This window comes from Novosphingobium lentum NBRC 107847 (assembly GCF_001590965.1).
In the GTDB taxonomy this organism is placed as follows: Bacteria; Pseudomonadota; Alphaproteobacteria; order Sphingomonadales; family Sphingomonadaceae; genus Novosphingobium; species Novosphingobium lentum.
The window spans coordinates 1-53,575 of sequence record NZ_BCTW01000014.1 but is presented as its reverse complement, the minus strand read 5'-3'; the positions used below and the strand labels follow the sequence as shown (position 1 = coordinate 53,575).

Below are 53,575 nucleotides of genomic sequence, written 5' to 3'. Positions count from 1 at the left end.
TCCATTCGTGGAACGCCGCCCACAGCAGGTTGAAGCCGCCCAGCTGCTTGACGATGCCGTAGCGGATCGGGGTGTAGTCTGGCGCGTCGGCGTCGCGTTCGCGCTCGTACGTGCCGAACAGGCGGTCCCACACGATGAACACCCCGGCATAATTGCGATCGAGATACAGCGGATTGGTCGCGTGGTGGACGCGGTGGTGTGACGGGGTGTTGAACACCGCCTCGAACCAGCGCGGCATGCGGCCGATCGCCTCGGTGTGGATCCAGAACTGGTAGATCAGGTTGATCCCGCCCACCGTCAGGATCATCGCGGGCGGAAAACCGACCAGCGCGGGCCAGATGCGGAAGGCGAAGCTCAGCGCGACGAACCCCGTCCAGGTCTGCCGCAGCGCGGTCGACAGGTTGTAATGCTGGCTGGAATGGTGGTTGACGTGGCTCGCCCAGAACCAGCGCACGCGGTGCCCGGTGCGGTGCGCCCAGTAGTAGTTGAAATCGTCGAGTACGAAGCAGGCGATCCAGATCCACCACGCCCAGCCAAGGCTGGCGATGCGATGGTCGTACAGCCACGTCGCCGCGGCGTAGATCGCACCCGCCGCCAGCGTTCCGGCCACCGTGCTGCCCAGTCCCAGCGCCAGCGAATTGAGCATGTCGCGCGGTTCGTACTTGTCCGGGGCGTTGCGCCTGGCCCAGATCATCTCGGCCACGATCAGCGCGATGAAGCCGGGTATCGCGTACTTGACCGGATCGAACGGTTGCATCGCGTGGTCAGGCCCCGCCGCCCGGTCCGATCGCACGCCCCGCCGCGCCGCCGGGCAAGTGCCGCAGGCTGCTCGCCCAGACTTGCGCCTCGGGTCCGAGGTCGAGCGCGCAGGTGCCGAAGCGGCGATCGCCGGTGGAGATGGTCAGGAAGTTGCGGTCGAGCCGCGCGCCGGCATGATCGGTCAGAAGCCGGCCGACGAAGTGCGAACCGTGGCGGCGCAGCAGCAGCACCCGACCGCCGGCATCGCGCGCGATGGCGCCGACGCGGGCGCGATCGAGCCCGATCGCCACCGGATCGAACCCGTCGACCGCCTGGTCGGCCAGTTCGCGCACGTGATCCTCATCGCGGATGCGCACGTCACCGCCGCCCAGCCGCAGCTTGCGCGCCAGCCAGGTGATCCCGAAAATCGCGGCCAGCGAGGTTCCGAGCTGGAGCAACAGGCCAGGGCCCATGATGCGGGAATCCTTCAAGGTCGGCGCCGCCGGGCTAGCGCGACTGCGCGGCCAGCATGTCGATCTGCGCACGGATCGGGCTGACGTCGTAGCCGGCTTGCGCGGCGGCGGCGGCGATCGCGGACGGGCTGCGCCCGGCCTGCGCTTCGGTCAGTGCCCACAGCAGGGTCGATCGCGTGCCCGAACGGCAATAGGCCAGCACCGGCGCAGCGCCCGCCGCATCCATCGCGGTGCGCAGCGCGTTGAGCTGGCTGGCGGAAAAGCCGGCGTGGGTCACGGGAATTGCGACATAGGCGATGCCTGCCGCGCGCGCGGCAGCTTCGATCGCGTCGCCCGGCGTCTGGTCGGCCGATTCGCCCTCGGGCCGGTTGTTGACGATGAGGCCCACGCCCAGCGCCTTGGCCTCGGCCACGTCGGCAACCTCGATCTGCGGGCTGGCGTACGTGCGGTCGTCAAGCTTGTGGAACATGGATCGTCTCTCCGGTTTTGGACTCGGTGCTGGCAAGGCGTGCCTCGCGGCGGCGGCGGCCCACGATGTTGAGCAGTTCGACGCCGAGCGAAAAGCCCATGGCCACATAGATATAGCCCTTGGGAATGTGAACGCCGAACCCGTCTGCCAACAGGACCAGCCCGATCATCACCAGGAATGCCAGCGCGAGCATCACCAGCCCGGGATTGTGATCGATGAACCGGGCCAGCGGATCGGCGGCAAACAGCATCAGACCCACCGTGATCACCACGGCGGCATACATGATCGGCACCTGATCGGTCATGCCCACGGCGGTGAGAATCGAATCGACCGAGAACACCACGTCGAGCGCGATGATCTGGAGGATCGCGGCGCCGAATCCCAGCACGGCGTGGCCCTTGTGATCGAGCATTTCGCCGCTCGGTTCGGGATCGATGGTGTGGTGGATTTCCTTGGTGGCCTTCCACAGCAGGAACAGTCCGCCGGCGAGCAGGATCAGGTCGCGTCCTGAAAACGCCGTCTCGAACGTCGGTTCGCCGTGCGGTCCGGGGCTTCCGGCGATCCCCAGATCGAACAGCGGCGCCTGCAGCGTGACCAGCCAGCCGATGAGCGTGAGCAGCCCCAGCCGCAGCACCAGGGCCAGCAGCAGGCCCAACCGCCGCGCTTTGGCCTGCTGCTGCGCCGGCAGCTTGTTCGACAGAATCGCGATGAACACGAGGTTGTCGATGCCCAGCACGATTTCGAGAACCACCAGTGTGGCCAGCGCAACCCATGCTGCGGGATCGGAAAGAAGAGCCATGATATCCATGGTCCGGCTTGTGCCGAAACCCGGCAGAAGAGGCAAGGAAAGCAATTCTGGGCAGAAATGTCACACCGCCGGAATTGACTTTGAAAGAAGACGAGGAATCCGTTCGCACTTGATCGGATTTTTGGTTATAAGCCTTGGCGCAATGGAGAGGACCGGCCGAAATCCGGTACGGTTTCCCTTGTCGCGCCGTCGGCCTCCGCGTCCGGCCAGCGGTGTCGGGGAAGTTCGGGGCGGAGCGAAGGTTTATCGGTTTTTATGGGTTTTGATAGAGGGCGGCGCGGTCGCGGACGTGACAAGCGTGACGGTTTCGGCGAAGAAACATTCGATCCTTATGCTGGCGGCGGTAGCGGCGGCGGCGGTGGCGGCGGCTTTTCCGGCGGCGGCTACAACGATCGCGGCGGCTTCGGCGGTGGCGATCGGGGTGGCTTCGGCGGTGGCAACCGCAGCGGTGGCGGCGGCTATTCCGGCGGCGGTGCTGGCGGCGGCGGTGGCGGCTTCGGCGGCCCGCGCAGCGGCGGCGGTGGTGGCGGCTTCGGCGGCCCCCGCGGTGGTGGTGGTGCCGGCGGCGGTGGCGGCGGAATGCCCGCCCAGGTCGTGGGCACCGGCAAGGGCGTGGTCAAGTTCTTCAACACCCAGAAGGGCTTCGGCTTCATCCAGCGCGAAGACGGCGGCGAGGATGTGTTCGTGCACATCAGCTCGGTCGAACGTGCGGGTCTTGAAGGTCTGGCCGAAGGGCAGCAGCTCGAATTCAATCTGGTCGATCGCGGGGGCAAGATTTCCGCCGCCGATCTCCAGGTCGTGGGCGATGTCATCCCGGTGGCGGCCAAGGCCGCTTCGCCGCAGCGCGAGCTGACCGGCGAAAAGGCGACCGGCACGGTCAAGTTCTTTAACGCCATGAAAGGCTTCGGCTTCATCACCCGCGATGATGGCCAGCCCGATGCGTTCGTGCACATCAGCGCGGTGGAACGGTCCGGCATGCGCGAGCTGAACGAGGGCGACAAGCTCGAGTTCGACCTCGAAGTCGATCGACGAGGCAAGCACTCGGCGGTCAACCTGGTGCCGCGTCAGGCCTGACACCGATCGCAGTGCTGCTCTCGGGTTTGACCGAGAGCCTGCAACAGCTTAAATACGCGCAAATGGCGGCTCCCCAGTGACCGGGGGGCCGCCATTTGTCGTTTGCGTTTCACATATCCTGCCCAGATTCAGACCCGGCCGGAAATGCAAAGGAATATCCCATGTCGATCACCCCGCTGATGCCCGTCTACCCCCGGTGCGGCGTGCGTCCGGTGCGTGGCGAGAACTGCCACCTGATTTCCGAGGACGGCACGCGTTACCTCGATTTCGCCAGCGGCATCGCGGTCAACCTGCTGGGCCACAGTCACGAACACCTGATCGGCGCGATCCAGCGCCAGGCGGCCACGCTGATGCACGTGTCCAACCTGTATGGCAGTCCGCAGGGTGAAAGCCTGGCGCAGCGGCTGGTCGACCTCACATTTGCCGACACGGTGTTCTTCACCAATTCGGGCGCAGAGGCGGTGGAGTGTGCGATCAAGACCGCGCGCGCCTATCACCAGTCCGCCGGCAACACCGACCGGTACGAGCTGATCACGTTCAAGAACGCGTTCCACGGCCGCACCATGGCTACGATCAGCGCGTCCAACCAGGACAAGATGCACAAGGGCTTCCTGCCGCTGCTGGAGGGTTTCAAGTACGTCGATTTCGACGATCTTGAAGGCGCGAAAGCGGCGATCGGTCCGCACACTGCAGGCTTCCTGGTCGAGCCGATCCAGGGCGAGGGCGGCATCCGCGCCGCGTCGGATGAGTTCCTGCAGGGCTTGCGCGATCTGGCCGACGAGCACGACCTGCTGCTGATCTTCGACGAAGTGCAGTGCGGCGTAGCGCGCACCGGCACGCTTTATGCCTATGAACAATACGGCCTGACGCCCGATATCATGGCGACCGCCAAGGGCATCGGCGGCGGGTTCCCGATGGGCGCGTGCCTCGCCACCGAAAAGGCGGCGCGCGGCATGGTCGTGGGCACGCACGGCAGCACCTATGGCGGCAACCCGCTGGCGATGGCGGCGGGCGAAGCGGTGCTCGACGTGGTTGCCAACGACACCTTCCTCGCCGAAGTGCGCGCCAAGGGCGAGCGGCTGCGCGGCCGGCTGGAACAGTTCATCGGCAACTACCCCGAGCTGTTCGATTCGGTGCGCGGGCGCGGGCTGATGCTGGGCGTGAAGTTGAAGATCGAACCACGCGGTTTCGTCGCCCACTTGCGCGACCGGCACCAGTTGCTCACCGTCGCGGCGGGCGACAACACCGTGCGCGTGCTGCCGCCGCTGGTGATCGACGACAGCCACATCGACGAGTTCATGGACCGGCTCTCGGCCGGCGCCGCCAGCTATCAGCCCGAGGCGGTTGCGTGATGACCAGGCATTTTCTCAATCTGGGCGATGCCGGCGGCGATGCGATCGCGGCGATGATTGGCGATGCGATCGATCGCAAGGCCGCGCGCGCCGGATACGCCAAGGGCCGCGCCGATGACGATGCGCCGCTCGCCGGGCACGTGCTGGCGATGGTGTTCGAGAAAAGCTCGACCCGCACGCGCGTGTCGTTCGATGTCGCGATGCGCCAGCTGGGTGGCAGCGCAGTGATCCTCGATGCCGGGACGACCCAGCTGGGCCGGGGCGAGAGCATTGCCGACACCGCCCGCGTGCTCAGCCGCATGGCCGACGCGATCATGTTGCGCACCGACGATCACGCCAAGGTCGAGGAACTGGCCGCGCACGCCACCGTGCCGGTGATCAACGGCCTGACCGATCTGTCGCACCCGTGCCAGATCATGGCCGATCTGCTGACGGTGATTGAACATGGCAAGGCGCTGCCGGGGCTTGAGGTCGCATGGCTGGGCGATGGCAACAACGTGCTCAACTCGATCGTCGAGGCGGCCGGGTTGATGAAGTTCAACGTGCGCATCGGCGTGCCGGCAGGGTACGATTCCGACCCCGCGTTCATCGCCGCCGCCATGGCGGCGGGCGCCGGCATCACCGTGACCCGCGATGCCGCCGAAGCCGTGCGCGGCGCCGACGTGGTGGTGACCGACACCTGGATCTCGATGGGCCAGGACCATGCCGAGGCCAAGCTGGCGGCGATGGCGCCATACCGGGTCGATCCGGCGCTGATGGCGCAGGCCCGGCCCGATGCGCTGTTCCTGCACTGCCTGCCCGCGCATCGCGGCGAGGAAGTGACCGACGCGGTGATCGATGGCGCACAATCGGTGGTGTGGGATGAGGCGGAAAACCGCATCCATGCACAGAAATCGGTGCTGCGCTGGGCGTTCGGCCAGCTGTGAGCGGAACGACGCCCGAATATGCCGGTCCCGCCGATGGCGAGACCGGTTTCGACCGGCCGCTGCATTTCACTCTGCCCGGCCGCAACGCGCGGGGGCGGGTGGTGCGGCTCGGGCCGGTGCTCGACACGATCCTGTCGTCGCACGCCTATCCCGCGCCGATCCGCCGCCTGCTGGCCGAAGCGCTGACGGTGACCGCGCTGCTCGGCACGCTGCTGAAGGACGGGCTGGGCCAGTTGACCATGCAGGCCAAGACCGAGGATGGCGCGGTGGAACTGCTGGTGTGTGACTATCGCGCCGGCGAACTGCGCGGCTATGCCCGCCACGATCGATCGCGGCTGGACGAGCTTGGCCCCACCCCATCGCTGTTCTCGCTGTTCGGCGAAGGGTTTCTGGCGATCACCTTCGATCTGGCCTCCACCAACCAGCGCTACCAGGGCATCGTCCCGCTGGAAGGCGCATCGCTGGCCGAAGCGTGCGAGCGCTATTTCGCGCAGTCCGAACAAGTGCCCACGCTGATCCGCGTCGCCGTGGACAACACGCCAGGCGATTGCCTCGCCGGGGGAATTCTCGTCCAGCACCTGGCCGAAGGGGAGGAAGGGCGCGAGCGGCTGCACGTCCGCATGGATCATCCCGAATGGGATCACGTGTCGGCGCTGGCGGGCAGCATCAGCCACGACGAACTGCTCGATCCGGCGCTGGGCCTTGAAACCATAGTCTGGCGACTGTTCCACGAGGAGCGCGAGATTCGCGTCGAAACCGGCGCGGCGCTCACGCGTGGCTGCCGCTGCAGCGTCGAACATTATCGCGATGTGCTGTCGCGGTTCCCCGCTGTCGATCGCGTGGAAATGCAGAATGATGAAGGACTTATCGTGGTGGACTGCGCCTTTTGCTCGCGCGAGTTCGCCATCGACATCCCCGATTGAGACACTGCGCTCTGCTCGTCGCTCGCACAGACCATTTCATCGTATAAACGCCTGTGCTACTGCGGTGTTGTGCGGATCGGCATCGGGTCGATTCGCCGCCTATGGAATGGCTCGTCGCCGATGAAACGCGTCCTCCGTTCAACGCCGTTGCTGCGCCGGGCCCTGATCGCCCTGGCCGTGTTTGCATCCGGTTTCGCGGCCAGCACGGTGATCGCACAGGCGCCCTCGCTGGCCGGGCTCGACCGGATCGAAGCGGGCTTGTGGGACGTGCGATCGCGCGATGCCGATGGCGGCCACAAGCAGGTGTGCATCGAAAACGGCCGCGCGCTGATCCAGATCCGCCACCCGCGCGATCTGTGCCGCAGCTTCGTGGTCGAGGATTCGCCGACGTCGATGACGGTCCATTATACCTGCCCAGGCAACGGCTATGGCCGCACGCATATCCGCGTCGAGAACGAGCATCTGGCGCAAATCGAGACGCAGGGCATATCGGCGGGGCTGCCGTTCGACTTCAGCGCCGAGGCGCGGCGCATCGGCAGCTGCCGACCTTAGCGTCAACGGGTTCCAAACGGCTGGGCACCATCGCAAACATTGCCAGCGGGCGCGGCGAAAGCTAGCCCATGGTCATGGTTGCTGCTGAAACTTCGCCCGACGCCCCGCTCGCCGTCCTGCTGCTGTCGGGCGGGCTCGATTCCATGGTATGCGGAGGGCTGGCGCGCGAACAGGGCTTTCGTCTGTGTGCGCTGACGATCGACTACGGACAGCGCCACCGCGTTGAACTCCAGTCCGCGCAGATCATCGCGCAGCGGCTGGGCGCGGAACGGCACGTCGTCCTCCCGCTGGATCTGCGGGCGTTCGGCGGATCGGCACTGACCGACGCGATCGCGGTTCCCAAGGACGGCATCGGCGACGACATTCCGGTCACGTATGTACCGGCGCGTAATCTGGTGTTCCTGTCGCTGGCGCTCGCCTGGGCCGAGGCGGCGGGATCAAAGGATCTGTTTATCGGCGTGAACGCGCTCGATTATTCGGGCTATCCCGATTGCCGCCCCGAATTCGTCGCCGGGTTCGAAGGGCTGGCGCGGCTGGCGACGAAGTTCGGCAGCGAGGGCGGGACCGTCCGCGTCCACGCGCCGCTACAGCACCTGGGCAAGGCAGACATCGCGCGCGAGGCGGCCCGGCTGGGGCTCGATAGCGCGGAAAGCTGGTCGTGCTACGATCCGCTGCCCGATGGCCGGGCCTGCGGCGCCTGCGACAGCTGCCGCCTGCGCCGCGCCGGGTTCGCCGAAGCCGGTCTGGTCGATGGCGCCCGCTATGCCCCCGGCTGAGGCGGGCACGGCAGGTACGACGAAATCGCCCCGGATCGAGGGATACAGCTGGTATGCGCTGGGCTTGCTGGTGCTGGTCTATGTGCTGAATTTCATCGATCGCCAGCTGCTGACGATCCTCGCGCCCGACGTGAAGCGCGACCTGCATATCAACGATACCCAGTTCGGCTTTCTCTACGGCACGGCGTTCGGCGTGTTCTACGCGCTGTTCGGAATTCCGCTGGGCAAGCTGGCCGATCGCTGGGTGCGCGTGCGCCTGCTGGCGCTGGGGCTGGCGCTGTGGTCCGCGATGACCGTGCTGTCCGGCCTGTCGCGCAATTTCGGCCAGCTCGGCGCGGCGCGGATCGGTGTCGGCATCGGCGAGGCGACGGCGGGGCCAACCGGCTATTCGCTGATCAGCGACTACTTCCCGCCGCGCAAGCGCGCGACCGCGATCGCGATCTATTCGGCGGGCATCTACCTTGGCGGGGGACTGTCGCTGACGCTGGGCACCGGCATTGCGAAAGGCTGGAACGCGGCGTTTCCTCCCGGCAGCGCGCCGCTCGGGCTGGCCGGATGGCAGGCGGCGTTTCTGGCCATCGGTCTGCCGGGTCTGTTGCTGGCGTTGTGGGTGCGCACCTTGCGTGAGCCGGTGCGCGGTCGCCACGATGCCGGGCCAACCGATGGAGTGAACGGGGCCGCGCCGTCCGACGCCGCCCGCGTGGTTCCTGGCGTGGACCTGTGGCTCGGCTTTGTCGCGGACCTGGGCGATATTGTGCCGCCCTTTACGCTGGTCGCGGCGATGCGGCGGGGGCAGGCGGCGTTACGGGCCAACCTTGCCGTCGCCGCGCTGGTCGCGCTCGCCGCGTTCGGGCTTGCCCGCCTGATCGGCGATCCGCTGCAGTGGACGGCGCTGGGCATCGGCGCTTACGCGGTGGCGTCGTGGCGGCTGGCGGTCAAAGAGCGGGATCCGCCGGTTTACGCGGCGATATGGGGATCGCGTTCCATGCTCGGCGTCACCGTGGGCTATGGGCTGATCGCATTTATCGCTTATGCCAACGCCGCGTTCGGGCCATTGTACGCGATCGAGCGCTTTCATGCCGATGTGTCGGAAGTGGCGCTGCTGGTTGGGGGATCGGGCGCACTCGGCGGTGCGACCGGGGTGATCGCGGGCGGCGCCATGGCCGATTTCGCAGGGCGGGGCGGCAGCAACGCGCGACGGGTGGCGGTGATCGCCATCGCGCTGCTGCTGGCGTTGGTCCCAGCGGCAATCTTGCTGCTCACCGGTTCGAAAGTGGTGTTCTATGCCACCGTCTTTCCCAGCTGGTTCCTGTTCAGCGCCGCGCTTGGGGCGTCATCGGGAACCATCGTCAACATCGTGCCGGCCAATGCGCGCGGCACGGCGACCGCCACGTTCCTGATCGGCGCCACCATGATCGGACTGGCGCTGGGCCCCTATACGGCAGGCAAGGTCTCGACCGTCACCGGCAGCCTGCGCAATGGCCTTGCCGCGACATTGCTGGTGGTGCCGCCGGCGCTGATCGCATTGGCCATCGCCTGGCGCGATTTGCGGCGGCGCGAAACCGTGGTCACGGCCTGCTGAACACTCCGCAGGCAATGCGCGGGCCGCTGTTGCCGCTGGGGTCGGTCTTGTAGTCATCCTGGCCGGCGTGAATCACGATGGCGGTTCCATCGGCATCGAACAGGCTGGCGAGCATGGCCTCGCGCGTTCCATCGATTTGTGCCGAGAGCGTGGCGGTCCCGTCCGGGCCGACGACGATGTTGGGCAGGTCACCCAGATGGTGGCCGGCGGGGTTCATCATGCCGTGCATGTGGCCAGCCGGGTTGAGATGCGGACCGGCGGTGGTGAATCCCGGAGCGTCGCACATGCCGACGGCATGAAGGTGCAAACCGTGTGCACCCGGCTGCAGCCCGGACACGGCCACGTCGATCGTCAGTCGATCGCCCGCGGCGCTGATCTGCGCGGTGCCGGCTGGCATGCCCGCACTGGTGGTGATCGTCGCCGTGGCGAGACGGGATGGCGCCATCCGCCCAGTGGTTGCACAGCCGGTGATCAAGGCAACGCAGGCAAGCGCAACAGGCGTGAATGTCTTCATGGTGAGACTCCGCAGCGGGGTGGGCACCAGGGTGGCTGGCCTATCCTAACCGATCGGCTGAGGATTGAGTAGCGCCATGAAAAAAGGGGCCGGATTTCTCCGACCCCTCTTTCAACGTTCGATCGAAATCGAAGCTTACATGCCCGAACCCGGACCGTAGGTGATTTCCACCCGACGGTTCTGCAGTTCGCGAACGCCATCGGCGGTCGGGACACGCGGGTTGCTTTCACCGAACGCTTGGCTGGTGATCGAACCATCCGGGATACCGTGCGTGGTGAGGTAACCGCGGACCTGCGTGTTGCGACGCTCGGACAGGCCCTGGTTGTAGCGGGTGCTGCCCGAACGGTCGGCATAGCCGGCCAGCATGATCGGAACGCGATCGCAGTTGCCGTAAGCGGTAACCGCGTTGTCGAGGATCGTCGCCGCTTCAGGCGTGATGTCCGACTTATCCCAGTCGAAGAACACGATGTACGGACCCTTGTTGCACACCGGCGCCGGGGGCGGCGGGGGCGGCGGGGGCGGCGGAGGAGGCGGGGGCGGCGGCGGCGGCGGCGGCGGTGCTACCGGAGCGCCACCGAAGTTGTAGGCCAGCGTCGCCAGCAGCGAGTGCGAGCGGAAGCGGGTCTTTGCCTTGACGCCATCGTCACGAACCAGCTTGATGTGGTCCTGGTTGAAGAACCGATACTTCAGGCCCAGATCGATGTGATCGGTCAGCGGATAGCGAACGCCGGCGAGAGCCTGATAGGCAAACCCGGTGTCCGAATCGGACAGGCGGTTGGCTGCGGTGATGACCGAGATCTTGGCACGGCTGACACCGACGCCGCCACCGACGAAGCCCTGAAGGCCGTCATCGGGACCGAAATCGAGCAGGCCGTTGACCATGAAGCTCAGAGCTTCAGCGCCACCACCGACCTGCGGGTCGTTGAAGGTGGCGACGGCCGTACGATAGTTGCTCTCTTCGGCACGGCGATAGCTGGCTTCGGTTTCGAGACGGAAACCGCCGAAATCGTAACCGACGATGCCGCCGAAATCGTAACCAGACTTGGTGTCGAGCACGCCGTTCTGGTTCGAACCTTCGAGATTTGCGATGTTTTCGACGAGCACGCCGCCAGCATCACCTTCCACGTACCACTGCTTGTCGCGAGCGAATGCCGGCGCTGCAATGGCAGTAGAGGCCAAGGCCAAGCCAAGGACCACTTTCCGCATTATCATTTCCCCTTTTAGCAATTGAGATGCCACGTCGTGGCAGTTTGTCTACCGATTATGTTATACTCGTGCAAGCGGGCATGAACGCCGACTGTTGCAAAAAGGCCACTTTGAGGCGACCGGATTGAAGCAAGTCTGCGGCGGAAAGTACCCTCATGTCCTGCCGAAATGATCAAATGCAGGGATGGTTCCCGTCAATTGGCCGCAAAAATCCCTGCCGACCTCAGCGCGGCGATCAAGTTGATCAGGGCACTGCGCCCCTCGGCATCGATTACTGTTCCTCCAACCGGTGGCGCGGGCGATACAACAAGCTTCCAGCCGCCATTATAAAGGTGGTCCGCTGCTTGCACCTTGTCGAATATCCGCATGCCGTCGCGCGGCGATGCGAACCGCCAACCGCCATCGCTCCACGCGGCCAACGCGCCCGGATGGCCGGCCCAGAGACCGGTCGGGTTGTCCCCCACCAGCCATGTCTGGCCAGTGGTGGCCGAGACGGGCGGCGTGTTGGCGACAGCCTCGATACACCCGTGCAGCAACACGTCGGTTGCCAGCAGCGCTTCGTTGACGGTCACCTCTTTTTGCGCCTGTCCGGAAAACAGCAGCGGAAGCGCGAAGCGTGGCGTGCTGGAAGCAAAGCTGATGGGATCGGTCATTGCGATTGTTCCTGGCGTTGGGATTTTGCAGAATGAAGTCGGTGCAGAATTGGGCGCCGGTCAGAACGGCAGCGACAGCGCGTGGGACAGCGCGCGGCTGCCGATCTGACGAATCGACAGGATGCGCGGAGTGCCGGACGGCAGAGCGACGATCTGGCTGGCCGGAATGTCGATCATCGCTTCAGTCGTCCGCCAGCGCAGCGTCGGCTGATCGGGGTCGCCCAGCGCGATGTCCCACGCTTCGGACTGTTCGTTGAGCGGCACGTCGACCAGGTCGGCCCAGGCCCATGCTCCGCGCGAGCGCCGCACCCAGGTGGCCGTCAAATCTCCGGTAGCGCCCGTCGCAATCGTGCCGTGGACGGGGGCCAGCGGCTGTACGGTGGTGCAGGCTCCGTGCACCGGTGAGGTCACTGGCAGCGTATCGCCAAGCCCGCTGGCGACCACGCCGGCCAAGGCGGCATCCCCCAGCAGCGCGGGATCGAGCGGCACCAGCGCATCGTCGAGCAACACGAACGGCTCGCCGATGCGGTGACCGTCAATCGCCCATTCCGAACCTGCGCGACCGCGCAGCAATTGCGACAACCGCCAGGCCCCTGCGCCCAACGCCTGAGCCGATCCGAACTGGACGATTTCATTGTCGATAAGTGCGCGGTTGGCGCCCTGCAGCAGCTGCGCCATCGTCGCATCGACCAACGCCAGGTCGGCCCCGGCCAACTGCACGACCACGCTGTTCCGGCGGTCGACCAGCAGTGGTGAGCCGCTTCCGAGTAGCGTAGTGGTGGTGCCCAGTACGGCGCGGCGTCGCCCGGTCGCGCCAAGCGGGACCAGCGTTCCGCCGGGCTGTTCGGCAAACAGCGCGGCGCCGCTCCAGCCCGCGCTGGCGGCGGATGCGGCCACGAACAGCGCGGGACGGTCGCGCTCGCCGATGCCGTCCCACGGCAGTTCGAACGCGGCGATCACGGTGGGCGCGGCGGTAAGATCGAGCGGGAGGTTGATCCGGCCCGGGTCGGTAGCAGCGGGTGATCCGGGCGCGGCAGCAGCGAGCGCGACCAGGTCGAGGGTGACGCCATCGGCCTGCCACTCCCACTGCTCGACGCGCCAGTCGCCGGGTTCGGCCGGCAGGCGTACGATGTCGCCGGGCGCAACGCCGGCATCGAGTTCGGTCACGCGATACTGCATCGTTTCGGTGGCGCGGGTCGTCCGGCGGCAGGCCCTGTCGGCAAGGCGCATGGCTTGTGCAGCGCCGAGCGTGGCGGGCAGGTCGATCACCGCAAGATCGCCGGGCTCGGCCCGCCCGCGCCCGCGCTGCAGGCCGGGCTGGTAATCGCGATCGGGATCGTAATAGCGCAGCGCGATCTGCCGCGCGCGGGGCAGCGGTTCGCGACGACGGCTGATTCCGGTGGCATGATGCGCCTGCTGGCCTGCGCGGTCGCTGCCCGATGCTGCGGCGGGCAGCGGCAGGCTGGCAGGCGGGGCGGCCAGCCGGGATTCGGCCAGCCGGATGTCGAGGCTGTCGCCGCGCACGCTGCACGCCAGCGGGATGGCCGCCGAGATTGTCGCCAGCACATCGCCAGCCGTGCCGCGATCGATGGTGAAGCCCGACAACTGCTCGTCGAGCCCCGTCGCCACCGCATCGGGCACGATGTCGCCTGCGATGAGCGCGATCGGAATATCGGCGTCATCGGCGAGGATTTCGAACGTGAGCGAGGGCAGGCGGTTGCCGAAGTCCGCCCGTTGCAAGTCCTCGAACACGACATAGGCCGAATGGCGGAAGGCGGGGCACATTGCGATGCCTTCCGCCTGCGCCAGCAGCGGATCGACCGGTTGATCGCCATGCCCAGTGTACAGCCGCATCGCGCCGCCTGCCTTGAGATCGCCGCCCGCGCCGCGCAGCAGGTTGCCGTCGGCCCAGATGCGCTTGATGTCGGCGATCGGCCGGCTCGCCAGCGCGACTGCGAATGACGCGGTGTAGCTGTAGGCGGTGACCGAAGGCTTGCCCTTGCCGCCGCCCTGCTTCTCGCGGTGCTCGATCAGTTCGGTCGACCAGATCACCGTCCCCGCTGCGCGCATCCGCCCGTAATGGCGCGGCAGGGTCGACCCGTAGCTCGACGTCTGAACGGTCAGTTCCTTGAGGCGCGGGCCTTCGACGGTGCGCGAACCGATGATCGCGCTATCGACTTGCTGGCCGATCAGCGCACCCAGTGCGCCGCCAAGCGGGCCGCCGAAGACGGTGCCGACCGCGGTGAGCAGCAATGTGGCCATGCTATCAGGTCCTTGTCGCAGGGATGGTCGGAAGGATGGTCGGGATGGCGCGCCAGCCGGCGATGATCGGCCAGGGCAGCGGATCGGGAAGAAACGTCACGCGGCCCAGTCCGGCATGCGCGTGGACCATGCCGCCCGGCGCGACGACAAGCAGATGCGGCTGGAGCGCATGGACTTGCGCCAGGATCACGTCGGGATCGGCGGCGGTCGGCTCCAGGCCGTTCGCCTCGGCGAACCGCAGCAGCGGCGCGACCGTCAACATGCGCATCCGGTAGCCCCGGGGCGGTGCCACGGTGCGTCCGGTGCGGCGCACGGCCTCGGCCACCAGCCCAACGCAATCGAGCCCGGTGGCGGGATCGCGACCGTGGAGCCGGAACGGAACGCCGACGAGGTCAAGCGCCGCGTCGGCCAACGCGCGGTTCAAGATTGTGCCGCCGGGTAGCGCGCGAGCAGGTCGTTGCCCGGCAGGAACGGTTCGCCTTGGAAGTTGATCGCGTTGGCAAACCGCGTGGCGCACGTATCCAGCGTGTGATCGCAGCCTTCGCGCAAGGTTGCGCGCAGCCCGGCCGGGGTGGCCGGGTCGATCGGGCGTTCCAGCACCAGCCAGCCGTCCGCGACGTCTTCGATGCGCTGGACCTCGCCTGCATCGACGCCATCGACCCAGCGCAAGGTTCCGAACGCGAACCGTGATGCATCGACGGGAAGCGTCAGCTGCACCGCCGTTCCATCGGTCGATACGGCGCTCAGCCAGGCTTCATGGCTGAAGCGCAGGGCAGACAAGGTGCAGCCCGTCCCGCAGAAATCGGCCCGGCAGGTCGGCGCGGTGCGCGGCACGAGTTCGGTATCGAGCATCGCCTTGATCGATCGCAGTTCGGCCGAAAAGCCGGCGCCTTCGCGCCCGACCGCGCCGATCGTGCCGGCATAGAGCGTGTCGTGCTCGCGCGTTTCCCAGTCGACCAGCCCCACCACCACGCGCGCACCGTCGAAGCGCCCGGCGGCGAGATCGTCCTCGCGGATCGAATCGTGGCTCAGCGCGCCCGCGATTTCGGCGCTGTCGGCCTCGAACGTCGCGGTGCGGCGGATGGCCGAGGGGACCATGCCGGGCGCGGTGCGGTGGAGCAGGCCGTCGAACGCAATATCGTGGTCGTGGCTGGTGAAGCCGAGCGTCACGCCGTCGCGCCGTTCGATCCGCCACCAGGTCGCAACCGTTTCCAGCGTGGTGCTGAACCAGGCGCGGCTCATGTCGCCTCGCGCAGTTCGATCAGCGGCACGCTGGGCGCTTCGCCGGCGGCAAACACGGTGCCGGCGATATCGAGCCGGTCCTCGGCAAAGCGCACGGGCACGTCGAACAGGAACCCGGCGCGGATGGCAGCGCCAGCGGGCGGCGCCACGGCGAAGGCGATCGTGCCCAGCGGCTCGAGCGACCAGCCGCCCGGCGCGACCCCGCCGACGCTGATCCGCACGCTGCCGGGCCGTGGCCGGGTGATCCGGCGGCGCTGCGCATCCGCGCCCTCGCCATACAGCTTGACCAGTTCGAACCGCGCGGTCGCCCCGTCGCCCGTGCCCAGCGGCTGGTCGGCGATGCCGGGCGTGCCGGTCATCGCGCTGGAGCTGAAGTCGGCCGGATCGCGCAGGCGGAACCCGCGCGCCTGCCCGCGCCGCGCGCGGAAGAACGCGATCAGCTCGCCGAGTTCGGCCTCGGAGCGAATGCCCGGTCCGACATCGAACCGCAGCCGCGCATCGGCCCACAGGCTGTTGCGCCGCTCGAAGCCGGAGGCGGTGATCGTGACGTTGGTGGAAAATTCGGGCGTCACGGTCGCCGCCCGGCCCAGCGCCAGCGGGAACACGACATCATCGAAGGCTTGCATGGTATCCTCCAGCGGGGGGTCGGGAAGGCGGGTGAAGCCGTCGCGCGCCACTTGCGGCAGCGCCCAGATGAACGTTTCGGCGACGCCGAGCGTGACGGCGTCGCTGGCGGCACGGTCGATCCGCGCCCAGTCGGTGGCGGCGGTTTCGGGCCGCAGCACGAAGCCGGAGAGGTAATGCTGGCGGCTGCGCGGATAACCCAGCCGCGTTTCGACCGTGGCGCGGGCGGTGATGCGCAAGGCATCCGCGCCTTGCGTGACCCAGTCGTAATCCTCAAGCTGCAGCACGTCGAACGCGGGTGACGCCCACCCGGTCGGCAGGTTGGCACGTGCCATTTCGGGCATCGCGGGATCGAGCACCGTGGGCAGGTACGCGAGCAGCAGGACCTCAGCCCCGGCGCTCCCGGCCGCCAGCCGCACCGCTGCTGTCAGCGCGGCAGTCGATGCCGATAGCAGGCCGCCGGCTTGATCGAGCAGCGCCTTCTGCGCGGCCGAAAGCGGTGCGGCAAGGTCGGCAATCGCCACCGGATTGCCCCCTAGCGCCGCCTTCGCCGCATCGTCGTAAAGGCAGATGCGCCGGTCGGACGTGACCCACCACCACGGCTCGCCCACCTGGAACCGCACCGGCAGGCCCGCCTCGCGTTGCAACGCCACGAACGCGCTTGCGACCTTGCGCAGCCACGCCATCGCCGCGCCATTGGCGGGTGAGAGCAGCGCGGACGGGGGCACCCAGCCGGTTCGCGCCGGATCGCCGCTGGCGCTGCGCTGTTGCCATGCCGGCGGGCAGTGCTGCGCCAGCAGTTCGTACGATTGCGAGACGATCACGCTGTATCCCGTGGCGGCTGCTTCGGCGAAAAATGCGCGATGCCAGGCCAGCGACGCCGGATTGAGCGCGGGCAGCGCCGGATCGACCACGAACCCGCCCGCTCCGTCGGGGACCAGCGGAAAGAAATGGCTCATGCCCACGTAATGGTTGATGCTGCCGCGATAGCCGAGGCCCCGGATCGCGCGCAGCAGCCGGGCGGGGGTCTGGTTGTAGGCGTCGTCATAACCCGTCGCGATGCCCAGCGCGTGTTCCGGAACCATCACGTCGCCGATCTCCAGCATCGCGCGATGGCCGTCGCAGCGGATTTCGCTCAGTTCCGCCCAACCGCTTACCGGAGCGGGAAACGCGGTGGCGACGCCGGGGGCATAGCCCGGCGCGACCAGCGAGATGAACATCCGGTCGATCGCGCCAGGGAACACCGGGTCGGCCTCGCCCGGCAGCAGGAACCCGCCCGCCAGCGCCGAGAACGGCAGGCGCACCGTCGCATCCTCGGGCGTGCCGGTGGCATAGTTCCACAGCCGCACGTACCAGCTGCGCGGCGCGCCGGCGGCATCGTGGCCTTCGATCGTCAGCGTCGGCCCGTTGACCGCGTCGAGCGGCAGCACGCCGCCCGATCGCCAGCGGAACGACAGCGCGGTGCGGCCGTAATCGCGGTCGGTAGCGTAGGCGAGCAGGGGGTGGTCCCAGCGATCCGCGCTGTCCCAGATCACGCCGACCAGATCGTCGGCCTTCTGGAACACGGCATCGACGCGCAACGCGTCGGGCGCGGGCGTGGTCGCCGCCGCCATCGCCGGGCGGGGAAAGTCCACGGTCCAGAACCCCGGATCGAACCGCTGGATCGTGTCCGCCTGTTGCACCGTGCGGCGCGTGGCGAGCCAATAGGTCATCGGATCTGGCCTTTCTCAGTAATCGGCCAGCGCGCGGCGCACGGCCTGCGCGACCTGGCGGCTCGATCGCTGCAGGCTTTCGGGCGCGCCCGATCCAGCCGGCGCGACCACGCGGATCGAGACGTTGACGTCGCGCGACCCGCCGGCGCCGGCGCCATTGGCGGCGATGCTGCCCGACGATGTCGGCACGAACAGTTCGGGCCCGCGTTCACCCACCAGATAACCGCGCCCCGGGGCGACCGGACCGCCGGTGGCGCGCCCGGGCAGGCCGAAGATCGAACCGATCAGGCTGCCCAGGCCTTGCACCGCACCGCCCGCCAGGCCGCCGCCACCGCCGCCGAGCCCGAGCGAGCCGATACCGGCGCGCACCGCCTGCGAGGCGATGTCGCCCACCACGCCCAGCGCGACCTTGCGCAAGTCCTCGAAGCCCAGGCTGCCCCGGCGGATCGCGCCGAGCAGCCCTTTTTCGAGCACGTCGCCGCTGCGCACGAACCCGTCGACCAGAATCGAATCGAAACTGCCGCGCATCTGCGCCACGTCTGCGGCAAAGCCCGACGTGCTGGCGCGCACGTCGATCACCAGTGCATTAAGGTCTTGCATCGCGTTCGCGCTCCATCAGGGCGTTGAGGGTGGTGCGGTCCATGCCCGCGCCGCCGGTGGGCGCGGCGGCGGACAGGATCGCGGCGAATTCCTCGGGCGTCGCGGCCCAGAACTGGCCGGGCAGCCAGCCCAGCAGCAGCGCGGCCTGTCCCGCCAGCCGCGCCGCCGCCGCGCCGAAGCGCTCGCTCACGCGCTGCCTTTGAGCACTTGCACGAGCAGCGCGCGCAGCGGCGCGGTGCAGGCGGCCAGCCCGGCCTGCGCGACCGCCTCGGCAAATGCGTCGCGGGTCTGCCCTTCGCGGGACGCCAGGCAGTGCCAGAACAGGCCGACCATCTCGCCCAGCCGCAACTCGCCCGCACTCGCACGTTCGACCAGCGCGAACAGCGGACCCAGCTCGTCCTCGGCGGCCACCAGCGCTGCGAAGCTGGGGCGCAGCACATGCGCCGTTTCGCCCAGCCGCAGCGTGGTTTCGCCGCGCCAGGAATTGGCCGGGGCGTCGGTCGGTGTGGTCATGCTCACGCCGGTGCCACCGCGCCCGAGCTTTCCAGCGTCAGCGTGTAGTTGCGCTCGCCGTTGAAATCGCCCGAGTAGTCCAGCCGCTGGATCAAGAACTGGCCCTGCAGCTTTTCCCCGCCGTCGAACGACAGCTGGTAATCGGTGATCGTCCCGTCGAGCGCGCGCGAGCGCACTTGCGCTTCGGCCGCACTGCCCAGGAAGATTCCGGCGGCACTGACCGAGACCGATCGCGTGCCCGCGCCCGACAGCAGCTCGCGCCAGCCGCCCGAATCCTTGCTGGTGACCACCACCGTCTCGCCGTTGATCGACATCTGCGTGGTGCGCAGGCCCGCCACGGTGGCGTAAGTGGGCGTCGCCGCGCCATCGCTGATCTTCAGCAGGAAGGCGCTTCCCTTCTGGGCTGCCATGGTCGGTTCTCCTTGTGATTGTGAGGGAAAGTCTGCGGGAGCGGGCCGGTGCCGCTTCCACGCCAGAGGAACAAATTCTATCCGGCCAGCACCCGCGCGCGGTATTCCAGCACCAGCGCGCGCCGGGCTTCGCCGCGCCGCTCCGCCCGCGCGCGCAGGAACGTCAGCGTCACCAGGCGGAACCCCGGCTGGGTGGCGGGCAGGCTCTCGATCCGCCGTTCGACCGCCGCGACCAGCGCGCTTTCGGACAGCGGATCGTCGCCGCGATAGTTGAGCTCCAGCGCGACGCGGATTTCGCGGCCCGCGCCGTCCTTGGTGCCCCAGTCGATGCTGGCGCTCGCGGTCAGCGCCAGCCACGGCAGGGCGGTGCGCAGCGGCGCTTCCTCGACTATGGCGTTGAGGCCCGACGCCAGCGCGGGATCGGCGGCCAGCCAGGCCAGCAGGGCGGCGCGAAAGGCGATTTCCATGGTCATGCTCCCTCCTGTCCGAACAGTGGCCACAGCAGGCTCGCGCTGCGCCAGCGCGCAGCGTTGCGGCCTTGCGCGGCCATCGCCGCGCGGGCCTGCGCCAGCGCCTGCGCCTGGCGGACAAGCTGCGCGAACAGCGCGGCGGTGTTGGCGCTGGCGCTGATCACAGGACGCGCACCCGCCGCCAGGGCCGCCACAACGCCGCGACCGTGGCAGGCGGTTCCGCCGCCCCCGCGCCAGCGTCGCGGTTGGTGTGGTGGTGCGCCGCCAGCCGGATCACGCCATGGCGGATCGCATCGGGCAGGCTGTCCCACGTCGGGGCCAGCCCGGCGGTGAACGTCACCACGATCCGGCTCGACAGCGTGGCGACGGAGATCGGCACCAGCAACCGGACCCGCCCGCCGCCCTCGGCATCGAGGTCCAGCTCGTAACCCGCAGCGGACACGGCACTGCGCGTGCCGTCGGGCGCCAGCGCGGCCACCCCGGCGATCGTCTGGACCGGCCGCACCGACAGCGCCTGCCACCCCGCACAGCCGGGCAGCACATCCTCGCAGGTCGAAAGCAGCGGCATCCGGCCGGTAAAGCCTTCGCACAGCTCCAGCGCGGTGCGCAGCAGCGCGATCAGTTCGGCATCGTCGCCCGTGGTGGTGACGCCGAGCCACGCCTTGAGCTCGTCCAGCGCCGCCGGGGACAGCGCAGGCGGCGCGATTATTGCCCGCTTCATGGCAATCTCCGGAAAAATGGGGAGGAAAAAGGCGCCCGTGGCGGGCAAGGGGATACCCGCCACGGGCGCAGGTCCGGCCGCAAGGAGAGGGATTGCGCGCCGGTCCGTTCAGTGCGTCGGGCCCGTTCGGGCCAGCCGGCTCAGGTCGAGATCTTGAGCAGCTTGATCGCGTCACTGTCGACCAGCTGTCCGCCCACGCGCTTGGTGGCGTAGAACTGGACGTAGGGCTTGTTGGTGAATGGATCGCGCAGGATCGTGGTCGTGTTGCGCTCCGCGATCAGGTAGCCGGCGCGGAAGTTGCCGAATGCCATCGGGAAGTTGCCCGCCGCGATATCGGGCATGTCTTCCGCCTCGATCACCGGATAGCCCAGCAGGCGGTCGGGCTGGCCGCCGACCAGGCCCGGCTGCCACAGGAAGTTGCCGTCGGCCGCCTTGAACTTGCGCACCGCCGCCAGCGTCGCCGAATTCATAACCCAGCACGCGCCCTGGCGCAGCGGCGCCTTGGTCTGGAACACCATGTCGATCATCTTGCTGTCGGGCGAAGTGTCGAACCCGGTGGCGTTGCCCGAAACGACGTACTGCAGCGTGCCGAACGGGCGGGCGGTATCGCCGGCATTGCTGGTCGGCCCGGTCAGGAAGCCCTTGGGTTGGTTGATGCCGGTGCCGTTGACGAACGCGGCCCCTTCCGCACGGGCGAATTCGGTCGCGATCTCGCCGGCAAGCCAGCCTTCCAGATCGAACACCGAATCGTCGAGCATCTGCTGGCTGGCCGAGGGGTTGGCGTACAGTTCGCCCGACGGCGGCACGATTTCGGCCAGCTTGGGGTTGGCGGTTTCGGGACGGGCGGCGGTTTCGCTGACCCAGCCCGATGCCGCGCCGCCGATCGAGATCAGCCGGCGGTAGCCGCTGGTCCCGGTCTGCACGACCGAGGCAATCGCGCGGATCGGGCTGATCTCGACCACCCGCAGCGCGATCATTTCATCGATCTGGCGCGGCACGGCAAAACCGCCGTCGGGCAGGCTGCCCTGGGTGAGCGATTTGAGCTCGGTCTCGCGGCCGTGGCGCAAGTAGCCGTCGACGAAGCCCTTGACCTGCGGTGACACGATGTCGCCGCCGGCCAGCGGCGGACGCGAGGCGGCGATGCTGACTTTGTCGAGCCGGCCTTTCACTTCCTCGACATCGCCCTGCAGCGAATTGATCTGCACGTCCTGCGCATCCTGGCGGGCGACGATGTCGAACGATGCGGCCAGCGGGTCGGCCTTGGTTTCGGTTGCGATGTCCATGGAACTCAACGTCCTTTCTGCATGAAAAAAGCCGCCCATGGATGGGGCGGCCGGTCGGAATCGTGGGGTGTGCCGGGATGTGCCCGGAGGATTGACGTGAAGCGTTACCCGGCGACGAAATGCACCCGTGCCATCGGCTGCATCGGGCGGGTGACGAGGCTGACCTCGACCAGGTCGACCGCCTGCAGCGTGCGCCCCTCGGGCGTGCCGTGCGCCGCCGTGGCGCGGTAGCCGAAGCTCAGCCCGTTGACGCTGCCGGCGCGCAGCAGCGTGGTGCCGGTCGCGGCGGGATCGCTCAGCGTGCCGGTCACGCGCAGGCCGCGCGCATCTTCCGCCACGGTATCGATCCAGCCGATCGGACGGTCGGGCCGGTGCTGCCAGAACAGCGGCAGCGGCTGGCCCGATGCGGCGCGCGCCGACAGCGTCGCGGCAAACGCGCCGGGCAGGATCACGTCGCCGCCGCTGTCGCGCTTGCCGAAGATCGCGGCATAGCCAGCGAACCGGACCGGGGCGGAGCCAGCGGCGGGGGTGGCGGGATGGGTCGGATCGGTCATGGCATCACGTTCCCCAGATTGAGGCGCACCGCGATGCCCAGCAGCAGCAGCGCCAGCACCCCGCGCACGATCCAGCCGACGGCGGCCTTCCACGCGCTCGATTTCACGTCGCGCCAGGCGCGCAGCAGTTCGCGCAGCTGAACCAGATCCTCGTGCGCGCCCTGATCGGCGAGGCCCATCCGGGTGAGCACCCGCGCCGCACCCAGATCGCAGGCTTCCTCCACGATCGCGCGCAGCGTGACCAGTTCGCAGCCTTCGGTCTCGGCCTGCGCGATCAGGCGGGCGAGCATGTCTTCGCGGTTCATCGCCGGAGCGAGCGAGGGGCTCATGCCGCCACCGCCGGGGCAATGCCCAGCATCGCGCGCTTTTCCTCGTCGCTGAGGAAGCCAGCGGCGCTGACCTGGCTCCACAGCTGCTGGCGGTCCTCGGCCAGCGCGGGCACCCGGTCGAGATCGATCGACAGGCCGGCGCCGTCGAACCATGGCGTCAGGCCCTCGAGCAGCCCGGCGAGGATCTTGCCCGCCAGCGGCAGCAGCGTCAGCCGCCACAGCGCGCGGTTGGCCTCGCGGTAATTGGAATAGGTGTTGTCGCCGGGCAGCCCCATCAACATCGGCGGCACCCCGAAGCCCAGCGCGATGTCGCGCGCCGCCGCGGCCTTCAGTGTGGCGAAATCCATGTCGGCGGGCGACAGCGCCAGGCTCTGCCATTTCAGCCCGCCTTCCAGCAGCATCGGCCGCCCGGCATTGGCCTGGCCCGAATAGGCGGCGGTCAGCTCGGCCTTCAGCCGGTCGAACTGGTCGGACGACAGCGCCGCGCCCGGTTCGCCGGTATCATAAACCAGCGCGCCCGATGGCCGTGCCGCATTTTCCAGCAGTGCGCGGTTCCACACGCTCGCCGCGTTGTGGATCGCCACCGCCTCGACCGCCGCCTCGAGGCAGCCCGCGCCGTAATGGTCGTCGGCGGGGTGGAAGGTCTTGAGGTGGATGACATTGGCGTGGCCCAGATCATCGACCGCGTCGATCAGCACCGCCTTTTCGCCGACCTGATAGTTGTAGGCCGCCGGCCAGCCGCTGGCGTCGGGCACGATCGTCACGCGTTCGGGGCGCAGCGCGAACAGTTCGGCGGGGTGCCCGCCGCTGTCGCGCAGCACCTGGACAAAGGCGTTGCCGTGCAGCAGCAGCTGCGCCGCCACCGTTTCCAGCAGCGACTGGCCCGCGCTGGTGGCGCAGACCAGCGCCTTGAGATCGGGATCGGAGGCGACCAGCGGGGCGCCGCCCACGCCTTCGGCAATCAGCCGCACCGCGCGCTGCGCCACCGGGTTCTGCAGGTAGCCCGCGCGGATCGCGGCGGTGTAGTGGAACGGCCCGCGCGCCTCGCCGCCCGATCCGCCACCGGCGCGCCAGTCGGCGCTCAGCCAGGGCGAGACGAAACTGCGCCCCAACGGTGGACGCGCGGTCACCGGCGCGCCCTTGAAGGCGTCGGCGATCGATTGGAAAAACGACATGAAACGCCTTTCGGTTAAGTTGTTTGAGCATTGTGCGTCACGGCTGCCGCAGTGTGCGTGCTCACCTTTCAATCCCACCACACGCGCGGTTCACCGGCGCGGCCGAGCATCAGCTCGGTCAGCGCCCACACCGCCGCGTCGGCGCGGTCGGGCGAGCGGCCCGGGCCGTGGTAGCCGCCGCCCGGCACCAGCCCGCACAGCTCGTCCTCCAGCCGCGCGAACAGCCCGGCGTGGCGCACGCGGCCCGCTTCATAGAGCGCGGCGACCGGCTCCGCCCGCGCCGACTTGCCCCGGCTGGCATGGACCAGCCGCAGCGGCAGCGAGGCGTTCGCCGCGCGCAGCACGCTTTCGACCATGGCACCGCCCTGGTTGGCTTCGGCCACCACGCGGTCGGCGCCCCAGGCGCGCGCCGCCTCGGCCACGGCGCGCGCCCATCGCTCGGGGCTGGCCTGTTCGACCGAGGCGTCCGCCAGCACCCGCGCGATCCGATCGTCTCCCATGCCCGCAACCACGATCCCGCAGGCGTCGCCGGTGGCGCTCGCCGGGGGATCGACCCCCACCACGATGCGCGTGCACGGCGGCGCCTTGGCTTCGCGGCACCGTTCCAGCAGCGCCCGCGTCCACAGTGCGCCAGGCAAGTCCTCGATCATCTCGCCGTCCAGCTCCTGCCGGCCCAGCGTGGTGCCGGCGAACTCGCGCTCGACATCCGCGATGAACCGGCCCGGCAGGTTGCGGATGTTGTCGCGGGTCGATCCACGGGTCAGGATGACGTCGTCCTCTTCGCCCGCCTGTTTCACCAGCCGCCGGATCAGCGGGACGGTGCGCGGGGTGGTCGTGGCCACGATGCGCGGCGTTTCGCCCAGGCGCATGCCCAGCAGCAGGTTGTCCCAGCTGCGGCGCGCCTGCCCGGTGCCATCGTCCCACTTGCCGATCTCGTCGCACCAGGCGTGGCTGTGCTGCGGGCCGCGCAGCGATTCCGCCTCGCCCGCCGAATACAGCGTCGCCTGCGCGCCGTTGTCCCAGGTCACCCGCCGCAGCGAGGGTTCGAACCGGGGGCGGCGGGCGGGCGGGCTGACCGACAGCAAGCCGCTGTCGCCTTCAACCATCACGCTGCGCGCTTCGCCCAGCGAGGCGGCGACCAGCGCGATGCGCGCCTCGGGAATGCCCTCGGCAATGGTGCGGACCCATTCGGCCCCGGCGCGGGTCTTGCCGAAGCCGCGTCCGGCCATCACCAGCCACAGCCGCCATTCGCCTTGCGGTGCCAGCTGTTCGTTGCGCGCCCACAGGCGCCAGTTGTACGGCCATTCGTGGCGTTCGTTATCGGACAAGCCTTCTCCCAGTTCGTCGATGTCGTCGGGTGCGGCTTCCTCCAGCCAGTCGAATGCGTCAGGCGGGTTCATCCGCATCCTTTCGGCTGTGTTCGATGCAAAGCTGTCCGGGTACGACAACGCCGGCGTCGGCTTGCGCCGCTGCCTCGCGCGCGGCCTTGGCGGCCAGCACCCGGTCGCGCATTTCGGCAACCTTGCGGTCGATCGAGGCGCGGATGGTGGCGGCATCGACGTTGTCGCGCAGCGCGCGGGACCGCGTCGTGCTGTCGCGGTGGGCGGCCAGCAGGCGGAGCGCGGTGGCATTGTCGAAACTGCGCGATCCCTTGCGCGCGCCCAGTGCCACCTTGACCTCGCCGGTGCGCAGGCGGTGGAGCAGTTCCATCTCGAGGTTGTCGTAGCCTTCGCACAACGCCACCTGCCAGCGGCGGTTGAAATCGCTGTCGGCGCGGCGGCGTTCGTACACCGCCGACGTGGCGATGCCGGCCTTGCGCGCGGCGGCGCTGACGTTGGATGTGTCGGCCAGCGCGGCGAGGAACGGTCGCACCCACTTGGGCGTCGGCTTGGGGCGGCGCGCAGGCTTGCGGGGGGCACGCGCGGTGAGCGCGACCCGGAATGAAGGAGCCATCGTGTGTCCGTTGCTGGTGGGGAGCAGGAGGCGGAGGTGGCCGCCGGAGCGACTCGGTCTTTCGCGATGTTCCGTTTATGTACCCAAACAGCGTGACGATGTCAATGGCAAAGTGCCAAATAGGTTAATTGATCGGGGCTGGCCCTTTTCGATCCGCTCGCCTAACACGCGGCCCACTGCACCCGCCGGAGTTCCCGCCATGCTGCGCCGCCTTTACGACTGGACCATGGCCAAGGCCGCGCACCCACGCGCCGAGTTGTGGCTGGCGCTGTTCGCGTTCGTCGAAGCCAGCTTCTTCCCCATACCGCCGCATCCGCTGCTCGGGCTGATGTGCCTGGCCCAGCCCAAGCGCGCGATCCGCTATGCGGTGATCGCCACCGTCGCCTCGGTCATGGGCGGGATGCTGGGCTACGCGATCGGGCATTTCCTGTACGATTCGGTGGGGACGCAGTTGATCCACCTGCTCGGCCTGACGCAAAGCTTTCCCAAGGCGGCGTGCTATTTGCGCGAATACGGGCCCGAGATCATCATGATCAAGGGCGCCACGCCGATCCCGTTCAAGCTGCTGACGATCACCGCCGGGTTCATTGCGATGCCGATCGGCCCGTTCCTGCTCGCAAGCGTGATCAGCCGCTCGATCAGCTTCCTGATCGTGGGCGTGCTGTTCCGCCTGTTCGGCGCACCGATCAAGGCGTTCATCGACAAGTATCTGGCGCTGGTGACGGTGGGCTTCGTGGTGCTGGTGGTCGGCGGGTTTCTGGCGATCACGCTGCTCGGCGGGGGCAACCACAAAGTCGATGCCAAGTGCGATACGGCGGCAAGCGCTGCGGCCTGATCCGGTGACATGCTGCTGCGTGTCACCGTCCATCCGGCTGTGACGACGGGGACACCGAATACCGTGTCCCCGCGGAATCGCTGCAGCTAACCGCCGGGACATGCTGTTGCGTATCCCGGCCTAATCGACCGCTCAGATAATCCCCACCGCCTTGCCGGCGCGTTCGAACATGCCGAGCACGGTCTGCACTTGCGCGGGCGAATGTTCGGCGCACAGCGAGCAGCGCAGCAGAGTCATGCCCGCAGGGGTGGCCGGCGGGCGGGCGAGGTTCACGTACAGCCCTTCGTGCAGCAGCGCTTCCCACATCGCCGCGCCGCGTTCCAGATCGGGCATGATCACCGCGATGATCGCGCTTTGCGGGGTGTCGGTGCCCAGGGTGAAGCCCTGATCGCGCAGGCCTTGGTGCAGCGTGCGGCTGTTTTCCCACAGATGCGCGCGCTTGGCCGCGCCGTGCATCAGCTTGCGGATGGAGACGGCGGCGGTCGCCACCACGCTTGGCGGCAGGCTGGCGGTGAACACGTACGGGCGACACACCAGCCGCATGATCTCGAACTTGGGGTGGTTGGAAACGCAGAAGCCGCCCACCGTGCCGACCGACTTGGAGAACGTGCCGATCACGAAATCGACATCGTCGAGGCAGCCCTGATCTTCGGCCACGCCGCGCCCGTTGGGGCCGATGAAGCCCATCGAGTGCGCTTCATCGACCAGCACCATCGCGCCGTTTTCCTTGGCGACGCGGACCATCTCCTTGAGCGGCGCAATGTCGCCCAGCATCGAGTAGACGCCTTCGAGCACGACCAGCTTGCCTGCGCCCGCCGGAATGCGCTTCAGGCGCTTTTCCATGGCTTCGATGTCGTTGTGCTTGAACGGCACCACTTCGGCGTCGCCCATCTTGCAGCCGTCCCAGATGGAAGCGTGGCTGTCGATGTCGAGCACAATGTAATCGCCCTTGCCGGCGATGGTGCAGATGATGCCCAGGTTGGCCTGGTATCCGGTGGAGAAGACCATGGCGTGGTCCATGGCGTAGAAATCCTTCAACGCCTCCTCGACCGCGCGGTGTCCGGCGTATGTGCCATTGAGCACGCGGCTGCCGGTGGTGCCCGCGCCGTAATCGTCGAGCGCCTGCTTGCCCGCCGCGATCACGTCGGGGTCGAAGGTCATGCCCATGTAGTTGTACGTGCCCAGCAGGATCGTCTCGCGGCCGTTGCAGATCGCCACGGTGGGCGACAGCACGCGCTCCATCACCAGGCTGAACGGATCCTCGACCCCGCCGGCGAGCAGCGCGCGGCGCTGTTCGATCAGCGGATCGAATTTGGAGAACAGGTCGGTGGCCGCAGGGGCCGGGCCGGGTTTGGTGCTTTCGGCCACGTCGGGGCGGTCGGCCTGGCTGATACCTTCGCTCATCGTCTCGCTCCCTCAGGCACCCTGCAGCTTGACCACCGCGTCGATCAACTGGCCGTAAGTCTCGATCTCGGCCTGCTGGTTCATGGTGATGATGATGTCGAATTCGTCCTCGATCGCGGCGACGAAGTCCATCACCGTCAGGCTGTCCCATTCCAGATCGCCGGCAAAGCTGGTGTAGTCGGCGATCGCGACGCCCTTCTTGTTGAAAGGCTCGATCAGCCCGGCGATGCGGGCGGCGGTTTCTGCGCGATCCATCATATTCTCCAAAGCGGTCCCGTCAGCGGGAAGGCCCGATCAGCGGTTTTACCATGACACCGGCGCGCCGTGGCAGACGATTGCGGCTGAAAAGCGGCCAGCGGCGCCGCTTGTCAAGCATGACAGTTTTGTGTCATGCCATGCCCTGCTGAAACTGCGTGCAACTATAAGCAATTGGGGGAAATGATGGCCGATATGCCCGACGCCGCCGGCGAACGGCCCAAGGCGTCACCGTCGATGCCTTCGCCCACCGGCTTTTCCAATCACGCGATCCACCTGGTCCGCACATCGCAGCAGATCAACCTCACGTTGAGCCAGATGGCCGATGCCAAGGCCTCGATCCTGATGGGCGCGACGTTCCTGGTGTTCACGATCTCGGTCGGGCAGGCCAAGAACGGATCGATGCCGTGGTCGCTGATGGTGCTGGCGATGTTCGCCTTCGCCTCGGCGCTGTCGGCGGTGTTCGCGGTGCTGCCGTCGATTTCGACCCCCGGCAAGCACAACCCGGGCGGCGACAACCCGAACAAGCTGTTCTTCGGCTATTTCACCCACATGGACGAAAGGGAATGGATCGATGACGTGATCGGCGAACTGCGCGCCGATGAAACCGTGTTCCGGACCATGCTGCACGATATCTACCAGAACGGGCAGGTGCTGCAGCGCAAGAAGTACAAGTTTCTCGCCATCGCCTACAAGATATTCATGGTGGGCCTGTGCCTGACGGTGACGACCTTCATCATCGAGCATGCGGTGCATTACCTGCACGGCTAGCAAGCGGCGCGGCGCTCACACCAGCTTGCGCACCGCTTCCATGAACGGGCCGATCGACACCGGCTTGGCCAGGTAACCCTCGGCGCCGGCGTCGCGGATGCGTTCCTCGTCGCCCTTGCCGGCATAGGCGGTTACCGCCAGCACCGGGATCGCGCGCAAGTCCTTGTCGGCCTTCAGCGCCTCGATCAGTTCCAGCCCCGAGACATTGGGCAGCTGGATGTCCATGATCACCAGGTTGGGGACAAAGCTGCGCGCGCGGTCGATCGCCTCGCGCCCGTCGGCCACGGGCTCCACCGCAAAGCCGTTGGCCCTCAGCAGATCGCAGAACAATTTGCGATTGAGGTCGTTGTCCTCGACAACCAATATTCTTTTTGCCACCTACCGCCCCTACATGCCGATCGAAGCCCGCCGACCGACCCAATCCAATGGCAGGCGCTCTATTGACCCGGAAAGGTCCTGACAAATCATTCGCGAGAAATCATCCGGACATGCCGCCGATCCGCAGGCGCTGGCGCTGGGTGCGCTGGGCTGGGTACTGGCCGACCCGGCCCGCGCCGACCGCCTGCTGGCGCTGACCGGCCTGGCCCCCGACGACTTGCGCGCCGGGCTGAGCGATCCCGCCGTGCTGGGCGCGGTGCTCGATTTCCTGGCGGCGCACGAAACCGATCTGGTCGCCGCCGCCGATGCGCTGGCCGTCCGCCCGCAGGATCTGGTCGCCGCGCGCGAGGCGCTGTCGTGAGCGCCGCCCCGCCGGTCTCCGCCACGTTCTCCGCCACCGGCCGCCCGCTGGTCATCAGCGATTGCGACGAAGTGCTGCTGCACATGGTAGCACCGTTCCGCGATTGGCTGGCCGAAGCGCATGACGTCGACTTTTCGATGAAGAACGCCGATTTCGGCCAGGCGCTGCGCCATCGCGCCAGCGGCTCGCTGGTCGAACCGTCGGACATCTGGCGCTACCTCAACTTGTTCTTCGATACCGAGATGCACCGCCAGCAGGCGATCGCCGGCGCGGTCGAGGGGATTAACAAGCTGGCCGAACACGCCGATGTGGTGATCCTTACCAATCTGGGCGATCACCGGCAGGAACATCGCGCGCAGCAGTTGCGCGATGTCGGCATCCACGCCCGGGTGTTCACCAATTCGGGGCCGAAAGGCCCGGCGCTGAAGGCGATCCTCGACGAATACCGGCCCAGCCGCGCGGTGTTCATCGACGATCTGCCGCAGCACCACGGCTCGGCGCGCGACGTGGTGCCGCACATTGCGCGGCTGCACTTGTGCGGCGAACCGCTGCTTGCCCCGCACATCGATTGCGCGCATGCGGCGGGCGATGCCCACGCCCGGATCGACGATTGGGCCAGCGCGCTGCCGTGGCTGCTCGACCGCCTGACGGGTGCCGAATTGCACGGGGGCTCGCACGAGCACGAAGCTTTGACGAAGGAATCGCGAACATGACGGATACGGTCGCGGCACGGCTTGCCGAACTCGGCCTCACTTTGCCCAAGGCCGCCGCGCCGGTGGCGGCCTATGTGCCCACGGTCGAGGCGGGCGGGCTGCTGCACGTTTCGGGGCAGCTGCCGTTCGTCGATGGCGCGCTGGTCACCGGGCGGCTGGGCGAGGATGTGACGCTGGAGCAGGGCGTCGCCGCTGCGCAGGCCTGCGCGCTGATGATTCTGGCGCAAGTGCAGGCTGCGCTTGGCGGATCGCTCGACCGCGTCGCGCGGATCGTCAAGCTGGGCGCGTTCGTCAATTCGACCGGCACGTTCACCGATCAGCCCAAAGTCGCCAACGGCGCCTCGGAACTTATGGTCGCGGTATTCGGCGATGCGGGCCGCCATGCCCGCAGCGCGGTGGGCGTTCCCGTCCTGCCGCTGGGCGCAGCAGTGGAAATCGATGCGATTGTTGCCCTCCACCCTGCTTGACGCCTGGTTCGCGCCTGCGCCGAAACCCGGTCAGGTCGATTGGTTGCGCGACGCGACGTACGCCCATCGCGGGCTGCACGGGTCCGGCGTGCCCGAAAACTCGCCATCGGCTTTCGCCGCCGCGATCGCACGCGGGCACGGCATCGAATGCGATGTCCAGCGCAGCAGCGACGATGCGGCGATGGTGTTCCACGACTGGGAGCTTGACCGGCTGACCGGCCAGAGCGGCCCGGTGATCGAACACAGCGCCGCCGAACTGGGGCGCATGACGCTGTCGGGCAGCGCGGATTGCATTCCAACGCTGCGCCAGCTGCTCGATCAGGTGGCTGGCCGGGTGCCGTTGCTGATCGAGATCAAGTCGAGGGACGACTTGCGCATCGCCCCGCTGTGCCTGGCGGTGCGGCGCGTGCTCGAAGGCTATCGCGGGCCGGTCGCGGTGATGAGCTTCGACCCGCGCGTGTCGCGCTGGTTCCATGTCCATTCGCGCCACGTCGCGCACGGGCTGGTGGTGACCGAGGATGGCAAGCGCACGCTGCTGGGGCGCCTGCGCCGCCATCTCGCGCTGTGGTCGGCCAAGCCGCAGTTCCTCGCCTATGACATCCGCGACCTGCCCAGCGGCTTTGCCAGCGCGCAGCGTCGGCGCGGGTTGCCGCTGCTGACCTGGACGGTGCGATCGGCCGAACACGTCGATCGTGCTGCGCGCCATGCCGATGCCCCGATCGCCGAGGGGGCCGGGCTCCCCGCGTGAGTATCACCGCCACGATCGCGCAATCGGTCGGCGCGCTTCCCGCAGACGCGTGGGATCGGCTGGCGAGATCGGGCAATCCGTTCACCAGCCATGCCTTCCTCAAGCTGCTGGAAGATTCCGGAAGCGTCGGTGGGCGTAGCGGCTGGTCGCCCGCGCCGATCACGATCGCCGGCGCCGATGGCCGCCTCGCCGCCGCGCTGCCGGCGTACCTCAAGGACCACAGCCAGGGCGAATATGTGTTCGACCAGGGCTGGGCCGATGCCTGGCACCGCGCCGGCGGGCGTTACTATCCCAAGCTGCAACTGAGCGTGCCGTTCACACCCGCCACCGGCCCCAGGCTGCTGCTGGGCGATCGCGACGACCTCGCCCTGCCGCTGCTGCGCGCCGCCGAGCAGCTGTGCGTCGCCAACAAGCTGTCGTCGGCGCACGCCACGTTCATCGAGCCGGAGCAGGTGCCGTATTTCGAGGCTGCGGGCTGGCTGTTGCGCAACGACATCCAGTTTCACTGGGAAAACCGGGGCTACGACAGTTTCGATGCGTTCCTGGACGCGCTGTCGTCGCGCAAGCGCAAGGACATCCGCAAGGAACGCGCCGCCGCGCAGGCCGGGGTGCGGATCGCCGCGCTGACCGGTGCCGACATCCGGCCCGAGCACTGGGACGCGTTCTGGCAGTTCTATCAGGACACCGGCGCGCGCAAGTGGGGCACGCCCTATCTCACCCGCCGCGCATTTTCGCTGCTGGGCGAGCGGCTGGCCGACAAGGTGCTGCTGGTGCTGGCCTTCGACGGGGACACGCCGATCGCCGGGGCGCTCAACTTCATCGGCGAGGACGCGCTCTATGGGCGGTACTGGGGGTCGGTGGTGGACAAGCCGTTCCTCCACTTCGAGCTGTGCTATTACCAGGCGATCGACGCGGCGATCGCGCTGGGTCTGTCGCGGGTCGAGGCGGGGGCGCAAGGCCAGCACAAGCTGGCGCGGGGGTACGAGCCGGTGCGCACATTCTCGGCGCACTACATCGTCGACCGGGGCTTTCGCGCGGCGGTGGCCGATTTTCTCGAGCGCGAGCGTGCCGGCGTGGCGCAGGACGCGCAGTGGCTGGGGCAGCACACGCCGTTCCGCAAGGACCACGACTGACGGCTGATGCCGTCAGGTTTTCTCCGACTCACGTCGGATACGGCGACGGGCCGGTGTCTACTCAAACCGAAAGCGCTAGTTCCGGCCCTCGCTTCCTGCCCCGCCGCCCCTGATGGAACGCGGCGGAGAGACAGGACAGGGAGCGAAGGCCGGATCGTAACCCGGCAAGTCTTGCGTCAGATCGTGTCAGGCAGCGCGGCGGCTGGAGGCGGCGATCCATTCGCGGGCGCGGCGTTGCGCTTCGGCGATTTCACGCGCGGTCATTTCCTCGGAGATGTCGGCACGGCAGAGCGCCGCCTCGTCATGTCCGGCAACCGCGGCCAGGTTGAACCACTTGTGCGCTTCGACCAGGTCGCAATCGACGCCGTGGCTGCCGGTCGAGAACGCGACGCCCAGGTCGAAGAAGGCATTGCCATCGCCTTGTGCCGCAGCGGCCAGGCATGTCGCCACCAGCAGGTCGGTGCCGCGCAGGGCATCATCACCGCTTGAAAAATCGGGCGAGAAATCGGTAGCCGCACCATCCGCGACCAGATTGATCCATGCTTTTCCCACGATCGTTGAACCCCCGTTTCGGCAGCGCCCCCTGGCCCTGTCCGTGACCCCAAAGTCACCAAACAAGGTCAACAAATGGTTAACGCCGCAAAAATGTACCGCGAGCAGGCATTTCGTGATCGCCGTCACCTCCGTTCGGCCCGTCTTGATGTTGATCGCCTTATGGGGCGTGCAGAATGACTTGTGCCGATTCCGGCCCGCTCGTATAGGCGCGCCAAGCCACGAGCCTGCATCGCTTTTCGACGGGTGACGCGGGCCAGGGGTCGGTATTCTTGGTTCAACCGGAGGGCCGGATGGCGGCGACTTTGACTGACGAAATTGATGTCCTTGCAAAAGCCCGCCGGGCCTTGCCCGGAGATTACGTCCCGAACGAAACTGAACCCTACATGGGCGAGGCCCAGCAGGATTATTTCCGGCGGCTGCTGCAGGAATGGAAGCGTTCGATCCTTTCGGCATCTGCGGGCACGCTGGCGTCGTTGCAGGATGGACCGATCCGCGAACCCGACCTCAACGATCGCGCGTCGAGCGAGACCGACTGGGGCATCGAACTGCGCACGCGCGACCGCCAGCGCAAGCTGATCGCCAAGATCGATTCGGCCATCCGCCGCATCGATGAGGGTGAATACGGCTTTTGCGAGGTCACCGGGGAGCCGATCGGGCTGGGTCGGCTGGTCGCCCGTCCGATCGCCACGATGACGGTCGAAGCCCAGCAAGCGCACGAACGACGCGAGAAGATTTCCCGCGATATGTAGCCGCATTGTGGAATGTGACGCAAAAAGGTCGATTCCGGGCGCAAAATATGGTTAATGGCCACGCGCGTTAACGATTTCTTGGCCACGCCCTTATAAGGTCTGGTCAGTAAAACTTGCGAATATCCCACCGGAACGGATCGAACCTCGGATCGATTCGCGTCCAGTCGGACACCTGGAGAAGAACGGAAACCGATCGGTGACAGAGCTCGACCATCGGCATTTGGGGCGCGACAGCCTGTTCCTGATGGCGGACGTGCGCCTGACGGGGACCGATGTCGAACACCGCATCAAGGTGCGCAACCTTTCGCCCGGCGGCATGATGGCCGAAGGGCCGATGAAGGTGCAGCGCGGCACCCAGTTGCAGGTCAACCTTCGCAATATCGGCTGGACCGATGGCGTGGTCGCCTGGATCCAGGACAGCCGGTTCGGTATCGCCTTTTTCGAGGATGTCGACGCCAAGCTGGTGCGCGCGCCGGTGCCCGTCGGCGAATCGATGACGCCGCGCTTCGTCAAACCGCCGATGCACGCCCCCAAGGCCAGCAGCATTCGCAAGATCTGACGGACTTCGTTGCTGATTTTCCGGTGATTGCGCGCCGCCGGCGCTGACCGCCCCAATCGTATCTGCTAGGCCGCGATGATGGCCCGGTATCCCCGCCTGCTGATGTCGCTTGGCGCCGCGTTGGCGCTCGCAGCCTGCGGGCGTGGCAACGGCGGGGCGTTGCCGGTTTCGGTGATCGGCGACGCCGCCGATGTGCGCGCCGGCGGATCGCGGCTTGGGCCCGCTGCCCAGTTGCTGCGCAACGCCACGGTCGAAGGGCTGGTGGGGTTCGATTCCGAAGGCCGTGTCGTCCCCGCCATCGCCGATCGCTGGATCGTGACCGACGACGGCCAAAGCTACATCTTCCGCCTGCGCGACGGGACCTGGCCCGATGGTACGCCGATCACCGCCGAATCGGCCGCCGGTGCGCTGCGTCGGGCGCTCGGCGCGCTGCGCGGGACGGCGCTGGGCCTTGATCTTGCCGATGTCGAGGACGTCCGCACGATGGCCGGACGGGTGGTGGAGATCGACCTCAAAAGCCAGATGCCCGACCTGCTGACGCTGCTGGCGCAACCCGAACTCGGCCTGCCCTACAAAGGGCACGCCACCGGACCCATGGCGCAGCGGCGCGATAGCGCGATCCTGCAGCTTACGCTCATTCCCCCGGAAAAGCGGGGCCTGCCAGCGCAAGCCGCGTTTGAACAGCACGTCAGGGCGCTGCTGGTGCGGTTCGAATCCTCGCGCGCCGCGGTGGGCCGCTTCAACGACGGCGATGTCGATGTGGTGCTGGGCGGGCGGATCGATTCGCTGCCGCTGGCCGGGATCACCAGCCTGTCGCGCGGCAACGTCCAGCTCGATCCGGTGATCGGCCTGTTCGGGCTGCTGGTGGAGAACGACGGCGGGTTCTTCGCCGATCCCTCCAACCGCGAGGCGCTGGGCATGGCGATCGACCGCGATGCGCTGATCGGCGCGTTCAACGTCGGCGGCTGGCACCCCACGACGCGGATCGTGTCGCCCGATGTCGATGGCGACCTGGGCACGATCGGCGAGCGCTGGACCGCGATGTCGATGGTCGAGCGGCGCGCCGTGGCCGCAGCGCGGGTTGCGCGGTGGAAGGCCGGCGGGCAGCAAGTGCAACAGTTGCGCGTGGCCATGCCGGGCGGACCCGGCTCGCGGCTGGTGCTGGCGCGGCTGACCGAGGATTTTGCCGCGATCGGGCTTGGCGTCCGGGAAGTGCCCGAAGGCGCACCCGCCGACTTGCGGCTGATCGACAGCGTGGCGCGTTATGGCCGGGCAACATGGTTCCTCAACCAGCTGGGCTGCGGCGCGGGCCGGGTTCCGTGCAGCCCCACCGGGGATGCCCGCATGGCCGAAGCGCGCGCGACCAGCGATCCGCAGCAACGCGCGGCCTTGCTGGCCGAGGCCGAGGCCGAAATCACCGCCGCCAATTTCTACATCCCCATCGCCCGTCCGCTGCGCTGGTCGATGGTCCGCGCGCGCGTTTCAGGGTTCGCGCCGAACCCGTGGGGCTGGCATCCCTTGCCGCCGATGGCCGTGATCCCCAGATAAGGGGGCGAATGCTTCCTTATCGGGAAAGTCGGACATCATGGTCGAAGCCAGTGCAGCAAAATCCCGGGTCGAGCGGATGGGCATCGAATTGCCCGGCCTCGGCAACGATCCCGCCGCCATTCGCCAGCGGATCGAGGCGATGGAGCGCCTGCTCGAAGGGCTGTTCGTGATCCCCGGCATCAACCGCCCGATCGGGCTCGATGCGATTGTCGGGCTGATCCCGGTGGCCGGCGATTTCGTCACCGCCGCGATGGGCGCCTGGCTGGTGTGGGAAGCCCGCAACCTGGGCATGCCGCGCTGGAAGCTGTGGCGCATGGCGGGCAATGTCGGGTTCGACGCGATGATCGGGCTGGTGCCGCTGGTGGGCGATGCGCTCGACTTCATGTTCCGCTCGAACACCCGCAACCTGAAGATCATCAAGCGCCATCTGGACAAGCATCACCCCGCCACCAGCACGGTGGTGCAAGGGTAGCCCTTCGCCCGCAGGACTAAAAGTCGATCGCGATCCCGTTGCGTTCCCAGTCACCGAAGCGTGTGGGATCGAGACCGTCGGGATCGTCCTGCGGCTGGATCGCGACGGGCGACGGCGCGGGATCGTTGGTCCAGTGGGCCGGGCGGGTGAACCCGGCAGGACGCGTGGTGGCGCGGGGAGTGGGATTGTCCATCGCCGCAGAATGCGCCCGCGCGCGCGCAGATGCAATCGGCTCCGGGTGAAATCACCGCGCTCCTCCCGCCGCATTTGCCAAACTGTCCGCCAGCGCCGATAGCGCGTCGCGATGGCTGCCACTCCCCCCAATCCCGCCGCTTCCCCCCCCGCACCGGGTTCGGATGATCCCGCCGGCCTGCCCGCCCGCCGCGCCGCGTTGCGGATGCTCGATGCGGTGCTGCGCCGCGGCGAACCGCTCGATCAGGCCGCGCCGCCGATCCTGCGCGGGATCGAGCGCGGCGACGATCGCCAGCTCGCCATCGCCATCGCCAGCGAGGCGCTGCGCTGGCTGGCCGATCTCGACAGGCTGATCGATGCCGCCACGCGCCAGCCGCTGCCCCACGATGCCAAGGCGCGCGCGGTGCTGCAGCTGATGCTGGCGCAGGCGTTGCGTCTGGGCCTGCCGGGCCACGCGGTGGTCGCCACCGGACTGCCGCTGCTGCAGGGCGGACCGCGCCGGCTGGCGCATGGCGTGTTTTCCGCCGTCCTGCGCGAAGGCACCGGACTGCCCGCCGCACCCACGCTGCCGGCCGCCACCGCGCTGCGCTGGGCGCAGGCCTGGCCCGGCCGGACCGAAGCAATCGCGGCCGGACTGGCCCAGGCCCCACCGCTCGACCTGACGTTGCGCGATCCGGGCGAGACGGCGGTGTGGCAGGAACGGCTGGGCGGCACTTCGCTGATGCCGGGCCACTTGCGCATCGCGCGCGCAGGATCGGTCGAGGCGATGGCCGGTTTTGCCGAGGGCGGCTGGTGGGTGCAGGATCTGGCGGCGAGCCTGCCAGCGCGCCTGCTCGGAGCGGGTGAGGGCCGCCGCGTGCTCGATCTGTGCGCCGCGCCGGGCGGCAAGACGCTGCAGCTGGCGGCGGCTGGCTGGAACGTCACCGCGCTCGACAAGTCGGCGCGGCGGCTGGATCTGTTGCGCGCCAATCTCGCGCGGACCGGGTTGGCGGCGGAGGTCATCGCTGCCGATGTGCTGCGCTGGGAGCCTGAGGCGCCGTTCGACGCGGTGCTGGTCGATGCCCCATGCAGCGCCACCGGCACCTGCCGCCGCCACCCCGACGTGCTCCATCGCTCGCCCGCGCTGGCCGAACTGGTGAAGTTGCAATCGGCGATGTTCGACGACGCCGCGCGCTGGGTCGTGCCGGGCGGGCAGCTGGTCTACGCGGTCTGCTCGATGGAGCCGGAGGAAAGCGAAGCGCGCGCGCAAAGCGCCGCGCCGGGGTTGGTGTCCTCCCCGATCGCCGCCGATGAATTGCCGGATGGACTCGTTCCGACCGAACAAGGCTGGCTGCGCAGCGATCCCGGCATGATGTCCGACGCGGGTGGGATCGACGGATTCTTCGCCGCGCGGTGGACGCGCGAGTAATACCTTCGCCCCAAGCTTGATACTTACGTCGTCCCGGACTTGATCCGGGACCGCTGGCGCTTGGGCCTGTCGTCGCGGATGAACGCCAGCGGTCCCGGGTCAAGCCCGGGACGACGCCATTTCATAACAGCCTCACGTTGTCGCCGAAGCCTTGAGGCGATCGGCGAAGCTTTTGCGCAGCTTCAGCAGCTTGGGCGGGATCACCGCCAGGCAATAGGGATTGCGCTGGCCTTCGCCTTCCCAATATTCCTGATGGTAATCTTCTGCCGGATACCACGTTGCCGGACCCTCGATGGTGGTGACCACCGGCTGAGTGCGGTCGGCAGAGGCGCGGGCGATGCCGGCCACCGCCTCGGCGCGCTGATCGTCATCCAGCGGGAAGATCGCCGAGCGATACTGCGTGCCCACGTCGTTGCCCTGGCGATTGAGCTGCGTCGGGTCGTGCGTGGCGAAATGGATGTCGAGCAGGTCGCCGTACGAGATCTGCGCGGGATCGAACGTCACGCGGATCGCCTCGGCGTGCCCGGTCTGGCCCGAACAGACCTGCTTGTAGGTCGGGTTCGCGCCTTTGCCGCCGATATAGCCGCTTTCCACCGCGCTCACGCCGATCAGGTCGCGAAACACCGCCTCGGTGCACCAGAAGCAGCCACCTGCGAAAATTGCCTGTTCCATGCCGTGGGTTCCTTCGGAATTGTTGCGGGGAAGATAGGTATTGGCACGCATCTTGTCACCGGGAGCCCCCGCACATTTGTCCGGTTCGGGCCATATCGGATCAAATGTCGTACCGGCGCTGGCGCGGGCCACAACGCTCGGCTAGAGCGCGCGCATGACGACGCTTACGGTTTCCGCGCTGCAACTGGCGCTCCATGCCGCCGATGAAGCGGACAATATCGGCGCGGTTGCGGCGCTGGTCGAACAGGCGGCCGCAGCGGGCGCGCAAGTGATCCTGCCGCCCGAACTGTTCGCCGGGCCCTACTTCTGCACGATCGAGGACGAGGCGCTGTTCGCGCTGGCGCAGCCGCTCGAACAGAGCGCCTCGGTCCGCGAAATGCAGCGGCTGGCGCGCAGCCTGAAGGTCGCCATCCCGACCAGCTTTTTCGAGCGTGACGGCCAGCATTACTACAACACGCTGGCGATGATCGACGCGGGGGGCGAGATTCTCGGGACGTATCGCAAAAGCCACATCCCCGATGGGCCGGGGTATGAGGAAAAGTACTATTTCCGCCCCGGCAACACCGGGTTCAAGGTGTGGGACGTGTTCGGCACGCGCATCGGCGTGGGCGTGTGCTGGGACCAGTGGTATCCCGAATGCGCGCGGGCAATGGCGCTGATGGGCGCGCAAGTGCTGTTCTATCCCACCGCGATCGGCTCCGAACCGTACGACGCCGATTTCGACACCAGCCGCATCTGGCGCCGGGCGATGATCGGCCACGCCGCGTCGAACTGCATGCCGGTGGTCGCCGCCAACCGCATCGGCACCGAGAGTGTCGGGGACGGACTAGGCGGCCAGCGCTTCTACGGGCACAGCTTCATCGCCGACCAGTGGGGCGATTTTCTGGGCGAATACGGCTGCGACGAAACCGGCGCGCTGACCGCGACGCTCGATCTGGCCGCCGCCGCGCGCCACCGTGCGGGCATGGGCTTTTTCCGCGATCGCCGGCCCGAACTCTACACCCGCCTGGTGCAGGACATTTGAGCGCAGGGTATCGTGGCGGGGCCCGCCAGCGCTACCTGATCGCGCTCGGCTCCAACGTGCGGCACCCGCGCCACGGGCTGCCGCCGCGCGTGCTGGCGGCGGCGCTGGCGGCTCTGGAGCACGGCGGCCTCGTGGTCGAACGGGTCGGCCCGATCATCGCCAGCGCGCCGCTGGGCCCGTCGCGGCGGTGCTATGCCAATGGCGCAGCGGTGATCGCCACGGATCGCGATCCACCGGCGCTGCTCGCCCTGCTCCAGCAGACCGAAGCCGCGTTCGGTCGCCGCCGTCGCGGCCGGAGATGGTCTGCGCGGGTGCTCGATCTCGATATCGTGCTGTGGAGCGGGGGGAGCTGGCAATCGCGCAGTCTATCGATCCCGCACCCGGCGTTCCGCCAGCGCCGCTTCGTGCTGGATCCCGCCGAAGCCATCGCACGGCGCTGGCGCGATCCGCAAACCGGCCTGACGCTGACACATCTTCGCGTGCGCTTGACCCGCACCAGCCGCGCCCCTAGGTGACGCGTCGGTGGGGGCCCTTAGCTCAGTCGGTAGAGCAACTGACTTTTAATCAGTAGGTCGCTGGTTCGAACCCAGCAGGGCTCACCACAAATAAACCTTTGCCGAACAAGTCGGCGCGCCGGGCCCGTTCGACGAACATGCCGTGCTGATCTCGGCGCCCGAAATGCGCCGGCGGGCGAGGGCGGCCGGGTTCGGCAATCCCGCGATCCAGTACAAGATGTTCTTCCCGGGCTTTTTTGCGGATGCTGCGCGGCCTTGAACCGGCGTTGGCCGCCGTGCCGCTGGGCGCGCAGTACGCGCTTATCGCAGCGTAGCCGGACCGACGCGCGGGGCGCGTTGCAAACTGCCCGGCCCTAAAATCACTCCCGCGCGCGGAACGTCACGCCGACCACGCGCGGATCGCTTGGTGTGCCCAGGATCAGGCCCGAATTGCCCGCCTGGATCGTCACGTTCTGGATATAGTCGCGGTCGAACAGGTTGCGCGCGAACACCGCCAGTTCCCAGCCTTTGTCCGAGCGATAGCCGATGCTGCCGTTGACCATGGTGTAGCCGCCGATCACGGTGTAGGCCGAGCCGGTGGGGTCGCCGAATTGCCTGGTGCGGCTGTTGAGATCGGCGTGGAGCAGCATGCTGCCGCGCAATGCGGCGACGGGTTGTTCGTAATCACTGCCCAGCGTCATCGACCACTTGGGCAGGCTGGGCAGTGCGCGTCCGCTGAGGTTGCAGGCTGCCGTGCCGCTGCCGATCGCCTCGATCGGGCACGGCCCGGCGGGGTAGGAATCGTAACGACCATCGGCATAGGCGACCGATGCGCGCAGCGAGAACCGGCGTGTGATCGCGGCGGTGGCATCGGCCTCGAACCCGCGCACGGTGACCTTGGGGATGTTGGCCAGGTAGGTGCGCAGCGCGACCGCCGCCCCGGTGTCGGTGACGTTGGTCTGGAAATCGGTGACGCGGGTGTAGAACCCGTCGATGTTGAAGGTCAGCCGCCGATCGAACAGGCTGGTCTTGAGCCCTGCCTCGTAGGCGGTGTTCTGTTCGGGGCGGACCACCGCCGTGCCCAGCGCGGGCTGGTTGGCATCGTTGAGTGGCAGGCCCGACATGTTGATGCCGCCCGACTTGGCGCCGCGCGCGAAGCTGGCATAGCCCATCACCGCGTCGGTCAGCTGGTAGGCGATGTTGGCGCGCCCGGTGAGCGCGCCGCCGTTGACTTTGGCCGCATAAGTCTGGCCGCGCAGGATGGACAGTTGCGCCGCGATCAGCCGCGCGTCCTTCACCACCGGCCCGCCGAACACGAACGTGTCGTATGTGCCGCTCTTGCGTTCGTAAGTATAGCGCAGGCCGCCGGTGAGTGTCAGGCGCGACAGCGGGCGCCAGTTGACCTCGCCGAACGCGGCGTAGCTGCTCGAGCGGAAATCGGTATGGCCATCGGTGCCGTAGCCATCCAGCAGGTTGGCGGGCACGGTGATGGTGTTGGGCGCGGTGCCGGTAGTCGGCCCGATCAGCCAATAGGCCGCGTCGGCCCCGTAGATCGAGATCGGCCGCCCGGTGACGCGCTGGTGGAAGAAGTAGAGCCCGCCGACATACGTGAACGGACCGCTGCCGTTCGAGGCGATGCGCAGTTCCTGGCTGTACTGGTCCTGCCGCGAGGGGATGTGCTGCGTGGTCTGGATCGGCAGCCCGGTGTAATCGCGGTCGTTCGCGGCGTCCCAGTTCCAGAATCGCCACGCGCTGACCGAAGTCAGCGTCGCGCCGCCGATGGTCCAGTCGGCGATTGCGGCCACGCCGCCCTCGCTGGTCTTGACCCCGATCGGCGCATCGATGTCGGTCACCCGGTCATAAGGATTGAGGCTGGGCGGCACGTAGCCGAAATGCGCGGCCAACGCCGGATACTGGCGCGCCGCCGACTTGAGCGTGGGCGCCACGCGCAGGAACACTTGCGTGCAGCAGTCGCTCTGGAAGTTGGTGAAATCGGCCGACAGCTTGAGCTGGAAGGTGGCCGAGGGCTTGAACAGCAACTGGCCGCGCACCGCCTGGTTGCCGATCAGGTTGTTGGCCTGGCCGGTGCGGACGTTGTCGATCACCCCATCGCGGCGGGTGACCACGCCCGAGATGCGGCCCGCCAGAGTGTCACCCACCAGCGGCCCCGACGCCGCAACCCTGGCCTGCGCGAAGTTGTTGCTGCCGTAGGAGAATTCCTGGCTCGCCTCGGGCGTGAACGTGGGCGCGCGGGTGGTGATGTTGATCGCGCCGGCGGTGCTGTTCTTGCCGAACAACGTGCCCTGCGGCCCGCGCAGCACCTCGACCTGATCGAGATCGGCAAAGTCGAACGCGGCGGTGGCGGGCCGCGCGTGATAGACCTGATCGACATAGAACCCGACGCCGGGTTCCAGCCCGTCGTTGGCCTGGCTCACCGCGACCACGCTGCTGCCCAATCCACGGATGGTGAAGGCAGTGTTGCGCGGGTTGGCCGAACTGTAGTTGAGCGCGGGCACGAGCTGCGACAGCTGCTGGGTGTTCACCGTGTACGACCGGTCGAGCAGCGCCCCGCCGACCACCGACAGCGCCGCCGGGACGGTCTGCGCATCCTCTGCCCGGCGGCGCGCGGTGACGATCACGATGGCGCCGTCGCCAGCATCGCCAGCATCGGCCGCAGGCGCTGCGCCGGGTTCGATCTCGTTCCCAGCCGTTCCGGCGCGGGCGGGAGATGCGACTGCGGACACCGCCAGAGCCAGCGCAAATCCGACCGTCGCCGCTGGGATAAAGTTGTGATGCATGAGTCCGAACTTCCCCGCATGCCCGATTCGATATATCTCATCGTATATAGATAAGGGCATGCGAGGAAAGGCTGGGAAACGGCTTGCGCGCAATCACACGTCGGATTTGGCGGGAAGCGGCTGGTCGCGCAGGGCGGCCGCCAGTTGCGAATTCTCCGGGCTGCGGGCAATCCGGCCCGCCTGTTTTTCCAGTGCCCGGTAAGCAGCAAGCACAGCGCGGCCGGGCTCGGTCAATTCGGCGCCGCGATCGTGGCGGCCGCCCTGATGCGTCTCCACGACCTTTTCGGAAAAGCACCGGTTCATCTCATCGACCAGCAGCCAGGTCCGGCGATAGCTCATGCCCAGCGCCCGCCCCGCCGCCGAGATCGAGCCTTCGCGGTCGATGGCTTCGAGTACGTCCGCCTTGCCCGGTCCCATGGCGATCTCGTCGCCGCAGATCAGCTGGATCTTGAGCTTCAGTGGCCCGACACGCATGTCATTTCCCGATCATCACGTCGTTGGTTTCGATCAAACCGGTTACCCCGTCGCCTTAGACCAAGGCAAGGTCTGCGATCGCTTCGTCCGCGCCATCGACGGCGCCGGACCGAAGCCCGGACACGCGACCAGCGAACCGGTCGCATGCGCTGATCGGGACCAATTTCTGTAGCGACCGGGCGTGGCTCGCTGTCAGGTCAGGGCTGCAATCAGGCCCGAAACGCCGCCGAGATAGGCCGGAATGACCCCTGCCTCGCACACCTTGAAATCGACCTGCAGACGGTCGTCGTCGGACAGCGACGCGACGATCCCGGCGAGTGGCTGTGCCAAAGTGCGCATGGCGGCTGCGGCCTCGCTATGCGAACGGAACCAGTAATCTGCAGCGACTGCAGGCTGGACCGGCGCGCTCTGATCCGTACCGCGCAGGAACCCCGCGCTCACCAGGATCGGACTGATGGCGGCTGCTTCGCGCACCAATCCGCTTGCGGCGTCCACAGCAGCCTGGACCTGCGGCGCAACGTCTCCGCTGCGCCGAGCCTTGTCGCTGGCCTGTTTACCCAGGAACATCGTGCGGATCATGTTGCGCGGCTCTGGCCGCTGGATCAGCCGCGCAAACACCGACATTTCGGCACGAATGGCCCCGTCGAACGGCTGCATCAGGCCGAATTCGATACAATCGAGAATGGCCAGCGGCGCCGGTTCGTGGCCCAGCATCCGCGCCAGCTCGCGCGTGCGTTCGCGCAGCAGCGAAGAGGCGTAGCTGGCGTGGGCCAGCGGCGTCGCGTCGGGCGCGTCCCACGGCTGGCGGGCGTGCGCGGCGGCCGACAACAGCCAGGCTTCAGCGGCTGCGACGTCCTCGCCCGGTTCGACCACGACGTCGGCCAAGCCCGCCGCGACGGCGGCGGTGCCATCCAGGTTCGTTCCCTTGAGCAGCACGTCGAGCCCGAGGTCGACCCCGACGAGGCGCGGCATGCGCTGGGTGCCGCCGCCGCCCGGCAGCAGTCCGACCGCGCATTCGGGAAGGCCGATAATGGCGCGTGGCGAGCTGGTCACCACGCGATAGTGACAAGCCAGTGCCAGCTCGCAGCCGCCGCCCAGCGCTACCCCGGCAATCGCTGCGGCAACCGGCTTGCCGGCGGTTTCGAGCCGGCGCAGCGCGTGGCTGAGCGGAAAAAAGTGGTTGAAGGCGATGTCGAAGCGGTCGGCAGGCGGAGCCGCGACGATCATGTCGTAGGCCACGCCCAGCTCGGTAAGATCGGCGCCCGCGCAGAACCCGCTGGCCTTGCCCGACCGGACCACGACGCCGCGCGCGTCGCTGCCATGCAGCCACTCGGCGAACGCGCCCAGTTCGTGGATCGCCTTGTTCGAAAACACGTTCATCGAACGATCGGGGCAATCGAACACGAGGTGGACGAGGCCACTGGCCTGCGGTTCGACGCGGAACTGCGTGAGCTGCGGCAGCACCGGGGGCTCGATTTGGGTCATGCGATGTCCTCGACGCGGATGTGCCGGGCGATCCGGGCGCGAGGGGGCCGGGCGTGCATCGCCCGTGTCCCCCGCGCCCGGATGGGCTTACTTGACGTACTTGTGGAAGTCCGGCGCGCGCTTTTCCTGGAAGGCGCGCATGCCTTCCTTCGATTCCTCGGTATCGTAGAACAGCTTCACCGAATTGAGCGCCAGCATCGAAATGCCGCGAATGTTGTCGCTGTCGGCATTGAAGCTGCGCTTGGCGAGGGCAATCGCCGTGGGCGAGCGCTGACCCAGCATTTCGGTCCATTCATCGACCGCCGCATCGAGCTCGGCGGCCGGGACGACCTTGTTGACGAGTCCCATTTCCAGCGCTTCCTGCGCCGAATACTGCAGGTTCAGGAACCAGATCTCGCGCGCCTTCTTGTCACCCACATGGCGGGCGAGGAACGCGGTACCCCAGCCGGCATCGACCGAGCCGACCTTGGGACCGACCTGGCCGAACTTGGCCGTATCGGCCGCGATGGTCAGATCGCACAGCGTCGCGAAGACATTGCCGCCGCCGATGGCAAAGCCGTTGACGCGGGCGATGACAGGCTTGGGAATGTCGCGGATGACCGACTGGAACTCGTCGATCGGCAGGCCGACGATGCCGCGTCCGTCGTACTGGCCATCCTTGGCGCTTTGATCGCCGCCGGTGCAGAACGCCTTGTCGCCTGCGCCGGTCAGCACGACGCTCGATACGCCCTTGTCGTCGGCCGCCAGCTTGAACGCGGCGATCAGTTCCTCGATCGTCTGCGCGCGGAACGCGTTGTACAGCTTGGGGCGGTTGATGATGATCCACGCGGCGCGGCCGCGCACTTCATAAAGGATGTCTTCGAACTGGGGGGTGCCGCTCATGGCGCGTCCTTTCTCTGGGTATTGCTATAGATGGCATTGGACCGGGCGACGACACGGTCGCCGACTTTCGCCAGCGCCTGGGTCACGATCATGCTGCGCGTGATCTTGACCAAGGTGACTTCGGCCACCAGCCAATCGCCGACCAGCGTCGGGGCCAGCAAGTCGACGCTCAGCGAAATCGTGGGCCGGTGGTAGTCGTGCAGCTTGTCGTTGATGACCACGAACGCCTGGCCATCGAGGAAGGTCGCCATGGCCCCACCGTTCATCACGCCGGTCGCGTTGCAATGCCGTTCCTCGATGCACAGGGCATAGCGGTGCGTGGCCCAGTCGATCGACAGTTGACCGACCGTCCAAGGCCCGGTGGCGGTCACCTCCCCCGCTTGCCAGTCACCGGCAATGGGGGGGTGCTGCTGCTGCCCGTCCGTCACTCTCAGACCATGTTCATTCCGCCGGAGACCGAGATGGCCTGGCCGGTGATGTACTTGCCATCGTCCGAGGCGAGCAGCGCGACGATCCCGGCATAATCCTCGGGCTCACCCATGCGGCCCAGCGGGATGCCGCGTTCGAGCGAGGCCTTCCACTTTTCCGCGTCCGGACCGGTGCCGGCCACTTCGGCCATCATCGGGGTGTTGGTCGGTCCCGGGCAGACGCAGTTGGCAAGCACGTTCTTGCGCGCCAATTCGCGCGCGATCGACTTGGTGAAGCTGATCAGGCCGCCCTTGCATGCCGAATAGACCGCTTCCATCGCGGTGCCGACCTTGGCCGCGTCGGACGCGATGTTGATGATCCGCCCGCCGCCATTGGCGACCATACGGCCCGCCACGGCGAAGTGCGTGTTGAGGTTGCCGGTCAGGTTGATGGCGATGACCTTGTCCCAGAATTCCGGGGTGGTCTTCAGGAACGGCTGCGGGCGATCCCACCCGGCGTTGTTGACCAGCACCCAGATCGGGCCGAGGTCCGCCTCGACTTCACCCACGGCCTTTTCCACACCGGCCAGATCGCTGACGTCGACCTGCCACGTCCTGACCACGGCATCGCCCGCGAGCTTTGCGGTTTCGGCACCTGCTTCAGTGCTGAGGTCGAAGATCGCGACCTTGCAGCCTTCCGCCGCCAGCCGCAGCACCAGTGCCCGCCCGATACCCTGTCCGCCGCCCGTGACGATCGCGACCTTGCCTGCCAATCCCTGCACCAAATCCTCCATCCCAATTGAACCTGCGGTCAGGTTTCGATGTCCTGGCCGCTTTCGGCATCGTTGCCGACGATTTCGAGCAACCGCGCCTTGATCTTCACGAGCGAGCGCGCGGCATCGTCGAGCTCGTTTTCGCTGACCGCCGAGAGGATGTCGGTTTCGACGACATCGACGTTCTCGCGGATCGTGGCGACCAGTTGCTTGCCGGCGCGGGTCAGGTAGACCCGGCGCGCACGGGCATCGCGCTCATCGGCGCGGCGTTCGACGAACCCACCGGTCTCCATGCGATCGATCAGCCCGCCGATCGCGACCTTGGTCAGATCTAGGTCGGCGGCGAGCGCGGTCTGGGTCATGCCGTCGCGGCGCGACAGGAAGGCCAGCACCCACCATTGCGAGCGGGTGATGCCGAGCGGCTTCAGCGCCCGGTCGACGACGATGCGGCGCAGGCGCGAAACGTCGTGGATCAGGAATCCGAAACGAAGGTTGGCGTCGAGGTTCTTCTGCACAGGCGATACTCCGGGAGGCGATCCCTCCCGGTCGGACTTTGCGGCGTCGGAGGCAAGCGGAACCACGGGCACCGTCACCGGGTGCGGCCAAGCCGGCCCTTGAACATGTCGCGAGAAATGATCGTCTTCATCACCTCGATCGAACCGCCCGCGATCTTGACGATGCGCGCGTCGGCATAGGCGCGGGCGATCGGATATTCCCACATATAGCCCCAGCCCCCGAACAACTGCAGGCACTTGTCGGCGGTTTCGCAATGCAGTTCGGACGTGGTCATCTTGGCCATGGCGGCATCGACCGGATCGAGCTTGCCCGCCATGAACAGTTCGATGCACTTGTCGGTAAACACGCGCGCCATCACGCTGCGCGCTTTCAGATCGGCGAGCACGAACTGGGTGTTCTGGAAATCGGCGATCGACTGGTCGAACGCGCGGCGTTCAGCGGTGTAATCGACCGTCCATTCGATGATCGTCTCGGTCACGGTGGCCGAACGGATCGCCTGCGCCAGCCGTTCCTGCGAAAGCTTGGTCATCATCAGCGGGAAGCCGCCGCCCTCGGTCCCGAGCATCGCACCGGCTGGCACGCGCAAGTTGTCGAAGAACAGTTCGGACGTATCCTGCGCCTTCATCCCCAGCTTGTCGAGGTTCTGGCCGCGCTTGAACCCGGGCAGGCTGGCATCGACCAGGAACAGCGTCACGCCCTTGGCCCCGGCGCTGCTGTCGGTCTTGGTGGCCAGCACCAGCACGTCGCACATCTGGCCGTTGGAAATGAACACCTTCTGGCCGTTGATGACGAAATCATCGCCGTCGCGCTCGGCGCGGGTGCGGATGGCCTTGAGATCGCTGCCGGCGTGCGGTTCGGTCATGCCGAGCGAGCCGATCGCCTCACCCGTGACCATTTTCGGCAGCCAGTGGCGCTTCTGCTCCTCGGTGCCGAACGAGAGGATGTAGGTCGAGACCAGGTCGGTGTGGATCAGGAAGCCGGGGCCGCTGGCGCCCACCCGCCACAGCTCCTCGAACACCACCACGTCGAACAGGTAATCGAGCCCCAGGCCGCCGTATTCCTCGGGCACGGTGCAGCAAAGCATGCCTGCTTCGCCCGCCTTCAGCCACAGTTCGCGCGGGACGATGCCGTCCTTTTCCCACTGGGCGTGGAACGGGACGATTTCCTTTTCGACGAACTTGCGCACGGTTTCGCGCCACATGTCGTGCTCGGCATTGAACAGCTGGCGTTCGATCATGCTGCGGATCCTCCGTCGGCAGCAGGCGAGGTCGTTTGCCGCTGCGCCTTTTCCTTCGCCACCGAACCGGCGATCTTGTCGCGCGCGGCCTGCCATTGTTCGGGCGTGAGATTGGTGAGGTCGGCGAACGTGCCCGGTCCGGCGAGATGCTGTCCGCCGTCGATCGCGATAGTCTGCCCGGTGAGATAATCGCACGCGTCGGAGAGCAGGAAAGTAATCAGGTTGGTCAGTTCGTCCATCTGCCCGAAGCGGCGCATCGGCACGGTCGCGGCGCTGGTTGCCGACGATACCGTGTCGGGGATCGGGTTGAGCTTGTCCCACGCGCCTTCGGTCGGAAACGGTCCCGGTGCGGTGGCGTTGAGCCGGATGCCATAGCCGCCCCATTCGGCGGCAAGGCTCATCGTCATCGCGTGGACCGCGGCCTTGCCCATCGCCGACGGCACGACGAAGGCCGAACCGGTCCAGACCCACGTGGTGAGGTTGGACACGACCGAACCCGGCAGGCCGTCGCGGATCCAGCGCTTGCCGCACGACAGCGTCGCGTGGAACGTGCCGTCCATCACCGTCGATGTCACCGCCCGGAAGGCACGCGCCGACAGGTCCTTGGTCGGCGCGATGAAGTTGGCGGCGGCATTGTTGACCAGGCCGGTCAGCGGCTTGTCCTGCCAGATCGTGTCGACCATCGCGTCGACCGCATCGGCATCGCGAATGTCGCAGGCGTGGGCAAAGACCTCTCCGCCGGTTGCTTTTGCAATTTCGGCGGCAGTTTCCTCGAGCAGCGCCAACCGGCGGCCGCAGATGTGGACCCGGGCCTTGCGACCGGCGAGCGCGTGCGCGATCTCCTTGCCGAGACCGCCGCCACCACCGGTGACGAGCACGACCTTGCCGTCCAGCGCATCATCGCGAAACAGGTCCCGCTTCTGGTTCATACCGCCCCCAAAGACCGCTGGCACCGTGCCGCGGAAATACATTGCCGGCTTGCGAGCAATTGTGAACCTGTTTACAAAAACGCCGGGGCGTGTCAAGCATCGCATCGATGAATGCCCGGGCGTCAGCCCAGGTGCACGACGGAGGGGTGATCGATGAAGCGCGGCATCAATACGGTGGGCGGGTATCTACCGCGTCGTCGGCGCGATCCGAAGGCATCTGCGAACCGTGCCGGAGACAACGCATGAAGGGCAGGGCGCTGGCGGCGCTGTTGAAGAGCAAACTGCGGTTGCCGGTCATGGCCGGGCCGATGTTCATCGCATCGACCGCCGATCTGGTTATCGCGCAATGCCGCGCCGGGATCATCGGGTCGATGCCCGCGCTCAACCCGCGGTCGAGCGCGGCGCTGGACGCCGATATTGCAAGGATCGGGGAAGCCGTGGGCGACGCGCCGTATGCGATCAACCTCGTCGCCCACGCCAGCAATTCGCGGCTCGAGGCGGACCTTGACGTGGTGTTGCGCCACAAAGTGCCGATCGTCGTGCTGGCGCTGGCCGCCAATCGCGATCTGGTGGCGCGGCTGCAGGCCAACGGCAGCCTGGTGTTCCAGGACGTGATCAAGGACCGCCACGCGCGCAAATGCGCCGAGATCGGCGTCGACGGGATCATCGGCGTGGGCGCAGGCGCCGGGGGGCACACCGGCGATTTGTCACCGTTCGCGTTGTGCCAGGAAATCCGGGCGTGGTGGGATGGGCTGCTGCTGCTGTCGGGGTGCATCGCCAACGGGCGCTCGGTGCTCGCCGCCGAAGTGCTGGGCGCCGATCTGGCCTATGTCGGTTCGCCGTTCCTCGCCAGCGACGAAGCCAATACCCAGCCGGGGTTCCGCCGCATGATCGTGGAAGGCACCGCCGCCGACATCGTCACCACCAACTGCTTCACCGGGGTCGATGCCAATTTCCTGCGGCCCTCGCTGGTCGAGAACGGGCTTGATCCGGCGCAGCTCAAGCGGGCCGAAGGCAAGGCGATCAACATCGACGGCGGTGGCGACAACGCCAGGGCGTGGAAGGAAATCTGGAGCGCCGGGCAGGGCATCGGTGCCGTGCGCCGCGCGGAGCCGGCGGGCGACTATATCGATTGGCTGGCGCAGGATTATGCGGCAGCGCGTGCCGCAATGCGGATGCCTGCATGAACCGTGCGGCTGCTGCATGGCGAAGGAATTCCCGGCGCGATTGACACTTGCCCCGATGCGCTGGCCGGGCTTTACCATGGGGAAAACAAGCGCAAGCGGATGATCCGGCTTGCGCGACGGGAGACGATGCCATGCCGACCACAGCCAAGCATTCCTTGTACGTCGTGTTCGCGGTGGCATCGCTGCTGGCCGTCTGGCCGCACGCCTTTGCGTGGATGCAGGAAGGCGGCAATATCCTGAACTTGCCCAGCTTTTTCATCGACAGCTACCGCTCGGGCAACGCCGCGGCGTTCCTGACCATCGACATCGTCGTGGCCTGGATCACCTTCATGATCTGGGTGGTGGGCGATGCCGCGCGGATCGGGCTGGGTGCGCGCTGGGGCTGGATCTTCCTCGCGCTGTCGTTTCTTGGCACCTGCTTTGCGTTCCCGCTCTATCTGGTGATGCGCGAGCGGCACCTTGCGCGCCAGGGCCAAGTCGCGTGACCGCCGCGACGCTCGACCTCGACGTCAGCCGGGCGGAGCTTTATGCCGAGGACGGCTGGCGCGAGCCGTTCGCCTGGCTGCGCGAGAACGCCCCGGTCCACCGGCAGGAAGACAGCAAGTTCGGGCCGTACTGGTCGGTTTCGACCTACCAGACCATTGTCGAGGTCGAGGCGCAGCCCGAGGTGTTTTCCTCGAGCTGGCGCAGCGGCGTAACCAGCATCACCATCGCCGAACGCCCGCCGGGCACGGGCTTTCCCAATTTCATCCGCATGGACGCGGCCGAACACCAGGCGCAGCGCAAGGTCGTCACCCCCGCGTTCACGCCCAGCGAGATGGCCCGGCTGTCGATCGATATCCGCGCCCGCGCCGGCGCGCTGCTCGATACCCTGCCGCTGGGCGAACGCTTCGACTGGGTCGATAAAGTGTCGATCGAACTGACCACGCAGATGCTGGCCGTGCTGTTCGATTTTCCGTGGGACGATCGGCGGCTGCTGCCGTTCTGGTCCGACGTTGCGGGCAACATCGAGCAGTTCAACGATCCAGCGGCGCAGGCCGAACGCCTCGGCCATCTTGCCGACATGGGGCATTACTTCAAGCGGCTGTGGGATGAACGGATCGCTGGTGATGCCGCACCCGACCTGCTCAGCCGGATGATCCGCTCAGACGTCACCGGATCGATGGACATGGACGAATTCATCGGCGCGCTGACGCTGCTGGTGATCGGCGGCAACGACACCACGCGCAACACGATGAGCGGGCTGGTGTTTGCGCTGGACCAATACCCCGACCAGCGCGCCGCGCTCGAAGCCGATCCCGGGCTGATCGACAACGCGGTGTCCGAATTGATCCGCTGGCAGACCCCGTTGGCGCACATGCGGCGCAACGCGGTGCGCGATGTCGAGCTGGCAGGCCAGACCATCCGCGCCGGGGACAAAGTCGTGCTGTGGTACATCTCGGCCAACCGCGACGAAAGCGTGTTTGCCGACGCCGAACGCTTCGACCTCAGGCGCGATAATGCCCGGCGCCATCTGGCGTTCGGCTACGGCGCGCACCGTTGCGTCGGCGCGCGGCTGGCCGAATTGCAGGTGCGTATCCTGATCGAGGAACTGCAGAGCCGACGCCTGCGCGTGCATGTCGAGGGCGAGCCGATCCGCGTCGCACAAAGCTTCGTCCACGGCTTCGAGGCATTGCCGGTCACGCTCGAACGCTATTGACCGCGCCGCTCCCGGGCGATGGCGGCGAGGATGAAATAGGCGACGATCGAGAACCAGCTCAGCCACGCGAAATAAGGGAATTAATAGCTCATCACGCCGTTCCACGCGAACACGCCGCCTTTCAGGAACGCGGTGAGGCTGGCGGGCAAAAACGTCAGGCCGGCCCAGATCGCGTACCAGCACGCCCATTTGGGCAGCATCGGCTTCGGCGCCTTGTCATGCAGCCCGACGATCGCGGCGGCGATCATCTGGAGCGTCGTGCACAGATAGAGCTGGTCGATGGTGAGCCAGCCCATGTCGTGCAGCATCTGCGTGATCTCGGGATTGCGTTCGGGGCGGAACGCCGCCGCGATCCAGAACGTCGCGCTCATCGACACGACCATGACCGTCAGCGCGCCGCCGATCAGCTGGAGATAGGTGAGCATCGGCGAGGCGCCCTCGATCCGCCGCATCCGCGCGGACAGCACCGCAGTCCACGGCAGGTAGAGGCACACCAGCACCACCGACAGGACGAACCCGATGCGGATGCGCAAGCCGTTTTCGGCATAGTGGCGGG

Annotated in this window: 64 protein-coding genes and 1 tRNA gene (1 of these 65 cut by a window edge); 25 read left to right on the top strand and 40 right to left on the bottom strand. The window is 67.5% G+C overall.

Translation table 11 applies throughout. The features are described from left to right. The 4 genes in view from NL2_RS13500 to NL2_RS13485 are tightly spaced (at most 34 nt apart) and all read right to left on the bottom strand, a layout consistent with a single transcriptional unit that may run on beyond the window. Nucleotides 1–757, bottom strand: the 5' portion of a protein-coding gene (locus NL2_RS13500; RefSeq protein ID WP_068076132.1) for a sterol desaturase family protein. Its footprint begins 140 nt before the window's first position; 757 of the gene's 897 nt are visible here — the first part of the coding sequence; the start codon lies at nucleotides 755–757; its stop codon lies beyond the left edge, outside the window. A 7-nt stretch (nucleotides 758–764) separates the two neighbouring features. Beyond that, nucleotides 765–1,211, bottom strand: coding sequence for a hypothetical protein (locus NL2_RS13495; protein ID WP_068076131.1), 447 nt, complete (start codon nucleotides 1,209–1,211; stop codon nucleotides 765–767). A gap of 34 nt (nucleotides 1,212–1,245) precedes the next feature. Next, the gene (locus NL2_RS13490; protein ID WP_068076127.1) at nucleotides 1,246–1,680 is read right to left on the bottom strand and encodes a protein tyrosine phosphatase family protein; all 435 of its coding nucleotides are present in this window, start codon (nucleotides 1,678–1,680) and stop codon (nucleotides 1,246–1,248) included. Next, the gene (locus NL2_RS13485) at nucleotides 1,664–2,488 is read right to left on the bottom strand and encodes a TerC family protein (protein ID WP_068076126.1); all 825 of its coding nucleotides are present in this window, start codon (nucleotides 2,486–2,488) and stop codon (nucleotides 1,664–1,666) included. Before NL2_RS13485 ends, NL2_RS13490 begins: the two co-directional genes overlap by 17 nt. Before the next feature lie 255 nt (nucleotides 2,489–2,743). Between NL2_RS13485 and NL2_RS21750 the strand changes: the two genes are divergently transcribed. From NL2_RS21750 to NL2_RS13450, 7 genes are all read left to right on the top strand, one after another. Further along, nucleotides 2,744–3,562 (top strand): cold-shock protein, encoded by an 819-nt coding sequence (locus NL2_RS21750; protein ID WP_068076123.1) that lies wholly within the window; start codon nucleotides 2,744–2,746, stop codon nucleotides 3,560–3,562. A gap of 161 nt (nucleotides 3,563–3,723) precedes the next feature. Next, complete coding sequence (locus NL2_RS13475; RefSeq protein WP_068076121.1) at nucleotides 3,724–4,914, top strand: aspartate aminotransferase family protein; 1,191 nt, start codon at nucleotides 3,724–3,726, stop codon at nucleotides 4,912–4,914. Beyond that, entirely contained in the window at nucleotides 4,914–5,840 is a 927-nt protein-coding gene (gene argF / locus NL2_RS13470) for an ornithine carbamoyltransferase (RefSeq protein ID WP_068076119.1), read from the top strand. Before NL2_RS13475 ends, argF begins: the two co-directional genes overlap by 1 nt. Further along, nucleotides 5,837–6,763 (top strand): Hsp33 family molecular chaperone HslO, encoded by a 927-nt coding sequence (hslO, locus tag NL2_RS13465; protein ID WP_068076117.1) that lies wholly within the window; start codon nucleotides 5,837–5,839, stop codon nucleotides 6,761–6,763. The genes argF and hslO overlap by 4 nt, the downstream gene beginning before the upstream one ends. Nucleotides 6,764–6,883: 120 nt before the next feature. After that, nucleotides 6,884–7,315 carry a DUF3617 domain-containing protein gene (locus tag NL2_RS13460; protein ID WP_245647688.1) on the top strand — a complete coding sequence of 144 codons (432 nt, stop codon included), beginning with the start codon at nucleotides 6,884–6,886 and terminating at the stop codon, nucleotides 7,313–7,315. A gap of 74 nt (nucleotides 7,316–7,389) precedes the next feature. After that, on the top strand, nucleotides 7,390–8,091 hold the full coding sequence (gene queC, locus NL2_RS13455; RefSeq protein WP_068076271.1) for a 7-cyano-7-deazaguanine synthase QueC: 702 nt from the start codon (nucleotides 7,390–7,392) through the stop codon (nucleotides 8,089–8,091). After that, entirely contained in the window at nucleotides 8,078–9,673 is a 1,596-nt protein-coding gene (locus tag NL2_RS13450) for an MFS transporter (protein WP_068076115.1), read from the top strand. Before queC ends, NL2_RS13450 begins: the two co-directional genes overlap by 14 nt. Here the strand turns inward: NL2_RS13450 and NL2_RS13445 are convergent. The 20 genes from NL2_RS13445 to NL2_RS13355 all read right to left on the bottom strand — a co-directional run bounded on the left by NL2_RS13445 (nucleotide 9,660) and on the right by NL2_RS13355 (nucleotide 25,894). Further along, on the bottom strand, nucleotides 9,660–10,214 hold the full coding sequence (locus NL2_RS13445; protein ID WP_245647687.1) for a superoxide dismutase family protein: 555 nt from the start codon (nucleotides 10,212–10,214) through the stop codon (nucleotides 9,660–9,662). The genes NL2_RS13450 and NL2_RS13445 overlap by 14 nt on opposite strands. Nucleotides 10,215–10,322: 108 nt before the next feature. Beyond that, complete coding sequence (locus tag NL2_RS13440) at nucleotides 10,323–11,393, bottom strand: OmpA family protein (protein WP_068076111.1); 1,071 nt, start codon at nucleotides 11,391–11,393, stop codon at nucleotides 10,323–10,325. Nucleotides 11,394–11,587: 194 nt separating this feature from the next. After that, nucleotides 11,588–12,046, bottom strand: coding sequence for a DUF2793 domain-containing protein (locus NL2_RS13435; protein WP_068076110.1), 459 nt, complete (start codon nucleotides 12,044–12,046; stop codon nucleotides 11,588–11,590). A 60-nt stretch (nucleotides 12,047–12,106) separates the two neighbouring features. Further along, on the bottom strand, nucleotides 12,107–14,308 hold the full coding sequence (locus tag NL2_RS13430) for a phage tail protein (protein WP_068076108.1): 2,202 nt from the start codon (nucleotides 14,306–14,308) through the stop codon (nucleotides 12,107–12,109). A gap of 4 nt (nucleotides 14,309–14,312) precedes the next feature. Then, complete coding sequence (locus tag NL2_RS13425; RefSeq protein WP_174522616.1) at nucleotides 14,313–14,732, bottom strand: C40 family peptidase; 420 nt, start codon at nucleotides 14,730–14,732, stop codon at nucleotides 14,313–14,315. After that, on the bottom strand, nucleotides 14,729–15,550 hold the full coding sequence (locus NL2_RS13420) for a phage/gene transfer agent baseplate hub protein (RefSeq protein ID WP_068076106.1): 822 nt from the start codon (nucleotides 15,548–15,550) through the stop codon (nucleotides 14,729–14,731). The genes NL2_RS13425 and NL2_RS13420 overlap by 4 nt, the downstream gene beginning before the upstream one ends. Continuing rightward, entirely contained in the window at nucleotides 15,547–17,886 is a 2,340-nt protein-coding gene (locus NL2_RS13415; RefSeq protein ID WP_068076104.1) for a DUF2460 domain-containing protein, read from the bottom strand. Before NL2_RS13415 ends, NL2_RS13420 begins: the two co-directional genes overlap by 4 nt. Nucleotides 17,887–17,901: 15 nt before the next feature. Beyond that, nucleotides 17,902–18,486 (bottom strand): tail tape measure protein, encoded by a 585-nt coding sequence (locus NL2_RS13410; RefSeq protein WP_068076102.1) that lies wholly within the window; start codon nucleotides 18,484–18,486, stop codon nucleotides 17,902–17,904. Further along, nucleotides 18,473–18,676, bottom strand: a complete 204-nt coding sequence (locus NL2_RS13405) for a phage tail assembly chaperone (protein ID WP_068076100.1) — start codon at nucleotides 18,674–18,676, stop codon at nucleotides 18,473–18,475. The genes NL2_RS13410 and NL2_RS13405 overlap by 14 nt, the downstream gene beginning before the upstream one ends. Then, complete coding sequence (locus tag NL2_RS13400; RefSeq protein WP_068076098.1) at nucleotides 18,673–18,999, bottom strand: gene transfer agent family protein; 327 nt, start codon at nucleotides 18,997–18,999, stop codon at nucleotides 18,673–18,675. The genes NL2_RS13405 and NL2_RS13400 overlap by 4 nt, the downstream gene beginning before the upstream one ends. 2 nt (nucleotides 19,000–19,001) lie before the next feature. Beyond that, the gene (locus NL2_RS13395) at nucleotides 19,002–19,409 is read right to left on the bottom strand and encodes a phage major tail protein, TP901-1 family (protein WP_068076096.1); all 408 of its coding nucleotides are present in this window, start codon (nucleotides 19,407–19,409) and stop codon (nucleotides 19,002–19,004) included. A gap of 77 nt (nucleotides 19,410–19,486) precedes the next feature. Then, the gene (locus tag NL2_RS13390) at nucleotides 19,487–19,882 is read right to left on the bottom strand and encodes a DUF3168 domain-containing protein (RefSeq protein WP_369405457.1); all 396 of its coding nucleotides are present in this window, start codon (nucleotides 19,880–19,882) and stop codon (nucleotides 19,487–19,489) included. Continuing rightward, entirely contained in the window at nucleotides 19,879–20,043 is a 165-nt protein-coding gene (locus NL2_RS21220) for a hypothetical protein (RefSeq protein ID WP_157083168.1), read from the bottom strand. Before NL2_RS21220 ends, NL2_RS13390 begins: the two co-directional genes overlap by 4 nt. Then, nucleotides 20,040–20,600: a head-tail connector protein gene (locus tag NL2_RS13385; RefSeq protein WP_068076090.1), complete on the bottom strand. Its 561-nt coding sequence runs from the start codon at nucleotides 20,598–20,600 to the stop codon at nucleotides 20,040–20,042. Before NL2_RS13385 ends, NL2_RS21220 begins: the two co-directional genes overlap by 4 nt. 140 nt (nucleotides 20,601–20,740) lie before the next feature. Beyond that, nucleotides 20,741–21,883 (bottom strand): phage major capsid protein, encoded by a 1,143-nt coding sequence (locus tag NL2_RS13380; RefSeq protein WP_068076088.1) that lies wholly within the window; start codon nucleotides 21,881–21,883, stop codon nucleotides 20,741–20,743. A gap of 104 nt (nucleotides 21,884–21,987) precedes the next feature. Further along, the gene (locus tag NL2_RS13375; protein ID WP_068076086.1) at nucleotides 21,988–22,437 is read right to left on the bottom strand and encodes an HK97 family phage prohead protease; all 450 of its coding nucleotides are present in this window, start codon (nucleotides 22,435–22,437) and stop codon (nucleotides 21,988–21,990) included. Next, nucleotides 22,434–22,742, bottom strand: a complete 309-nt coding sequence (locus NL2_RS13370; RefSeq protein WP_068076267.1) for a DUF6127 family protein — start codon at nucleotides 22,740–22,742, stop codon at nucleotides 22,434–22,436. Before NL2_RS13370 ends, NL2_RS13375 begins: the two co-directional genes overlap by 4 nt. 20 nt (nucleotides 22,743–22,762) lie before the next feature. Continuing rightward, nucleotides 22,763–23,941, bottom strand: a complete 1,179-nt coding sequence (locus NL2_RS13365; protein ID WP_068076084.1) for a phage portal protein — start codon at nucleotides 23,939–23,941, stop codon at nucleotides 22,763–22,765. A 68-nt stretch (nucleotides 23,942–24,009) separates the two neighbouring features. After that, the gene (locus NL2_RS13360; protein ID WP_157083167.1) at nucleotides 24,010–25,341 is read right to left on the bottom strand and encodes a DNA-packaging protein; all 1,332 of its coding nucleotides are present in this window, start codon (nucleotides 25,339–25,341) and stop codon (nucleotides 24,010–24,012) included. After that, complete coding sequence (locus tag NL2_RS13355; RefSeq protein ID WP_174522615.1) at nucleotides 25,328–25,894, bottom strand: hypothetical protein; 567 nt, start codon at nucleotides 25,892–25,894, stop codon at nucleotides 25,328–25,330. The genes NL2_RS13360 and NL2_RS13355 overlap by 14 nt, the downstream gene beginning before the upstream one ends. A 199-nt stretch (nucleotides 25,895–26,093) precedes the next feature. Here NL2_RS13355 and NL2_RS13350 point away from each other — a divergent pair, with 199 nt between their 5' ends. Further along, nucleotides 26,094–26,729 carry a YqaA family protein gene (locus NL2_RS13350; protein WP_068076080.1) on the top strand — a complete coding sequence of 212 codons (636 nt, stop codon included), beginning with the start codon at nucleotides 26,094–26,096 and terminating at the stop codon, nucleotides 26,727–26,729. 132 nt (nucleotides 26,730–26,861) lie between these two features. On the opposite strand, the gene spt is transcribed toward NL2_RS13350, so the two are convergent. Both spt and NL2_RS13340 read right to left on the bottom strand, forming a co-directional pair. Then, nucleotides 26,862–28,133 carry a serine palmitoyltransferase gene (spt, locus tag NL2_RS13345; protein WP_245647686.1) on the bottom strand — a complete coding sequence of 424 codons (1,272 nt, stop codon included), beginning with the start codon at nucleotides 28,131–28,133 and terminating at the stop codon, nucleotides 26,862–26,864. A 12-nt stretch (nucleotides 28,134–28,145) separates the two neighbouring features. Further along, a complete protein-coding gene (locus tag NL2_RS13340) occupies nucleotides 28,146–28,388 on the bottom strand; it encodes an acyl carrier protein (RefSeq protein ID WP_084356086.1) in 243 nt (80 codons plus the stop codon). 186 nt (nucleotides 28,389–28,574) lie between these two features. Between NL2_RS13340 and NL2_RS13335 the strand changes: the two genes are divergently transcribed. After that, nucleotides 28,575–29,159 carry a Pycsar system effector family protein gene (locus NL2_RS13335; RefSeq protein WP_084356085.1) on the top strand — a complete coding sequence of 195 codons (585 nt, stop codon included), beginning with the start codon at nucleotides 28,575–28,577 and terminating at the stop codon, nucleotides 29,157–29,159. Nucleotides 29,160–29,174: 15 nt separating this feature from the next. On the opposite strand, the gene NL2_RS13330 is transcribed toward NL2_RS13335, so the two are convergent. Continuing rightward, nucleotides 29,175–29,537: a response regulator gene (locus tag NL2_RS13330; protein WP_068076074.1), complete on the bottom strand. Its 363-nt coding sequence runs from the start codon at nucleotides 29,535–29,537 to the stop codon at nucleotides 29,175–29,177. 85 nt (nucleotides 29,538–29,622) lie between these two features. On the opposite strand from NL2_RS13330, the gene NL2_RS13325 reads away from it, so the two are divergent. From NL2_RS13325 to NL2_RS13305, 5 genes are all read left to right on the top strand, one after another. Next, nucleotides 29,623–29,898, top strand: coding sequence for a DUF3572 family protein (locus NL2_RS13325; protein WP_068076072.1), 276 nt, complete (start codon nucleotides 29,623–29,625; stop codon nucleotides 29,896–29,898). Nucleotides 29,899–29,981: 83 nt separating this feature from the next. Continuing rightward, the gene (locus tag NL2_RS13320) at nucleotides 29,982–30,611 is read left to right on the top strand and encodes an HAD family hydrolase (protein WP_068076263.1); all 630 of its coding nucleotides are present in this window, start codon (nucleotides 29,982–29,984) and stop codon (nucleotides 30,609–30,611) included. Further along, complete coding sequence (locus NL2_RS13315; protein ID WP_068076071.1) at nucleotides 30,608–31,078, top strand: RidA family protein; 471 nt, start codon at nucleotides 30,608–30,610, stop codon at nucleotides 31,076–31,078. The genes NL2_RS13320 and NL2_RS13315 overlap by 4 nt, the downstream gene beginning before the upstream one ends. Continuing rightward, on the top strand, nucleotides 31,050–31,826 hold the full coding sequence (locus NL2_RS13310) for a glycerophosphodiester phosphodiesterase family protein (RefSeq protein WP_068076070.1): 777 nt from the start codon (nucleotides 31,050–31,052) through the stop codon (nucleotides 31,824–31,826). Before NL2_RS13315 ends, NL2_RS13310 begins: the two co-directional genes overlap by 29 nt. Continuing rightward, nucleotides 31,823–32,959, top strand: coding sequence for a GNAT family N-acetyltransferase (locus tag NL2_RS13305; protein ID WP_068076068.1), 1,137 nt, complete (start codon nucleotides 31,823–31,825; stop codon nucleotides 32,957–32,959). Before NL2_RS13310 ends, NL2_RS13305 begins: the two co-directional genes overlap by 4 nt. 186 nt (nucleotides 32,960–33,145) lie before the next feature. Here the strand turns inward: NL2_RS13305 and NL2_RS13300 are convergent, their stop codons facing one another. Further along, nucleotides 33,146–33,430: an SEL1-like repeat protein gene (locus NL2_RS13300; RefSeq protein WP_157083173.1), complete on the bottom strand. Its 285-nt coding sequence runs from the start codon at nucleotides 33,428–33,430 to the stop codon at nucleotides 33,146–33,148. A gap of 374 nt (nucleotides 33,431–33,804) precedes the next feature. On the opposite strand from NL2_RS13300, the gene dksA reads away from it, so the two are divergent. The 4 genes from dksA to NL2_RS13280 all read left to right on the top strand — a co-directional run bounded on the left by dksA (nucleotide 33,805) and on the right by NL2_RS13280 (nucleotide 36,842). Then, on the top strand, nucleotides 33,805–34,263 hold the full coding sequence (gene dksA / locus NL2_RS13295; RefSeq protein WP_068076066.1) for an RNA polymerase-binding protein DksA: 459 nt from the start codon (nucleotides 33,805–33,807) through the stop codon (nucleotides 34,261–34,263). Between the two features lie 196 nt (nucleotides 34,264–34,459). After that, nucleotides 34,460–34,822, top strand: a complete 363-nt coding sequence (locus tag NL2_RS13290) for a PilZ domain-containing protein (RefSeq protein ID WP_068076065.1) — start codon at nucleotides 34,460–34,462, stop codon at nucleotides 34,820–34,822. A 78-nt stretch (nucleotides 34,823–34,900) separates the two neighbouring features. Then, a complete protein-coding gene (locus tag NL2_RS13285) occupies nucleotides 34,901–36,370 on the top strand; it encodes an ABC transporter substrate-binding protein (protein WP_245647685.1) in 1,470 nt (489 codons plus the stop codon). Between the two features lie 37 nt (nucleotides 36,371–36,407). After that, entirely contained in the window at nucleotides 36,408–36,842 is a 435-nt protein-coding gene (locus NL2_RS13280) for a DUF4112 domain-containing protein (protein WP_068076062.1), read from the top strand. Nucleotides 36,843–36,858: 16 nt separating this feature from the next. Here the strand turns inward: NL2_RS13280 and NL2_RS20820 are convergent, their stop codons facing one another. Next, entirely contained in the window at nucleotides 36,859–37,035 is a 177-nt protein-coding gene (locus tag NL2_RS20820; protein ID WP_084356078.1) for a DUF1674 domain-containing protein, read from the bottom strand. Nucleotides 37,036–37,146: 111 nt separating this feature from the next. Between NL2_RS20820 and NL2_RS13275 the strand changes: the two genes are divergently transcribed. After that, complete coding sequence (locus NL2_RS13275) at nucleotides 37,147–38,442, top strand: RsmB/NOP family class I SAM-dependent RNA methyltransferase (RefSeq protein WP_369405456.1); 1,296 nt, start codon at nucleotides 37,147–37,149, stop codon at nucleotides 38,440–38,442. A gap of 132 nt (nucleotides 38,443–38,574) precedes the next feature. On the opposite strand, the gene msrA is transcribed toward NL2_RS13275, so the two are convergent. After that, complete coding sequence (msrA, locus tag NL2_RS13270) at nucleotides 38,575–39,114, bottom strand: peptide-methionine (S)-S-oxide reductase MsrA (RefSeq protein ID WP_068076056.1); 540 nt, start codon at nucleotides 39,112–39,114, stop codon at nucleotides 38,575–38,577. A gap of 154 nt (nucleotides 39,115–39,268) precedes the next feature. On the opposite strand from msrA, the gene aguB reads away from it, so the two are divergent. The 3 genes from aguB (at nucleotide 39,269) to NL2_RS13255 (ending at nucleotide 40,740) form a co-directional block, all read left to right on the top strand. Continuing rightward, nucleotides 39,269–40,138, top strand: a complete 870-nt coding sequence (gene aguB / locus NL2_RS13265; RefSeq protein ID WP_068076052.1) for an N-carbamoylputrescine amidase — start codon at nucleotides 39,269–39,271, stop codon at nucleotides 40,136–40,138. After that, a complete protein-coding gene (gene folK / locus NL2_RS13260; protein WP_068076044.1) occupies nucleotides 40,135–40,653 on the top strand; it encodes a 2-amino-4-hydroxy-6-hydroxymethyldihydropteridine diphosphokinase in 519 nt (172 codons plus the stop codon). Before aguB ends, folK begins: the two co-directional genes overlap by 4 nt. 11 nt (nucleotides 40,654–40,664) lie before the next feature. Beyond that, nucleotides 40,665–40,740 (top strand) — tRNA-Lys (locus NL2_RS13255). Between the two features lie 272 nt (nucleotides 40,741–41,012). On the opposite strand, the gene NL2_RS13250 is transcribed toward NL2_RS13255, so the two are convergent. The 9 genes from NL2_RS13250 to NL2_RS13210 all read right to left on the bottom strand — a co-directional run bounded on the left by NL2_RS13250 (nucleotide 41,013) and on the right by NL2_RS13210 (nucleotide 50,133). Then, complete coding sequence (locus tag NL2_RS13250; protein ID WP_068076042.1) at nucleotides 41,013–43,430, bottom strand: TonB-dependent receptor; 2,418 nt, start codon at nucleotides 43,428–43,430, stop codon at nucleotides 41,013–41,015. A gap of 93 nt (nucleotides 43,431–43,523) precedes the next feature. After that, nucleotides 43,524–43,904, bottom strand: a complete 381-nt coding sequence (locus NL2_RS13245; RefSeq protein ID WP_068076040.1) for a winged helix-turn-helix domain-containing protein — start codon at nucleotides 43,902–43,904, stop codon at nucleotides 43,524–43,526. A 192-nt stretch (nucleotides 43,905–44,096) separates the two neighbouring features. After that, a complete protein-coding gene (locus NL2_RS13240) occupies nucleotides 44,097–45,389 on the bottom strand; it encodes an enoyl-CoA hydratase-related protein (protein ID WP_068076038.1) in 1,293 nt (430 codons plus the stop codon). A gap of 87 nt (nucleotides 45,390–45,476) precedes the next feature. Continuing rightward, nucleotides 45,477–46,271, bottom strand: coding sequence for an enoyl-CoA hydratase-related protein (locus NL2_RS13235; protein ID WP_068076036.1), 795 nt, complete (start codon nucleotides 46,269–46,271; stop codon nucleotides 45,477–45,479). Continuing rightward, complete coding sequence (locus tag NL2_RS13230) at nucleotides 46,268–46,699, bottom strand: PaaI family thioesterase (RefSeq protein ID WP_157083166.1); 432 nt, start codon at nucleotides 46,697–46,699, stop codon at nucleotides 46,268–46,270. Before NL2_RS13230 ends, NL2_RS13235 begins: the two co-directional genes overlap by 4 nt. A gap of 2 nt (nucleotides 46,700–46,701) precedes the next feature. Further along, nucleotides 46,702–47,460 (bottom strand): SDR family NAD(P)-dependent oxidoreductase, encoded by a 759-nt coding sequence (locus tag NL2_RS13225; RefSeq protein WP_068076259.1) that lies wholly within the window; start codon nucleotides 47,458–47,460, stop codon nucleotides 46,702–46,704. 29 nt (nucleotides 47,461–47,489) lie between these two features. Further along, on the bottom strand, nucleotides 47,490–47,966 hold the full coding sequence (locus NL2_RS13220; RefSeq protein WP_068076032.1) for a MarR family winged helix-turn-helix transcriptional regulator: 477 nt from the start codon (nucleotides 47,964–47,966) through the stop codon (nucleotides 47,490–47,492). A gap of 74 nt (nucleotides 47,967–48,040) precedes the next feature. Continuing rightward, nucleotides 48,041–49,204 carry an acyl-CoA dehydrogenase family protein gene (locus NL2_RS13215; protein ID WP_068076030.1) on the bottom strand — a complete coding sequence of 388 codons (1,164 nt, stop codon included), beginning with the start codon at nucleotides 49,202–49,204 and terminating at the stop codon, nucleotides 48,041–48,043. Then, on the bottom strand, nucleotides 49,201–50,133 hold the full coding sequence (locus tag NL2_RS13210) for an SDR family oxidoreductase (RefSeq protein ID WP_068076256.1): 933 nt from the start codon (nucleotides 50,131–50,133) through the stop codon (nucleotides 49,201–49,203). Before NL2_RS13210 ends, NL2_RS13215 begins: the two co-directional genes overlap by 4 nt. A 242-nt stretch (nucleotides 50,134–50,375) precedes the next feature. On the opposite strand from NL2_RS13210, the gene NL2_RS13205 reads away from it, so the two are divergent. The 3 genes from NL2_RS13205 (at nucleotide 50,376) to NL2_RS13195 (ending at nucleotide 53,019) form a co-directional block, all read left to right on the top strand. Continuing rightward, nucleotides 50,376–51,320: an NAD(P)H-dependent flavin oxidoreductase gene (locus NL2_RS13205; RefSeq protein WP_068076026.1), complete on the top strand. Its 945-nt coding sequence runs from the start codon at nucleotides 50,376–50,378 to the stop codon at nucleotides 51,318–51,320. A 131-nt stretch (nucleotides 51,321–51,451) separates the two neighbouring features. After that, nucleotides 51,452–51,805, top strand: coding sequence for a DUF2834 domain-containing protein (locus NL2_RS13200; protein ID WP_068076024.1), 354 nt, complete (start codon nucleotides 51,452–51,454; stop codon nucleotides 51,803–51,805). After that, nucleotides 51,802–53,019, top strand: a complete 1,218-nt coding sequence (locus tag NL2_RS13195; RefSeq protein WP_068076022.1) for a cytochrome P450 — start codon at nucleotides 51,802–51,804, stop codon at nucleotides 53,017–53,019. Before NL2_RS13200 ends, NL2_RS13195 begins: the two co-directional genes overlap by 4 nt. Before the next feature lie 80 nt (nucleotides 53,020–53,099). Here NL2_RS13195 and NL2_RS21445 read toward each other — a convergent pair. After that, nucleotides 53,100–53,575, bottom strand: a 476-nt coding sequence (locus NL2_RS21445) for a hypothetical protein (RefSeq protein ID WP_068076020.1), incomplete at its 5' end; no start/stop codon positions are given.

What these genes read in the sequence shown, in the direction of transcription:
- NL2_RS13245 (WP_068076040.1), bottom strand. Translation starts at nt 43,904, where the DNA reads ATGCGTGTCGGGCCACTGAAGCTCAAGATCCAGCTGATCTGCGGCGAC.
- NL2_RS13350 (WP_068076080.1), top strand. Translation starts at nt 26,094, where the DNA reads ATGCTGCGCCGCCTTTACGACTGGACCATGGCCAAGGCCGCGCACCCA.
- NL2_RS13420 (WP_068076106.1), bottom strand. Translation starts at nt 15,550, where the DNA reads ATGAGCCGCGCCTGGTTCAGCACCACGCTGGAAACGGTTGCGACCTGG.
- NL2_RS13365 (WP_068076084.1), bottom strand. Translation starts at nt 23,941, where the DNA reads ATGTCGTTTTTCCAATCGATCGCCGACGCCTTCAAGGGCGCGCCGGTG.
- NL2_RS13495 (WP_068076131.1), bottom strand. Translation starts at nt 1,211, where the DNA reads ATGGGCCCTGGCCTGTTGCTCCAGCTCGGAACCTCGCTGGCCGCGATT.
- NL2_RS13385 (WP_068076090.1), bottom strand. Translation starts at nt 20,600, where the DNA reads ATGAAGCGGGCAATAATCGCGCCGCCTGCGCTGTCCCCGGCGGCGCTG.
- NL2_RS13435 (WP_068076110.1), bottom strand. Translation starts at nt 12,046, where the DNA reads ATGACCGATCCCATCAGCTTTGCTTCCAGCACGCCACGCTTCGCGCTT.
- NL2_RS13395 (WP_068076096.1), bottom strand. Translation starts at nt 19,409, where the DNA reads ATGGCAGCCCAGAAGGGAAGCGCCTTCCTGCTGAAGATCAGCGATGGC.
- NL2_RS13450 (WP_068076115.1), top strand. Translation starts at nt 8,078, where the DNA reads ATGCCCCCGGCTGAGGCGGGCACGGCAGGTACGACGAAATCGCCCCGG.
- NL2_RS13275 (WP_369405456.1), top strand. Translation starts at nt 37,147, where the DNA reads ATGGCTGCCACTCCCCCCAATCCCGCCGCTTCCCCCCCCGCACCGGGT.
- NL2_RS13400 (WP_068076098.1), bottom strand. Translation starts at nt 18,999, where the DNA reads ATGACCACACCGACCGACGCCCCGGCCAATTCCTGGCGCGGCGAAACC.
- NL2_RS13340 (WP_084356086.1), bottom strand. Translation starts at nt 28,388, where the DNA reads ATGGATCGCGCAGAAACCGCCGCCCGCATCGCCGGGCTGATCGAGCCT.
- NL2_RS20820 (WP_084356078.1), bottom strand. Translation starts at nt 37,035, where the DNA reads ATGGACAATCCCACTCCCCGCGCCACCACGCGTCCTGCCGGGTTCACC.
- NL2_RS13370 (WP_068076267.1), bottom strand. Translation starts at nt 22,742, where the DNA reads ATGAACCGCGAAGACATGCTCGCCCGCCTGATCGCGCAGGCCGAGACC.
- NL2_RS13440 (WP_068076111.1), bottom strand. Translation starts at nt 11,393, where the DNA reads ATGCGGAAAGTGGTCCTTGGCTTGGCCTTGGCCTCTACTGCCATTGCA.
- NL2_RS13380 (WP_068076088.1), bottom strand. Translation starts at nt 21,883, where the DNA reads ATGGACATCGCAACCGAAACCAAGGCCGACCCGCTGGCCGCATCGTTC.
- NL2_RS13410 (WP_068076102.1), bottom strand. Translation starts at nt 18,486, where the DNA reads ATGCAAGACCTTAATGCACTGGTGATCGACGTGCGCGCCAGCACGTCG.
- NL2_RS13315 (WP_068076071.1), top strand. Translation starts at nt 30,608, where the DNA reads ATGACGGATACGGTCGCGGCACGGCTTGCCGAACTCGGCCTCACTTTG.
- NL2_RS13460 (WP_245647688.1), top strand. Translation starts at nt 6,884, where the DNA reads ATGAAACGCGTCCTCCGTTCAACGCCGTTGCTGCGCCGGGCCCTGATC.
- NL2_RS13320 (WP_068076263.1), top strand. Translation starts at nt 29,982, where the DNA reads ATGGTAGCACCGTTCCGCGATTGGCTGGCCGAAGCGCATGACGTCGAC.
- NL2_RS13250 (WP_068076042.1), bottom strand. Translation starts at nt 43,430, where the DNA reads ATGCATCACAACTTTATCCCAGCGGCGACGGTCGGATTTGCGCTGGCT.
- NL2_RS13235 (WP_068076036.1), bottom strand. Translation starts at nt 46,271, where the DNA reads ATGAGCGGCACCCCCCAGTTCGAAGACATCCTTTATGAAGTGCGCGGC.
- NL2_RS13210 (WP_068076256.1), bottom strand. Translation starts at nt 50,133, where the DNA reads ATGAACCAGAAGCGGGACCTGTTTCGCGATGATGCGCTGGACGGCAAG.
- NL2_RS13215 (WP_068076030.1), bottom strand. Translation starts at nt 49,204, where the DNA reads ATGATCGAACGCCAGCTGTTCAATGCCGAGCACGACATGTGGCGCGAA.
- NL2_RS13335 (WP_084356085.1), top strand. Translation starts at nt 28,575, where the DNA reads ATGGCCGATATGCCCGACGCCGCCGGCGAACGGCCCAAGGCGTCACCG.
- NL2_RS13430 (WP_068076108.1), bottom strand. Translation starts at nt 14,308, where the DNA reads ATGGCCACATTGCTGCTCACCGCGGTCGGCACCGTCTTCGGCGGCCCG.
- NL2_RS13310 (WP_068076070.1), top strand. Translation starts at nt 31,050, where the DNA reads ATGCGATTGTTGCCCTCCACCCTGCTTGACGCCTGGTTCGCGCCTGCG.
- NL2_RS13280 (WP_068076062.1), top strand. Translation starts at nt 36,408, where the DNA reads ATGGTCGAAGCCAGTGCAGCAAAATCCCGGGTCGAGCGGATGGGCATC.
- dksA (WP_068076066.1), top strand. Translation starts at nt 33,805, where the DNA reads ATGGCGGCGACTTTGACTGACGAAATTGATGTCCTTGCAAAAGCCCGC.
- aguB (WP_068076052.1), top strand. Translation starts at nt 39,269, where the DNA reads ATGACGACGCTTACGGTTTCCGCGCTGCAACTGGCGCTCCATGCCGCC.
- NL2_RS13390 (WP_369405457.1), bottom strand. Translation starts at nt 19,882, where the DNA reads ATGACCATGGAAATCGCCTTTCGCGCCGCCCTGCTGGCCTGGCTGGCC.
- NL2_RS13485 (WP_068076126.1), bottom strand. Translation starts at nt 2,488, where the DNA reads ATGGATATCATGGCTCTTCTTTCCGATCCCGCAGCATGGGTTGCGCTG.
- NL2_RS13240 (WP_068076038.1), bottom strand. Translation starts at nt 45,389, where the DNA reads ATGACCCAAATCGAGCCCCCGGTGCTGCCGCAGCTCACGCAGTTCCGC.
- NL2_RS13355 (WP_174522615.1), bottom strand. Translation starts at nt 25,894, where the DNA reads ATGGCTCCTTCATTCCGGGTCGCGCTCACCGCGCGTGCCCCCCGCAAG.
- NL2_RS13205 (WP_068076026.1), top strand. Translation starts at nt 50,376, where the DNA reads ATGAAGGGCAGGGCGCTGGCGGCGCTGTTGAAGAGCAAACTGCGGTTG.
- NL2_RS13360 (WP_157083167.1), bottom strand. Translation starts at nt 25,341, where the DNA reads ATGAACCCGCCTGACGCATTCGACTGGCTGGAGGAAGCCGCACCCGAC.
- NL2_RS13285 (WP_245647685.1), top strand. Translation starts at nt 34,901, where the DNA reads ATGGCCCGGTATCCCCGCCTGCTGATGTCGCTTGGCGCCGCGTTGGCG.
- NL2_RS13375 (WP_068076086.1), bottom strand. Translation starts at nt 22,437, where the DNA reads ATGACCGATCCGACCCATCCCGCCACCCCCGCCGCTGGCTCCGCCCCG.
- msrA (WP_068076056.1), bottom strand. Translation starts at nt 39,114, where the DNA reads ATGGAACAGGCAATTTTCGCAGGTGGCTGCTTCTGGTGCACCGAGGCG.
- NL2_RS13490 (WP_068076127.1), bottom strand. Translation starts at nt 1,680, where the DNA reads ATGTTCCACAAGCTTGACGACCGCACGTACGCCAGCCCGCAGATCGAG.
- spt (WP_245647686.1), bottom strand. Translation starts at nt 28,133, where the DNA reads ATGAGCGAAGGTATCAGCCAGGCCGACCGCCCCGACGTGGCCGAAAGC.
- NL2_RS21750 (WP_068076123.1), top strand. Translation starts at nt 2,744, where the DNA reads ATGGGTTTTGATAGAGGGCGGCGCGGTCGCGGACGTGACAAGCGTGAC.
- argF (WP_068076119.1), top strand. Translation starts at nt 4,914, where the DNA reads ATGACCAGGCATTTTCTCAATCTGGGCGATGCCGGCGGCGATGCGATC.
- NL2_RS13415 (WP_068076104.1), bottom strand. Translation starts at nt 17,886, where the DNA reads ATGACCTATTGGCTCGCCACGCGCCGCACGGTGCAACAGGCGGACACG.
- queC (WP_068076271.1), top strand. Translation starts at nt 7,390, where the DNA reads ATGGTTGCTGCTGAAACTTCGCCCGACGCCCCGCTCGCCGTCCTGCTG.
- NL2_RS13200 (WP_068076024.1), top strand. Translation starts at nt 51,452, where the DNA reads ATGCCGACCACAGCCAAGCATTCCTTGTACGTCGTGTTCGCGGTGGCA.
- NL2_RS13475 (WP_068076121.1), top strand. Translation starts at nt 3,724, where the DNA reads ATGTCGATCACCCCGCTGATGCCCGTCTACCCCCGGTGCGGCGTGCGT.